Origin of the sequence: Mesorhizobium sp. M7A.F.Ca.MR.176.00.0.0 (assembly GCF_004023165.1) — a bacterium.
Lineage (GTDB): Bacteria > Pseudomonadota > Alphaproteobacteria > Rhizobiales > Rhizobiaceae > Mesorhizobium.
Map to the genome: position 1 here is coordinate 58,731 of NZ_RZTC01000009.1, position 43,303 is coordinate 102,033.

At 62.9% G+C, this 43,303-nt stretch carries 37 protein-coding genes; 19 read left to right on the plus strand and 18 right to left on the minus strand.

Features of this window, described 5'->3' with window-relative positions:
* The 4 genes from EOB59_RS05665 to EOB59_RS05680 all read left to right on the plus strand — a co-directional run.
* A partial coding sequence (locus EOB59_RS05665; protein ID WP_245486536.1) for a methyltetrahydrofolate cobalamin methyltransferase occupies nucleotides 1-909 on the plus strand: 909 nt, incomplete at its 5' end.
* A complete protein-coding gene (locus EOB59_RS05670) occupies nucleotides 860-3,010 on the plus strand; it encodes an ASKHA domain-containing protein (RefSeq protein ID WP_128287876.1) in 2,151 nt (716 codons plus the stop codon). The genes EOB59_RS05665 and EOB59_RS05670, both read left to right, overlap by 50 nt.
* Nucleotides 3,011-3,198: 188 nt before the next feature.
* The gene (locus tag EOB59_RS05675; protein ID WP_127258513.1) at nucleotides 3,199-3,384 is read left to right on the plus strand and encodes a hypothetical protein; all 186 of its coding nucleotides are present in this window, start codon (nucleotides 3,199-3,201) and stop codon (nucleotides 3,382-3,384) included.
* Nucleotides 3,385-3,616: 232 nt separating this feature from the next.
* Entirely contained in the window at nucleotides 3,617-4,564 is a 948-nt protein-coding gene (locus EOB59_RS05680) for an alpha/beta hydrolase (RefSeq protein WP_128287895.1), read from the plus strand.
* Nucleotides 4,565-4,590: 26 nt separating this feature from the next.
* Here the strand turns inward: EOB59_RS05680 and EOB59_RS05685 are convergent, their stop codons facing one another.
* Nucleotides 4,591-5,490: a LysR substrate-binding domain-containing protein gene (locus EOB59_RS05685; RefSeq protein WP_013531163.1), complete on the minus strand. Its 900-nt coding sequence runs from the start codon at nucleotides 5,488-5,490 to the stop codon at nucleotides 4,591-4,593.
* A 218-nt stretch (nucleotides 5,491-5,708) separates the two neighbouring features.
* Here EOB59_RS05685 and EOB59_RS05690 point away from each other — a divergent pair, with 218 nt between their 5' ends.
* The 5 genes from EOB59_RS05690 (at nucleotide 5,709) to EOB59_RS05715 (ending at nucleotide 8,503) form a co-directional block, all read left to right on the plus strand.
* Complete coding sequence (locus EOB59_RS05690; RefSeq protein ID WP_128287877.1) at nucleotides 5,709-5,894, plus strand: hypothetical protein; 186 nt, start codon at nucleotides 5,709-5,711, stop codon at nucleotides 5,892-5,894.
* 338 nt (nucleotides 5,895-6,232) lie between these two features.
* On the plus strand, nucleotides 6,233-6,367 hold the full coding sequence (locus tag EOB59_RS37150; RefSeq protein ID WP_013531161.1) for a hypothetical protein: 135 nt from the start codon (nucleotides 6,233-6,235) through the stop codon (nucleotides 6,365-6,367).
* Nucleotides 6,368-6,713: 346 nt separating this feature from the next.
* A complete protein-coding gene (locus EOB59_RS05705) occupies nucleotides 6,714-7,652 on the plus strand; it encodes a GlxA family transcriptional regulator (RefSeq protein WP_348625597.1) in 939 nt (312 codons plus the stop codon).
* A gap of 72 nt (nucleotides 7,653-7,724) precedes the next feature.
* Nucleotides 7,725-8,015 carry a DUF1778 domain-containing protein gene (locus tag EOB59_RS05710; RefSeq protein ID WP_128287878.1) on the plus strand — a complete coding sequence of 97 codons (291 nt, stop codon included), beginning with the start codon at nucleotides 7,725-7,727 and terminating at the stop codon, nucleotides 8,013-8,015.
* A complete protein-coding gene (locus EOB59_RS05715) occupies nucleotides 8,012-8,503 on the plus strand; it encodes a GNAT family N-acetyltransferase (protein WP_128287879.1) in 492 nt (163 codons plus the stop codon). Before EOB59_RS05710 ends, EOB59_RS05715 begins: the two co-directional genes overlap by 4 nt.
* Nucleotides 8,504-8,540: 37 nt before the next feature.
* Here EOB59_RS05715 and EOB59_RS05720 read toward each other — a convergent pair whose 3' ends face one another.
* The 12 genes from EOB59_RS05720 to EOB59_RS05775 form a co-directional block, all read right to left on the minus strand.
* Complete coding sequence (locus EOB59_RS05720) at nucleotides 8,541-8,882, minus strand: peptidase inhibitor family I36 protein (protein ID WP_023812325.1); 342 nt, start codon at nucleotides 8,880-8,882, stop codon at nucleotides 8,541-8,543.
* A 166-nt stretch (nucleotides 8,883-9,048) separates the two neighbouring features.
* Nucleotides 9,049-9,897 (minus strand): DUF1194 domain-containing protein, encoded by an 849-nt coding sequence (locus EOB59_RS05725; RefSeq protein WP_128287880.1) that lies wholly within the window; start codon nucleotides 9,895-9,897, stop codon nucleotides 9,049-9,051.
* A gap of 93 nt (nucleotides 9,898-9,990) precedes the next feature.
* Nucleotides 9,991-12,552 carry an FAD-dependent oxidoreductase gene (locus EOB59_RS05730; protein ID WP_128287881.1) on the minus strand — a complete coding sequence of 854 codons (2,562 nt, stop codon included), beginning with the start codon at nucleotides 12,550-12,552 and terminating at the stop codon, nucleotides 9,991-9,993.
* Nucleotides 12,553-12,712: 160 nt separating this feature from the next.
* Nucleotides 12,713-13,471, minus strand: a complete 759-nt coding sequence (locus tag EOB59_RS05735; protein WP_128287882.1) for an FkbM family methyltransferase — start codon at nucleotides 13,469-13,471, stop codon at nucleotides 12,713-12,715.
* Complete coding sequence (locus EOB59_RS05740; protein WP_128287883.1) at nucleotides 13,468-14,700, minus strand: DUF2029 domain-containing protein; 1,233 nt, start codon at nucleotides 14,698-14,700, stop codon at nucleotides 13,468-13,470. Before EOB59_RS05740 ends, EOB59_RS05735 begins: the two co-directional genes overlap by 4 nt.
* Before the next feature lie 19 nt (nucleotides 14,701-14,719).
* On the minus strand, nucleotides 14,720-16,150 hold the full coding sequence (locus tag EOB59_RS05745; protein WP_236383382.1) for an aspartate aminotransferase family protein: 1,431 nt from the start codon (nucleotides 16,148-16,150) through the stop codon (nucleotides 14,720-14,722).
* Nucleotides 16,151-16,254: 104 nt separating this feature from the next.
* A complete protein-coding gene (locus tag EOB59_RS05750) occupies nucleotides 16,255-17,262 on the minus strand; it encodes an NAD(P)-dependent oxidoreductase (RefSeq protein ID WP_128287884.1) in 1,008 nt (335 codons plus the stop codon).
* Complete coding sequence (locus tag EOB59_RS05755; RefSeq protein ID WP_127397099.1) at nucleotides 17,259-17,708, minus strand: EamA family transporter; 450 nt, start codon at nucleotides 17,706-17,708, stop codon at nucleotides 17,259-17,261. Before EOB59_RS05755 ends, EOB59_RS05750 begins: the two co-directional genes overlap by 4 nt.
* Before the next feature lie 124 nt (nucleotides 17,709-17,832).
* Entirely contained in the window at nucleotides 17,833-19,185 is a 1,353-nt protein-coding gene (locus tag EOB59_RS05760) for an FAD-binding oxidoreductase (RefSeq protein ID WP_128287885.1), read from the minus strand.
* A 2-nt stretch (nucleotides 19,186-19,187) separates the two neighbouring features.
* Nucleotides 19,188-20,621 (minus strand): UbiA family prenyltransferase, encoded by a 1,434-nt coding sequence (locus EOB59_RS05765; protein WP_127330329.1) that lies wholly within the window; start codon nucleotides 20,619-20,621, stop codon nucleotides 19,188-19,190.
* A 205-nt stretch (nucleotides 20,622-20,826) separates the two neighbouring features.
* The gene (locus tag EOB59_RS05770) at nucleotides 20,827-21,090 is read right to left on the minus strand and encodes a hypothetical protein (protein ID WP_164748978.1); all 264 of its coding nucleotides are present in this window, start codon (nucleotides 21,088-21,090) and stop codon (nucleotides 20,827-20,829) included.
* A 156-nt stretch (nucleotides 21,091-21,246) separates the two neighbouring features.
* Nucleotides 21,247-23,733 (minus strand): mechanosensitive ion channel family protein, encoded by a 2,487-nt coding sequence (locus EOB59_RS05775; protein WP_128287886.1) that lies wholly within the window; start codon nucleotides 23,731-23,733, stop codon nucleotides 21,247-21,249.
* 240 nt (nucleotides 23,734-23,973) lie between these two features.
* On the opposite strand from EOB59_RS05775, the gene EOB59_RS05780 reads away from it, so the two are divergent.
* The 5 genes from EOB59_RS05780 to EOB59_RS05800 all read left to right on the plus strand — a co-directional run bounded on the left by EOB59_RS05780 (nucleotide 23,974) and on the right by EOB59_RS05800 (nucleotide 30,768).
* Nucleotides 23,974-25,233: a sarcosine oxidase subunit beta gene (locus EOB59_RS05780; protein WP_128287887.1), complete on the plus strand. Its 1,260-nt coding sequence runs from the start codon at nucleotides 23,974-23,976 to the stop codon at nucleotides 25,231-25,233.
* A 17-nt stretch (nucleotides 25,234-25,250) separates the two neighbouring features.
* Nucleotides 25,251-25,565: a sarcosine oxidase subunit delta gene (locus EOB59_RS05785; RefSeq protein WP_127381894.1), complete on the plus strand. Its 315-nt coding sequence runs from the start codon at nucleotides 25,251-25,253 to the stop codon at nucleotides 25,563-25,565.
* Complete coding sequence (locus tag EOB59_RS05790; RefSeq protein WP_128287888.1) at nucleotides 25,562-28,555, plus strand: sarcosine oxidase subunit alpha; 2,994 nt, start codon at nucleotides 25,562-25,564, stop codon at nucleotides 28,553-28,555. The genes EOB59_RS05785 and EOB59_RS05790 overlap by 4 nt, the downstream gene beginning before the upstream one ends.
* Nucleotides 28,548-29,150: a sarcosine oxidase subunit gamma gene (locus tag EOB59_RS05795; RefSeq protein WP_127398087.1), complete on the plus strand. Its 603-nt coding sequence runs from the start codon at nucleotides 28,548-28,550 to the stop codon at nucleotides 29,148-29,150. The genes EOB59_RS05790 and EOB59_RS05795 overlap by 8 nt, the downstream gene beginning before the upstream one ends.
* Before the next feature lie 175 nt (nucleotides 29,151-29,325).
* Nucleotides 29,326-30,768 carry an MFS transporter gene (locus EOB59_RS05800; protein WP_128287889.1) on the plus strand — a complete coding sequence of 481 codons (1,443 nt, stop codon included), beginning with the start codon at nucleotides 29,326-29,328 and terminating at the stop codon, nucleotides 30,766-30,768.
* Nucleotides 30,769-30,779: 11 nt separating this feature from the next.
* Here EOB59_RS05800 and EOB59_RS05805 read toward each other — a convergent pair whose 3' ends face one another.
* A complete protein-coding gene (locus tag EOB59_RS05805; RefSeq protein ID WP_164873834.1) occupies nucleotides 30,780-31,484 on the minus strand; it encodes a nitroreductase in 705 nt (234 codons plus the stop codon).
* Between the two features lie 204 nt (nucleotides 31,485-31,688).
* Between EOB59_RS05805 and EOB59_RS05810 the strand changes: the two genes are divergently transcribed.
* Genes EOB59_RS05810 through EOB59_RS05830 form a run of 5 tightly spaced genes read left to right on the plus strand, consistent with a single transcriptional unit; the run spans nucleotide 31,689 to nucleotide 39,249 of the window.
* Complete coding sequence (locus EOB59_RS05810; RefSeq protein WP_127810153.1) at nucleotides 31,689-32,252, plus strand: XRE family transcriptional regulator; 564 nt, start codon at nucleotides 31,689-31,691, stop codon at nucleotides 32,250-32,252.
* 20 nt (nucleotides 32,253-32,272) lie between these two features.
* Complete coding sequence (locus tag EOB59_RS05815) at nucleotides 32,273-34,726, plus strand: FAD-dependent oxidoreductase (protein WP_127810152.1); 2,454 nt, start codon at nucleotides 32,273-32,275, stop codon at nucleotides 34,724-34,726.
* Complete coding sequence (locus tag EOB59_RS05820; RefSeq protein WP_127399248.1) at nucleotides 34,723-35,628, plus strand: homocysteine S-methyltransferase family protein; 906 nt, start codon at nucleotides 34,723-34,725, stop codon at nucleotides 35,626-35,628. Before EOB59_RS05815 ends, EOB59_RS05820 begins: the two co-directional genes overlap by 4 nt.
* A complete protein-coding gene (locus EOB59_RS05825) occupies nucleotides 35,621-36,802 on the plus strand; it encodes a pyridoxal phosphate-dependent aminotransferase (protein ID WP_027034771.1) in 1,182 nt (393 codons plus the stop codon). The genes EOB59_RS05820 and EOB59_RS05825 overlap by 8 nt, the downstream gene beginning before the upstream one ends.
* Nucleotides 36,799-39,249 carry an FAD-dependent oxidoreductase gene (locus EOB59_RS05830; RefSeq protein ID WP_127810150.1) on the plus strand — a complete coding sequence of 817 codons (2,451 nt, stop codon included), beginning with the start codon at nucleotides 36,799-36,801 and terminating at the stop codon, nucleotides 39,247-39,249. The genes EOB59_RS05825 and EOB59_RS05830 overlap by 4 nt, the downstream gene beginning before the upstream one ends.
* Nucleotides 39,250-39,396: 147 nt before the next feature.
* On the opposite strand, the gene EOB59_RS05835 is transcribed toward EOB59_RS05830, so the two are convergent.
* Genes EOB59_RS05835 through EOB59_RS05850 form a run of 4 tightly spaced genes read right to left on the minus strand, consistent with a single transcriptional unit; the run spans nucleotide 39,397 to nucleotide 43,269 of the window.
* Nucleotides 39,397-39,984, minus strand: coding sequence for an NAD(P)H-dependent oxidoreductase (locus EOB59_RS05835; protein ID WP_127810149.1), 588 nt, complete (start codon nucleotides 39,982-39,984; stop codon nucleotides 39,397-39,399).
* Entirely contained in the window at nucleotides 39,984-40,565 is a 582-nt protein-coding gene (locus EOB59_RS05840; RefSeq protein ID WP_164895588.1) for an NAD(P)H-dependent oxidoreductase, read from the minus strand. The genes EOB59_RS05835 and EOB59_RS05840 overlap by 1 nt, the downstream gene beginning before the upstream one ends.
* Nucleotides 40,565-41,968: an FAD-binding oxidoreductase gene (locus EOB59_RS05845; protein WP_128287891.1), complete on the minus strand. Its 1,404-nt coding sequence runs from the start codon at nucleotides 41,966-41,968 to the stop codon at nucleotides 40,565-40,567. The genes EOB59_RS05840 and EOB59_RS05845 overlap by 1 nt, the downstream gene beginning before the upstream one ends.
* Nucleotides 41,968-43,269, minus strand: a complete 1,302-nt coding sequence (locus tag EOB59_RS05850) for a cytosine deaminase (RefSeq protein WP_127810146.1) — start codon at nucleotides 43,267-43,269, stop codon at nucleotides 41,968-41,970. The genes EOB59_RS05845 and EOB59_RS05850 overlap by 1 nt, the downstream gene beginning before the upstream one ends.
* Between the last annotated feature and the right edge of the window lie 34 nt (nucleotides 43,270-43,303).

Below are 43,303 nucleotides of genomic sequence, written 5' to 3' on the forward strand. Positions count from 1 at the left end.
GTGATCGGTGAACGCATCAACCCGACCGGGCGCAAGAAGCTGGCCGCCGAGATGATCGCGGGCAATTTCGAGACCGTCATCAGGGACGCATTGGAGCAGGCAGCGTGCGGCGCCACCATGCTCGACGTCAACGCCGGCGTTACCTCGGTCAATCCGAACGAGACCGAACCCGGCCTTTTGGTGCAGACGCTGGAGATCGTGCAGGGGCTGGTCGACCTGCCGCTGTCGATCGACAGTTCCGTCACCGCCGCGATCGAAGCCGCACTCAAGGTTGCCAAGGGCCGTCCGCTGGTCAACTCCGTCACCGGTGAGGAAGAAAAGCTCGAAGCCATCCTGCCGCTGGTCAAGAAGTACAACGTGCCGGTCGTCGCCATCTCCAACGACGAGACCGGCATTTCAATGGATCCGGACGTGCGTTTCGCCGTCGCCAAGAAGATCGTCGAGCGCTGCGCCGATTTCGGCATTCCGGCGCATGACGTCGTCGTCGACCCGCTGGTGATGCCGATCGGCGCGCTGGGCGATGCCGGCCGCCAGGTCTTCGCGCTGCTGCGACGCCTGCGCGAAGAGCTCAAGGTCAACACCACCTGTGGCCTGTCCAACATCTCATTCGGCCTGCCGCATCGCCATGGCATCAACGCCGCCTTCATCCCGATGGTGATCGGCGCCGGCATGACCTCGGCGATCATGAACCCGGTGCGGCCGCAGGAGATGGAAGCCGTGCGCGGCGCCAATGTGCTGAACGGCACCGACGAGAACTGCACCAACTGGATCCGCACCTACAAGGATTACAAGCCGGCCGAAGGCGGCCAGGCGGTCGCCGCCCCGACGCAGGTCAATGCGCCGGGCGACGGCGCCGGCAATGGCGGCCGCCGCCGTGGCGGCCGTGAAGCCCGGATGGGCCGAGGATAAGCGCGCAATCGTGAACTCACCTGCCAACATCACCGACCCGCTCGTGCTGTTCATGCCGTCCGGCAAGCGCGGGCGTTTTCCTGTCGGCACGCCCGTGCTAGACGCCGCGCGCCAGCTCGGCGTCTACGTGGAAAGCGTCTGCGGCGGACGCGCCACCTGCGGGCGCTGCCAGATCGAAGTACAGGAAGGCAATTTCGCCAAGCATAAGATCACATCCTCCAACGACCACATCACGCCGAAGGGCGCCAAGGAAGAGCGCTATGAGCGCGTCCGCGGCCTGCCCGAACGGCGCCGCCTCTCCTGCTCGGCGCAGATCCTCGGCGACCTCGTCATCGACGTGCCGCAGGATACGGTCATCAACGCGCAGACCATCCGCAAGGATGCCGACACCAGGGTGATCGCCCGCGATGCGGCGATCCGCATGTGCTATGTCGAGATCGAAGAACCCGACATGCACAAGCCGCTTGGCGATCTCGACCGGCTGAAGATTGCGCTGATGCACGACTGGGGCCTGAAAAGCCTCGATTTCGATTTTCATCTGCTGCCGCAGGTGCAAGGCATCCTGCGCAAGGGCAACTGGACCGCGACCGCCGCCATCTACAAGGATGCCGATTCGGAGACCGCGCGCGTCGTAGCACTTTGGCCAGGCCTCAAGAACGAGGCCTACGGTCTCGCTTGCGACATCGGCTCGACCACCATCGCCATGCATCTGGTGTCGCTGCTGTCGGGCCGCGTCGCCGCCTCGTCCGGCACGTCGAACCCGCAGATCCGCTTCGGCGAGGATCTGATGAGCCGCGTCTCCTATGTGATGATGAATCCTGACGGCCGCGAAGGCATGACGGTCGCCGTGCGTGAGGCAATCTCCGGGCTGGTCGACAAGGTCTGCGCCGAAGGCAATGTCCAGCGCAACGATATCCTGGACAGCGTCTTCGTCGGCAATCCGATCATGCACCATCTGTTCCTCGGCATCGATCCGACCGAGCTTGGCGGCGCGCCCTTTGCACTGGCCGTTTCGGGCGCTGTGCACATCAAGGCATCCGACATCGGCCTGAAGCTCAACCAGGGCGCCAGGCTCTACATGCTGCCTTGCATCGCCGGCCATGTCGGAGCGGACGCGGCGGCGGTGACGCTGTCGGAAGGCCCGCATCGCCAGGACGAGATGATGCTGATCGTCGATGTCGGCACCAATGCCGAGATCGTGCTCGGCAATCGCCAGCGTGTGGTTGCGGCCTCCTCGCCCACCGGCCCTGCCTTCGAGGGTGCCGAAATCTCCGGCGGCCAGCGCGCAGCACCGGGCGCCATCGAGCGCGTGCGCATCGATCCCGACACGCTGGAACCAAAATACCGCGTCATCGGCTCTGAACTGTGGTCCGACGAGCCGGGCTTCCTGGAGAGCGTGCAGGCGACCGGCGTCACCGGCATATGCGGCTCCGGCATCATCGAAGTGGTGGCGGAGATGTATCTCGCCGGCATCATTTCCGAGGACGGCGTCATCGACGGCGGGCTTTCGGCCCGTTCGCCGCGCGTCACCGCCAACGGCCGCACCTTCTCCTACGTGCTGAAGGAAGGCTCTGCCGCATTGACGGAAGATGGGCCGAAGATCACCATCACCCAGACCGATGTGCGCGCCATTCAGCTTGCCAAGGCAGCGCTTTATGCCGGCACCAAGCTGTTGATGGAAAAGCAGAACACCGAGCATGTCGACCGCATCCATTTCGCCGGCGCCTTCGGCTCCTTCATCGATCCGAAATACGCCATGGTGCTCGGGCTGATCCCGGATTGCGATCTCGACAAGGTTTCGGCAGTCGGCAACGCTGCCGGTGCCGGTGCGCGCATGGCGCTGCTCAACCGCGGCTATCGCCGCGAGATCGAGGACACGGTCAGCAAGATCGAGAAGATCGAGACGGCGCTGGAGCCCAAATTCCAGGAGCATTTCGTCTACGCCATGGCGCTGCCCAACAAGGTCGATCCGTTCCCGAAACTGTCGGCGGCGGTAAAACTGCCGCCGCGCAAGACGGTCAGCGAGGACGGCGTTGCCGGCGACGCCGCTCCGCGACGGCGTTCGCGCGAAGGCCACGCCGCCAGGCGTGGACGGGAATAAGCGGCCGCGCCCAGGTCACGGCCTTTCCAAACTCATTTGCATGCAAATGTTTCCGGATCGCCTGATCCGGAAACCAAAAAGCTGTTTTCGTGAAATTCGCCAGATACATGGCAGGCGCATTCAACCGGCATCGAATGGCAGGCTGGAGATATCTTTCCAGCCGCCGCAACGCTCCAGAGGAGACAACGATGTCAATGCTCGAAAGCCTCGGCCGCTATGGCACGGCCATCAAGAATGCTCACGACCGCAGCAAGGCGCGACGCCTGTTGAACAGCCTGCCGCCCGAAATCCAGAAGGATATCGGCTGGCCGGTATCGCCGCGATCCAGCGAAAAGGCCGCACTTATCAACACGATCTGGAGCGCCGCGCGCTGATGACCTTCGCCGACAAATGCAAATTGCTCGGCATGCGTCGGGGATCTCGCATGTCCCCGGCGACCACCAGCAACCGGCTGCGTGCCGCACTTCTACCACGTCGCTGAGCACCGCGGGGCGGATCACACCACCGTGTAGATACGGCGCAAATCTTGACATTTTCGGCCACGGCACGATCTTCGAAGATAGTGGGGGTTCTCTTAGTCGGCTTTGCCGAAGTTCGTGTATTCGCATGCCAAGTTTGAAAAGCCATGTCGTGTCTTTCGTCCTGCGGCACAGCCGCAAGCAGGCATTTGCCAGTCCGGAAAATTTGCAGCGCTGGATCGCGGCCGCGCGCAAGACCGAGAACCACCGCCCGCCCGCCTCGTTGCATCAGCGTCTCGACATCGAGATGCATACGGTCGATGGCTTCCCCGTCTACGAAATCGCACCCAGGACCGGCGAGCAGAAGCGGATTCTCTACTTGCACGGCGGTGCCTATGTCTTTGAAATCACACCCTATCATTGGCACCTGATCGCCGAGATGGCGGATCGGCTGGGCTACGGGATCACGGTGCCGATCTATCCAATCGCTCCCGAACACGATTTCCATGCCATGTTCGGAATGGTTGGCGATGTCTACCGGCAGATGCTCGCCGAGACGGAAGCCGAAGACATCGTCTTCATGGGCGATTCCGCCGGCGGCAATATGGCTGTGGTGCTGACCATGATGGTCGCCGAAGAAGGACTGCCCCTGCCGTCGCGGCATGTGCTCATTTCGCCGGGTCTCGACGTGTCGCTCACCAACCCCGCAGTGTTCGAGGCGGAACGCAACGACCCTTGGCTGGGCATAGCTGGCGGAAGGGAGGCGATTCGCCTGTACAGTGCCGGCATCGATCCCAGCGACTGGCACATCAGCCCGGTCTATGGAGATTTGTCCGTGCTGCCAAGAACGCTGCTTTTGACCGGCTCGCGCGATCTTTTGACTCCCGACAATTTGATCTTCGCCGACAAAGCCCGCGCAGCCGGCGTTGAAATCGATCTTGTCTATGAGGAAGGCATGTTCCACGTCTGGCCGCTGATTGACATGCCGGAAGCCCGGCGCGCCCGCGAGCGCATCGTCGCCTTTCTCGGGGAGAGCCGGATCGTGCACGATACGAGAGTAAGGCCTGAACAGCGCCCCGCCGAAGCGGCGGAGTAGCTTTATACTATCGTCCTACCAGCCGGTCAGAACTTGCCGGTTTCCCGGAAGACTTCGAAAGTCGCGCGGATGTGGTCGGCAACGGCCTTGACCGGGGCACTGGCATCCGGCGCCACCACCATTGCCAGATTGTAGGTCCCGATGTCGGGCATGCCGTCCTTCGGGCAGAGTTCGACCATGTCATTGCCGAGGAACGACTTCGGCAATGGCGCCACGGCGAGATCGGACATGATCGCGGCGCGCTGGCCGGCCGTGTGTGCGCTCATATAGGCGATGCGGTAGTTGCGGCCCTCGCGGCCAAGCGCATCGAGCGCGCCGGCACGCCAGGCGCAGCCCTCTTCCCACAGCGATACCGGCAGCGGCTCGCGCAGATGCGCGCAACCGCCCTTGGCACCGGCCCAGACGATCGGCTCGGTCAGCAGCACCTCGGCGCCGAGCGCGCTGGTCTTGTAGGAATTGGTCAGCAGCGTGATGTCGAGCGCCCGGTCGTCCATGCGCCGGCGCAGATTGCTGCTCTGGTCGATGGTGACGTCGACGGCGATCGACGGATGCGACTGCGCGAAACGCTTCAACACATGCGGCAGCACGCGCTCACCGTAATCGTCCGGCGAGCCAAGCCGCACCACACCGACAATCTCGGGAATGATGAACTTCGACACCACCTCGCGATTGATGGACAGCAGCCGGCGGGCATAGCCGAGCAGCATCTCGCCGTCCGTCGTCAGCGACACCGAGCGAGCGTCGCGCGCGAACACGGAGCGGCCGAGAATGTCCTCGAGCTTCTTGATCTGCATGGAAACGGCTGACGGCGTGCGGAACACGGCATTGGCGGCGGTGGTGAAGCTGCCGGTCTCGGCAATCGCCACGAACGTGCGCAAAACATCGAGATCGAGCAGCGGCAGCGGATGATTGAGCGGGGCGTTCATGGCAACCGACCTTCAATTTTTCTGATACAAAACATCATTCCATTTCGTTTGATTGAACATCAGATTGGGAGGATAGTCAACTCCATCGAAGCAGTAGCTGCCACAAGCAGCCATGAAACGACCTCGACACAGACCTGCATTCGACACGAAATGAAGTTGAAACAAACCCGCAGTAGCCAACTCGCTGTCTGGCACTCGCCAACCCAAAGGAGAAAGAGATGTCTATCCTGTCGTCCCTTGGTCGCATCGCGACCGAATTCAGCGCGGCGCGCGCCCGCTACCAGACTGAACGCGCTATCCGCTCCCTGCCGATCGAACTGCAGAAGGACATCGGCTGGCCTGAAGCTTCCGATACCAAGACCGGTACTCGCAACGGCGTCGGATGCTGGGCTGGAGCAAAGTAGATCGTGTGTACCATGTGCTGAAGGCCTGCCGCGCAAACCGCCCGGCAGGCCTTCTCTATTTTATTTGCACTCAAATGAATTTTTAGAGCCATGTTTCCAGCGCATGACGCATATGAGAAAGCCGCATAGCAGCCCTCTTTTCAATTAATCCCTTGTAAATAATCGTAAATTTTGGGCACCTTGCCCAAATCTGTCGCAACCGATGTCGCATTTCATATCAAGCGCTTCGCTTTTGCGATTTAGTTTCTGCTTACACAAGCCTATATCGGCGCCAGCAAACGAGCTGCCCCACTCCATCAAGCGAAGGCGACCCGTCTGAGCAACAAATGGAGATGATTATGAAGCTTTTTGCACGCCTCTTTGCCCGCCGCGAAATGAACCTGACCACCGCTCTCGAGCGTCAGCGTCTCGCCAACACTATGCCCGGCCAGACCGGCGCCATGAATGCGGCGCGCCTCGGCTTCGTCGCCTGAAGATTTTTAGGGGCAGCGCATCCCTGCCGCTGCTTTAAAACTGTAACGCCGCCTGGCTCCAGCCAAGGCGGCGTTTTTGTTTTGCGCGCAGACTGTACGTTGCCCGTTGCTTGAACAGTTCACGTCACTTCTAGGGCTCGCTGCACGCCGATTGCCCATTTGCGACCCATGTCGCAAATTTAATCTTGTCGTAGCGGCGTAGCCGATTGACAGACATGGTTTTTCCTGATGTCGCTATGCTATTCGCGACATCCTGTTCGCGCCGTGGCTGTGTGAGGTTCCCTTGAACGCCGTAAAGCATCCGATCAAGCGATCGTTTGTATTCTTCCTTATTCCCGATTTCACCATGATCGCTTTTGCAACCGCGCTCGACCCGCTGCGCTCGGCCAATCGCATGCTCGGCTACGAGGCCTATCGCTGGCGCCTCGCCAGCATCGACGGCAAGCCGGTGCGCGCCTCGAACGGGGTCGAATGCGCGGTCAACACCTCGCTCGAGGACGAGCGCAAGAAGATGGCAGGCCCCGACCGGCCGAACATGGCCATCGTCTGCAGCGGCATCAATGTCGAGCGCTATCAGAACAAGTCCGCCTTCGCCTGGCTGCGCGAGGAATACAATCGCGGCGTCGCCGTCGGCGGCCTGTGCACCGGCGCGCATATCCTCGCCGCCGCCGGGCTTCTGTCCAACAAGCGCTGCGCCATCCACTGGGAGAACCTGCCGGGCTTTTCCGAAGCGTTCCCGAAGGCCAACGTCTTTGCCGACCTCTTCGAGATCGACCAGAACATCTACACCTGCGCCGGTGGCACCGCCGCACTCGACATGATGCTGAAGCTGATCGGCGACGACTTTGACGAGAACCTCGTCAACCGCGTCTGCGAGCAGGTGCTGACCGACCGCGTGCGCAGCCCCACCGACCGCCAGCGCCTGCCACTTCGCGCCCGCCTCGGCGTCCAGAACTCGAAAGTGCTGACCATCATCGAACTGATGGAGGGCAATCTGTCGGAGCCGCTGTCACTGATCGAGATCGCCGACCATGTCGACCTGTCGCGCCGCCAGATCGAACGGCTGTTCCGCACCGAGATGGGCCGCTCCCCCGCCCGCTATTATCTGGAAATCCGGCTCGACCGCGCCCGACATCTGCTGATCCAGTCGTCGATGCCGGTGGTCGAGGTGGCGGTCGCCTGCGGCTTCGTCTCGGCCTCGCATTTCTCCAAATGCTACCGAGAACTCTACGCCCGCTCGCCGCAACAGGAGCGCGTCGACCGCAAGCAGCTGCTGGCGGCGTGATCCGATACGCCTTAGAGAATTGTCATGACATTGTCTGGCAAAATGTGATATCCTTATGTCGAAAGGTGTCACATGACCACGAGAACGACTCGATCCGAAAAACTGGACTTGCGTCTTACCGTCGAGGCAAAGCGGACGCTCGCGACCGCAGCCGCCGTTGAACGCCGTTCGCTGAGTGATTTTGTCCTTGAAAGTGCACTTGGGCGCGCCGAGGAAACACTGGCGGACCGACACAGCTTCTCCCTCGACGCAGAAAAATGGGCTGCGTTCATGGCGGCGCTGGATGCCCCCACGCGAGATCTTCCGCGCCTGAAGCGCCTGCTGAGTAAACCGAGCATCTTTTCCGGCCGCGATCCAGCGTGAGCCGGTTTCGTATCGAGAAACTGGCTCGCACGCATCTGGTGGATGTGTTCGATTGCGGCGAACTGCCGCTCAATAGGTTTCTCGCCAGGTACGCACTTCAAAACCAGCAAGCAAATGCTTCGCAAACCTATATTGGTCTCTCCGGCGAAGATGTGGTCGGCTTCTATACGCTCGTGGTTGGTGAAGTCGCCTATGATGGTGCGCCCGAGCGGTTGACGAAAGGCCTTGCGCGCCATCCGGTTCCGATAATGCTGCTGGCGCGTCTCGCGGTCAGCCTGAACTGGCAGGGCAAAGGCGTTGGCCGCGGAATGCTGCGCGATGCCATCCTGCGCAGCCTGCAGGCGGCTGACATTGCAGGCATCCGCGCGGTGACCGTACATGCCAAGGATCACAACGCCCGCGCCTTTTACGAGCGTTATGGTTTCATTCAATCCCCAACCGACCCGCTACACCTCTATGTGCTTGTAAAGGATTTACGGAACCTTTGAGGCACACGTAATCGGTCTGCGCTCCGCCGCCTGAACCTCAGTAGTCGTCGCAGGTGCATTCCGCCGAGGAGATACGGTCGTTCCAGTCACTGCCGCCCAAATTGCGGATCCTGCGCGTGATCTCGATCGAGCGGCCGCCCATCCGAGAGTCCTCATAGGCCACGAGCGTGCAGCCGCGGCGAACGATCACCGACGACACACGGTCATTCCAAAACTGGCCGCCACGAAAATTTACGGAATCCTCGGCACCCATGCCGATGGACCGCCCGCGAAAATTCCCGTTCTCGAACATGATGCAGGCAGCCTGGTTGTATTGGGCGCTGGCGACGTCGGCATAAAGCACAGACGCGACTGCGGTCAGGATGGCAAGACGTCTCATCGGTGTTTCCTCGGTTTGGCCGCGCTCCTGGCTGGATCACGCGGCCGCCCAGTTTGCCACTGCTTCGGTAGCGGAGGCAAGCCTGGAGCGTAAGCCCGAACAGGTAGGCAGCGGGGCAAGAATGGGAGCCGGTTCGGCCAAAGATCACGCTCAACGGAGAAGAGCTTTAGCGGCTGTCGAACATCCAACTGCGGTTTCGCCACATTTTCTCACCGACCAGACAGTCGGTGGTGGACCTCTCCTGTGCCAATATCACCGGCGGATGCGCGGCTTCTTCCGTCGCCCATTGCGGCGAGGCCGGACCGGCGAGTTCCAGCACCAGTTTGCGACGGATGGCTTCGGGAAACTGCGTCCAGTCATTGACCGGGATCATGAAGGCTCCGGGACCGCCAATGACGCAGTCGCTGTAGTAGCGATCGAGATTGCTGACGTCGTAGGCACCGGTGATGCCGCCTCGCGTCATCAGCGGCAAGCCGTTGATGACGATGCCTTGCTTGATCAGCCCGTCGCGGGTCAGATTGACCGGCGCACCCTGGTTGTTGGGGCCGTCGCCCGAAATGTCGATGACCCGCTTCGTGCCCCGGTAGCCGCTTTCGGCGAACAGGTCGTTGCCGAACTCCAGCGCTCCGGAGATCGAGGTGCGCCGCGCGCTATTGGGCGGCTGCGCCGACAACTGCGCGACCACGCGCTCGGCGTCGGTGCGGCTGGCGATCACCGTCCACGGCACGATGACGCGCTGCCAGGTGGTGCCGGCCCATTCGACATAGGTAACGGCGATCTTGCCATAAGCGCCATCGGCAATGGCTTGCAGCACATTGTCGTGCGTCAGCGCCGCTGCGTAGCCATGACGCTGGATCTCGAGCTCTTCCGGTGACATCGACAGCGAGACATCGACGGCCAGCACCAGCTCGACATCGACGGGCTCGTCAGCAAGGGACGCGGGCGCCAACCAAAGCGTCAGCGCGAACGCGGCACAGCCCGAAAGCATATGTCTAGCACAGGCAAAAGCAGACATTCCGCAAGGGTAAGCGAAAACCGCCGGCTTAAAAAGAGAAAAGCCCGGCCGATGGCCAGGCTTTTGCCTTTATGCCCTTGCGCCTGCCAGCAATCAGCTGCGCGGCTTCAAATTCTCCGGATCGTAGAGCGGCTTGTAGCCGACGGCGGCGACTTCGACTGGATAGGTCTCGCCGAAATACTCGATCGTGAGCTTGCGGCCTTCCTGGGCGTACGCCCACGGCAGATAGGCAAGACCGATATTCTTGCCAATGGTCGGACCATAGGCCATCGAGGTGGTGAAAGACCGCCGGCCGAGTTCGTCTACCAGCGTTTCGCCGGTCTTCGGGTCCATCACCGGCATCGTGCCGACCGGATAGCGGGCCACGCCCTTCGCATCGACATTCTCGGTCATCACCAGCGTGCACAGCATGGCCGGCTGGTGCTCGCGAGCGCGATATTCGACATGCTTGGCCTTGCCGCAGAAATCGTTCTCCTTGACCTTCGGACGCGCAAGATCGGCTTCGAGCAGATTGTACTCGGTCAAAAGGTCGGCGTTCTGCAGCCGCAGGCTCTTTTCCATGCGGCGCGTGTTGGCATAGGTCTCAACGCCGAAGGGCATCACGCCGGTCGAGCGCAAGGCGTCCCAGACGGCCAGGCCGTCCTCGTAGCGCATGTGCAGCTCCCAGCCCTGCTCGCCGACATAGGAGATGCGGAAAGCGGTGACATCCTTGCCGCCGATCCGGACCGGCTTGATTGCCGCGAATGGGAAGTTCTCAACAGAGAGCCCGTCCGGATTTTCGACCACCTTCTGCAAGGTCGCCCGGGCGTTCGGCCCCCAGATGCCGATAGTGACGTATTTCTCGGTCACGTCGGTGATGGTGACGTCGAAACCTTTGTCCTGTGCCGTGCGGCGCATGTACTGGAAGTCGCGCGGACCGGCGTCCGCGCCGTCGATCAAACGACAGCGGTCGGCCATGCGGATGACGGTAAAGTCGGCGCGCACCATGCCTTCCTCGTCGAGGAAGTGGGTGTAGATGCCCTTGCCGATGTTGTTGTCTCCGCCGATCTTGGCCGCGCACAGCCATTCCAGCAGCGCGACATGGTCGGGACCTTCGATGTCGTACATGGCGAAATGCGACAGGTTGACGATGCCGCAATCCTCGCTCATCGCGAGATGTTCGGCATTGGAGACGCGCCAGAAATGGCGGTTGTCCCACTCATTCTCGCGCACCGGCACGCGGTTGCCGTATTTCTCCAAAAGGTGCTCGTTGGCGGCATAGCCGTGGGCGCGCTCCCAGCCGCCGAGCTCCATGAAATAACCGCCAAGTTCCTTCTCGCGCTCCCAGAACGGCGAGCGCCTGATATTGCGGGCCTTGGAGAACGGCTCGCGCGGATGCACCGCCGGATTGTAGACCTTCATCGCGGTCTCGGTGCAGCGATCCCAGATGAATTGCTCCTTGGTCTGGTGCGGATAGAACCGTGCATAGTCGATGGCATGGTGATCGATCGCGGTGCGGCCGTCGGTCATCCAGTCGGCGATCAGCTTGCCCATGCCGGGACCATCCTTGACCCAGATGGCGACGGCATACCAAAGGCCCCGCACCTTCTGGCTTTCGCCCATGGACGGGCCGCCATCAGCCGTCACCTGGAGAAGCCCGTTGAAGGAATGGCTCTCGTTATAGCCGAGTTCGCCGAGGATCGGCGTCAGTTCCATGGCGCGTTCGAGCGGTGCCAGGATCTGCTCCATGTCGAGGTCGCGCTGTGAGGGCGAAAGCCGCGCCTGGTCCTTCTCCAGCAGGTCGCGCGGATGGCAAAGGCGCGGATTGGTCTCTTCGTAGTAACCCCACTCGATCTGCCCGCCCTCGGCGGTCTTTGGATCGCCGGTGTCGCGCATATAGGCCGAGTTGCCCTGGTCGCGCAGCAGCGGCCAGCCGATCTCCTTGCCCGTGCCGGCGAACTCGTTGTAGGGGCCGAAGAAGGTCAGCGGATGGTCGATCGGCATGACCGGCAGGTCTTCGCCGACCATTTCCGCAATCAGCCGGCCCCAGATCCCGGCGCAGACGATGACATAGTCGGCCTCGATGGTGCCGCGGTCGGTCACCACGCCTGATATACGGCCATCCTTGACGACAAGCGACCGAGCCGACGTGTTGGCGAAGGATTTGAGCTTGCCGGACGCTTCCGCCTGATCGACCAGCTTGCCGGCGACCGTCTGCGAGCGCGGGATGACCAGACCGGCATCGGGATCCCAAAGGCCACCCTGGACAATCGCTTCTTCGATGAGTGGAAATTTCTCCTTGATCTCGGCCGGCTCGATCAGGCGGGCGCGCGTGCCAAACGCCTTGGCCGAGGCGATCTTGCGCTTGATCTCCTCCATGCGGCCGTCGTCGCCGACGCGCGCGACCTCAAGGCCGCCGATGCGCGCGTAGTGGCCCATCTTCTCGTAGAAATCGATGGAGTAGAGCGTCGTCCAGCACGACAGGAAATCGTGGCTGGTCGTGTAGCAGAAGTCGGAGGCGTGCGCCGTCGAGCCGATGTCGGTCGGGATGCCCGATTTGTCGATGCCGACAATGTCATCCCAGCCGCGTTCGATCAGGTGATGGGCGATCGATGCGCCGACGATACCGCCCAGGCCGACGATGACGACCTTCGCCTTTTTCGGAAACTCTGCCATTTGCCCGCGACTCCAAAGTGATAAAGCGGGCGGACTATAGGGCGGAGCGATGGGCCTGATGAAGCCTGTTTGCGACATTGGCAAAAAGCCGAGCGACCAGACGGCAGAATGCTTCCCGTCGGACCCTTGGCGGTTCGCCTTCCAAGGTGAAGGCTATAACTCAGGCGAAGGCCCAGATGTCCTCGGCCTGGAAGCCGACCTGATAACCTGCTGTCTTCAGCTTGACCACGACCTGGCCGATCTCGGCCGCGGGCAGCGCGCCGACCTCGACCTTGATCATGCCGGGACGGTAGCGCTTGAGGTCGAGCTGTTCGAAGACGATCCAGTCGGCGCCCTCGCAATCGACGAGAAAGGCGTCGATATGGGTGATGCCATTGCGGTCGAGCAGCGTCTGCAAGGTCTCGGATGGCACCTCGATGTCCCTGAGATGCGGCGCGAACTTGTTGAAGTTGGTGTCGGCCTCGCCCCAGGCATTCTTGCCCGACATCAGATTGGTGTCGGTGACCGACGAGCAGCCGATGAACTCGATGGGCAACGTGCCGGCCTCGAGCGCGGCGGCATCGAAAGTGTGGACGGTGATCGTGCCCTTTGTCTTCGTCACCGCCACCGGCTCGATGATGAACCGGCTGGTGTCGGGGTAGTTGGCGCGCAGTCGTTTCTGATTGTACGGGATCGGCTCGACCAACATCGCGCGTGCGCCAGCTATGCGGTGCAGCCACGGCGTCACATCGTCGAACAGCGCACCGTCGCAGGCACCGACATTGACCATCTGGAACGGTCGCCCTGCCCCACCAAATCGCGCCTTCAGCGCCGCCCTGGCCAGGAACTTCGTGCCGCGCAGCGACGGCCCGCGATCGAGAACACCACTTGGAAGACCAAGCGACAGGGCAACGCGCGCCAGACTGGATAGCGAACTCATGGCTTGTCTCCGGGAATGATTGGCAAGGGCGCGCGATTCTGGCCACGAGCCGCGGCTGCCCACAGCGCCATGAACGGCGTCGCCAGCAGCAGGAATGGCGGGATCAGATGCGGGAAATAGATGCGCGTGTCGTGGATCGGAAAGACGGTGAACTTCGCCAGCGCGCCGAGCACCAGTGCCGCAAACAGGATGCCGGCGCGGCGGTCGAGGCGGAAGCCGGCGCGGGCGGCGGCAAACCAGCCGGCCAGTGCCAGCACCGACACGCCGACCCAGCTGTTCAGGCTGACGGCACGCAGCAGCGAGGCGGCAAACGCCCTGAGATAGGCGGTGACCGAGAATGGCGGTTCGAACCCGTCCATATTGTAATGCTGCTCAATGCTGGAGAACCACAAATGCGGCCACCAGCCTGGATGATGAGCCCAGTGCGAAATGGCGAAATAGGCGACGAAGGAAGCGGCGAAGCCGGCCAGCGCGCCCCACGCCTTCTGCCGGAACGCAACCAGCAGCACGGCAAAAACAGCAAGGAAAACAATATTGTCCGGGCGCACCATGAAGGCGAGGAAAAGCAGGAGCGCCGTTGCCGCCTCGTAGCCGCGGACATAGGCATAAAGCCCGCCCAGCAACAGCGCCGACGTGAGCAGATCCGGCGTCGAGGCGCGCGCCGCATCGCCGCAATCGGCCATGATCAGCACCGCGCCGACCGCTGGCGCCAAAGCCAATGCCTTTTCCGAGCGCAGCCACAGCAGCGCGATCACGCCGAATAGCAGCACGGAGAACACTGACACCAGGCGCATCGCCTCGACTGGCGACATCACCGCGCTCATCGTCGACAGTATCTCGGCGTAGAGAAATTTGATCCGGTACATGCCGAGCAGTGAATGGAAGTCGGCGGCATTCTCCGCCATGTGACTGCGGAAGCCGCCGCCATCGTCGGTCAGCGCCTTATAGTCGCCTGCGGACACGCCCGATTTGACAGTGCTGTAGGCATAGTCATGCAGCGCCTGCGCATCGGGATAGGTGCCTTCCTCCGCTATAGCGAGATAGGGCAGCATGTCCCAGTTGGCGTCGGGCATCGCCCATGCGGTGAACGCTGTAAAAAGAATGTAAAGCGCGAAAGCCGCCGCGCCGATCGGTGCTGCCAGCCGCGCATAAGTCCCCTCGCCCCACGTCAGAACGGGCTCGGTGAGCCGGTCGACTGGGTTTTGTGGAGCGGGCGACTTGGTCAGCATCGTTGTATCCAGCGAGCGCTTAACGGACCTGGCTTTTGACGAAATCCTTCACGATTCCCACGATGCCGCGCGACAGCAGGCTGTCGAAGGCATCGACGAAGCGGTCGACATGCTCGCGCTGGCAGATCAGCGGCGGCTCGAGCCGGATGACGTTGCGGTTGTACTCGGTGAAGGCGACCAGCACATCGTAGTCGCGCAGCAGCAGCGCCCCGATGAAGCCCGACAGCGAACCCTTCAGCTTGTCGTCGAGCACGCTGACGATCGGCCGCAGCACCATCGGCAAGGTCTGCGAGAAGTCGTGGAACTCCAGGCCGATCATAAAACCCTTGCCGCGCACCTCCTTGATGATCTTCGGGTACTTTTCCCTGAGCGCCTGCAGGCGCTGCAGCAAATAGTCGCCGGTGACGGCGGCATTGTCGATCAGCCCCTCGTCGTAGAGCACGTTGAGCCCCTCGATCGAGGTGACGCAGGCCTCGCCCATGCCGCCGAAGGTCGCCATGGCATGGATCATCGCCGTTTTCGGCGTGCCATAGGCCTTCATATAAACCTCGCGCCGCGCGATCATCGCGCCGACCGCGGCCTTGCCGGCGCCAAGCGATTTGGCCAGCGCCGTCACATCGGGAATGACGCCGTAATGCTCGAAAGCATAGAAGCGGCCCGAACGGCCATAGCCGCACTGCACTTCGTCGGCGACCCACAACACGCCATACTGGTCGCACAGTGCGCGCAGCTTCTGCCAATATTCGGCCGGCGCCTGAATGATGCCGCCACCGCCCTGGATGGTTTCAAGCACGATGACGCCGACCTCCGGATCGGAGCGGAACAGGCGCTCGACCGCCTCGATGTCGGCGAACGGGATGCGAACCGTGTTTTCGGCCACCTTGAAGTCGGCGCGGTAAAGCTGGCCGTCGGTGATGCCCAGCACGCCTTTGGTCTTGCCGTGGAAGGAATTCTCGGCATAGACGATCTTCGGCCGCTTCGGACCGGCCGCGCGCTCGGCGAGCTTCACCGCCGCTTCCATCGCTTCCGAACCGGACGAGCCCAAAAATACCATGTCGAGATCGCCGGGCGAGCATTTGGCGATGTTGTGCGCAAGCGCTGCCGCATATTGCGACATGAAGGCGATGGCGATTTCCTGGCGCTTCTCTTCCTGGAATTTCTTGCGTGCTTCCAGGATGCGCGGATGATTGTGGCCAAAGGCCAGCGAACCGAAGCCGCCGAAGAAGTCGAGGATCTTGCGGCCGTTCTGGTCGATGTAGAACATGCCTTCGGCACGCTCGATCTTGATCTTGTGGAAGCCGAGCAGCTTCATGAAGTGCAGCTGGCCGGGGTTGAGATGCGCCTTGAACAGGTCGGTCATGCGGGCAACGTCCATCGCCTTGGCCTGCTCGACGCTGATCAAATCGGGCTTGGCGATGGTGGCGGGCGACAGCGACGGCGCGCTGACCATGGTGCGCAAATTGGTCTGTTCGGGCTTGGCCATGACGGTCATTTCAATCTCCTGTCTGCACGCACGACCAGGATCGAGCGCAACGAAAGCTGTTTTGCGAGCCGCTATTCGGCGGGCACATGTTTGGTGGCGACGGCGTGACCGGCTTTCTTTGCTCGGTACTCGCTGTAGGCGGCGATCAGCATGTCCTCGTCGCGATATTGCGGCACCCAGCCGAGCTGACGCCCGGCCTTGGACACGTCGAGCACGCAGTCCTCGTCGGCGATCAGATACTGTTCCGGGTCCATGATCGGCATGTTCAAGAGGTCGAGCAGGTCCAGCGTGCGCTTGACCGCCCAGCCCGGTGTTGGGATCAGGATCGATTTCGAGCCGGCATGCCTGATCAGATCGCCGAGCAATTTCTTGACCGGCGGCGGGTTGAGCGAACCCAGATTATAGGCCTCATTAGGCACACCGGCCTTCCAGGCCGCGCGCGCGGCCTCGGCGCAGTCGAACACCGAGATGAACTGATAGGGGTTCCTGCCCGAACCGATCATCGGCACCGGAAAATTCCAGTCGATCAGCTTGAACAGTTTCTCCAGAATGCCGAGCCGGCCGGGGCCGATGATCAGTCGCGGGCGAAACAGCGAGATCGACATGCCGCGCTTGCGCCATTCGGCGGCAAGCTCCTCTGTCTTCTGCTTCGACCAGCCATATTCGCCCAGCGGCGCCACCGGGTGCTCCTCGGTCATCGGCTGCGTGACCGTGTGGCCGTAGATCATGTCGGTCGTGTAGTGGACGAGTTTTGACGCACCGGCTCTGTCCATGGCCTGCATGATGTGCTCGGTCCCATGAAAATTCACCGGGAAGAAGAAATCGTGCCGCTTGGCGCGCACCTGGATCGGCGACAGCATCTTGGCCGACAGATTATAGACCATGTCGTCGGCCTTCAGCCCAACCGCCGCGACCGATGCAGGATCGGTGACGTCGCACTGGACAAAGCGGACAGTGCGGTAATGCGGCAGGTCGCTTTTGACGATATCGGCGACGACGACCTCTTCACCATCGGCCACAAGTTTCGGGGCGAGATGGCGGCCGACGAAACCGTCGCCGCCGAAAATCGCATGTCTCATCGAACAGTCTCGTTTGCTTGGATCTTGTCAGGCGTGATGGAAGCCGTCTGGTCTTCATGCCCTCGCTCGCCCAAATCCCGGCCACTTTGGGCGATCAGCACCGTGCCGACGCAGATGAAGGCGATGCCGGCGATGCGCCAGCCATTGAGGTCCTCGCGGAAGACGAAATAAGCGAAGATGGCGACGGCAACATAGGCGAGGCTGAGGAACGGATAGGCGAAGGAGAGCTCGACCTTGGACAGCACATAGAGATGCGATGCCATCGAGATGACGAAGGTACACAGGCCAAGGAACACCCAGGGGCTGAAAACGATCTGCAGCAACTTGACGAGCGGATTGACGCCCTCGAACGAGATCGGCCCGAGCGACATCATGCCTTGCTTCAGCATCAGCTGCGCGGCGGCATTGGTCATGACTGTAAAGAGAATGAAGACGATGTATTTCATGTGTTCCAAGCCACCCCTTCACGCTTGCTATTACAAACCCGCAAACATTTGGTGAAGTCCCGACAATATTTTGAGTAAATCGCGTTATTAAGCATCAATTAACCAGGAATTATTCGAGTTTTATCTATTCGGCCGCCTCGACCGAGCCTCGTCGCGCATCCAACCTCTTCGCGGTGCGCGCCCAGAAGTCAGACATGAAGGCGTGGTCGCGGAGCGCTTCCAGCCGCTGCCATTCGGGAAAGGACGAGGCGAATATCTCGGCGGCCATGCGGGCGTCCTTGTATGGATTGACCGCGCCGCCGGCCTCGACCGTGATGCGGTCGAGTTCCCGCAGCAATGTCAGTGTCGCGGCACCCCTGTTGGGGAAATCCAGCGTCAGCGTGTAGCCAGGGCGCGGGAACGACAGCAGTGCCGGCGAGCGGATGGAGCCAAAGCGCTTCAGCACGGTGAGGAACGAGCCCTGCCCTGCTTGCCTTGCAGCCGCCAGCAATGCCGGCACGGCCTCGCGCGCCGTCTCTTCCGGCACCACGCTCTGGTGCTGGAAAAGCCCTTTCGGCCCATAAAGCCGGTTCCAGTCGCGCACGCCGTCGAGCGGGAAGAAGAAGCCCTGATATCCGGCCTGGCGCGGCACCGTTGCCCGGCTCTTCCTCCACCTGTAGGCAGCGTTGAAGGCGGTCAGGAACGGCCGGTTGAGCACATTGAATGGCGGCTGGACCGGCACCGAGAAATTGCCACCGGCGCGCGAGGCGGCATGCGAGCCGTGCTCGGCGTGATTACCAGTGAACAGCAGGCCGCGACCGCTGTTGCGGCCATCGGCCAACTGGTCGATCCAGGCGACCGCATATTCATTGGCTTGATCGGCCGCCTCGGCCAAACCGAAGAATTCGTAGAGATCGCGAAACGGGGTCGCCTTTTCGACGATGTCGAGCGAATGCACCCGCATCAGCCGGATCGAGGCCGACAGGATGAGGCCGGTCAGCCCCATGCCGCCGATCGTTGCCGCAAACAGCCGCGCATTGTCCGATGCCGAGCAGCGGTGGGTCTTTCCGTCGGACCTGAGCAGCGTGAAGCTCTCGACATGGCAGCCGAATGTCCCGCGCCGATGATGGTTCTTGCCATGCACGTCGTTTGCGATGGCGCCACCCAGCGTGATGAATTGGGTGCCGGGCACAACCGCCGGGAAGAAGCCGTGTGGGGCAGCGTGGGCGATGATGTCGGACAACAGCACGCCGGCATCCGCCTCGAGAACACCGGTTTCGGCGTTGAAGGCACGAATCCGGTTCAGCGAGCGCATGTCGACGACCGCGCCGGCCGCGTTCTGGCAGGAATCGCCGTAGGAGCGGCCATTGCCATAGGCAAGCAGTGACGCTGGCTTGGCCTGACCGCCCTTCAGCAGCGAGATAGCCTCGTCGGCACCGATGGCGCGCGGCGCCGGCGGCGTAGCAAGGCCAAAGCTCGGGAACCGCTCAGTGGCCATGCCTACCAGCCCCCGATGACCAGCATCACTGCACCGATCAGCACAACGATCTGGCTGCGCCAGTCGCGGATGATGAAGACGACCGGATCGTCATGCATCTCGTTGCGGCGCGCCAGGATCCAGACGCGCATGGTGAGATAAAGCACGATCGGTGCCAGCGGCCAGATCAGCCATGGATGCGGATAGAGCTCGCGCACCGCGACACTGTCCATGTAGAGCGCCAGCACCAGCGCCGAGGAGAAGGCCGAAGCCATGCCGGCCTGGGCGACGATCTCCTGGTCTTCGGTGCGATAGCCGCGGCCGGCAATGCGCTCGCCAGGCGGAATGGCGGTGGTGCGCAGTTCGACGAAGCGCTTCACCAGCGCCAGCGACAGGAAGAAGAAGATAGAGAAGGCCAGCAGCCAGAACGAGACGTCGACGCCGGTCGCCGCCGCACCGGCCAGGACGCGGATCGTGTAGAGGCCGGCGAGTGTCAGCACATCGACCAGCAGCATGCGCTTGAACGACAGCGAATAGGCCGTCGTGACGACCATATAGCCGCCGAGCACAGCCATGAATTCGGGCGACAGGAACAGCCCGGTGCCGATGCCGATCGCCAGAAGCACCGCGATTGCGCCAAGTCCGAACGGGATCGACAGCGCACCGCTGGCGAACGGCCTGTTGCGCTTGGTGAGGTGTTTGCGATCGAGCGCGAGGTCGAAGAAATCGTTGAGGATATAGATGGCCGACGCCACCGCACTGAACGAGACGAATGCCAGCAGGCATTGCCAGATCATGTCGGTGTTGAAATATTCATGCGAGAGCACCATCGGCACTGCGATCAGCGAATTCTTCAGCCACTGATGGACACGCAGCATCTTGACGATGGTCCGCAAAGTCGGCTTCGGCGCCGGCATCGTCTCGGCGCCATGCGCTGCCTGCCAGCGCGCGGCATGGCGGTCGGGCGCGACGACGATGGCGTTGCGCGCTGCATCGAAGACCTGGAGATCGTGACGGCTGTTGCCGGCATAGTCGAAACCGCCATCGCCATAGGCTGCGATCAGCGAAGCGCGCTTCCTGCCCGAGGTGAGATTGGCGAGACCATCGGTGGCCAGCACCTGGTCGAAAATGCCGAGATGGGCCGCGATGGCGTCGGCGAACTTGCGCGGCGTACCGGTTGCCAGCACGATCTTGCGGCCCTCGGCGTGTTCGGTCCGGAGGCGGCAAAGCAGCACTTCGCGATAGGGCAGCGATGCCGGATCGATGTCGATGCGTTGCGCGATTGCCTGCTTCAGCCGCGCCGGCCCGCCGGCGATCCAGAACGGTACCAGGAAGATATAGAGCGGGTTCTTCTTGAGAAGGATGAACAGCCCTTCCCACAACAGATCGGTCGCGATCAGCGTGCCGTCGAGATCGACCGCAAGCGGTATTGCGTTCCTGTCCGACCGCGCATCCATGTCCGTTCTGCCCTGCCCGCGTAGAGTTGCGCGCCGCTTTCCGGCGTCTTGAGGCTGGTATAGCGGGCGATGGCGTAGCGAACGTTAAAACGCCCGGTTGCAGACGGCTGCCGTGACGGTATTTCCGGCGTCATTGTTAAGCAACTGCTACCGGAAACAATAAAAGGCCGAGCAAATGCCCGGCCCTCAAGATATGCAACCGGAATTACTTGATTCGGGCGACGCCGCCCGAGATTTCGATGGTTTCCGAACCGGTCAGAGCTTCGAGGTCGCCGTTCGGCAAGGTGACGAAACAGCCATTCGGGCAGAACTCAACCGTTTCGCCACCAGCCAGCGCGAGGTCGGTCTTGCTGCCGCCCTCGGTCACGACCAGCGTGCGGGTCTCGGCGTCCTTGTTGACCGCGCTTGCGGCATGGACCGAGCCGATGGCGGCGACCAGGGCGACGGCAGCGACGAGAGACTTCCACATGGTGCAATATCGGTGTTCCCACCGCCTCTGTTGCATTTCGCAAGGCAATTTCGCCTTTGCATGGGAGCTTATAGGAGATGGAAGCTGAACCGCAACTGAATGCCGCATTCATGCCGCAATCGGTTCCGGCAGGATCAAGGTCGACGGAGTCCCAGCTTAGTCCGGATCTGGCTTCTTGGTTTTGCGGGACTTGACCAGCCGCTTCTTCTCCGCCTCGGCTTCGGCCTTTATCTGCTCCTGTTCGGCGAAGTCGGCCTCGATCTTGTCGTCGTCTGTCGGCCACGCCTTGGGCTTATGGGCCTCGACCACGGCGCGCGGCGTCGAGGGCATCTCGATGTGTTCGCTGCTGAATTTTTCGAGGACGGCAAAACGGATGTCGTTCTGCGCGATGTTGCCATTCATCACATCGGCCAGGAACACGCGGATCTCGAATTCCAGGGCGGCAGGGCCGAAATTGGAAAACAGCACGAAGGGTTCGGGGTTCTTCAGCACCATCGGGTGGCTGCGGGCGATCTCCAGCAGGACGGCATGAACCTGCTTGACGTCGCTGCCGTAAGCGACGCCGACCTTGATGTCGACGCGGCCGAGCTTGTTGCGGTGCGTCCAGTTGCCGACGGCGTTGTTGATCAGGTTCGAATTGGGCAGGATCACCGATTGCCGCTGGAAGGTTTCGATCTCGGTGGCGCGCACGCTGATCTTCTTGACTGTGCCGCTGACATCGCCGGCAACGATCCAGTCGCCCACCTTGAATGGTCGCTCGGCCAACAGGATCAGGCCGGAAACGAAATTGGACACCACGTTCTGCAGGCCAAAGCCGATACCGAGGGAAAGAGCGCCGGCGACCAGCGCCAGGCTGGACAGGTCTATGCCCGCCGCCGAGATCCCGACCAGTGCCGCGAGCGCGACGCCGGCATAGCCGACCGCCAGCCTGATCGAGTTGCGCACGCCGGTATCGACCTTGCCACGCGCCATCACCGAACCGTCGAGCCAGCCCTGGAACCAGCGCGTCAGGAAATAGCCTATGATGAAGACGACGATGCCGGAGAGGATGCCGGTCACCGAAATGGTCACCGACCCGATGTTGATCCCGGTTGCGAGCTTGTAGGCCCAAGCCTGGATATCGCCCAGCTGGAAACCCCACATCAGCAGGATCAGCGGCAGGAACACCAGCACGATCATCACATTGATGGCAACGCTGACGACAAGGCCTAGCTGGTCGAGGGCCGTATCCTCGTAGCTGGATTTGGCCGACAGCCAGCGCCCGACGGTCGTGTTGGCGAAAGCACCCTCCTCGCCGATCGCCTGTGCCGACAGGAAACCGATATAGGCGGTGATCAGCGCGGTGCCGGTAACGACGACCTGCAGCGAAACGAACAGAGCGAGGCCGATGTAACCAAGCAGCGCCGCGACGATGGTGAAAAGACCGAGTGCAAGCGCCGTATAGCGCAGCCATGCCGGCCACGGCCGCCAACTTCCATCACGCGCCTTGAATGGCCTCAGCATCGCCATCAGGATCAGGATGACGCCGACGATGATGGTTGCGCCGAAACTGCGGGCAATGGTCAATGACAGCGGCGAGCCCATTTTGTCGTTGATCACCGACAGGAAGGTGTTGACGCTGATGACCACGGCCATGGCGGTGGTCAGGCGCACCAGCCAGCGCGCCGGCCCCGTTTCAACCGGGATAAGGCGCCAGTTCGGCAGCCGCGGCTCCAGCGCCGCATTGGTCAGCCGGTTGACGCAGAACACCACGCCGATGGCGGTCGCCAATGCATTGAGGAACAGGCCAATATCACCGCGCAACACATTGTAATAATTGAAGAAGAAAATCGTCGATCCCAGAAAGGCGGCAACCGCCAGCGTTGGCAGCAAGGTTGACCAGAAAGCCACCGATAAACGGCTGAGATAGGACGGGTCTTCATTGGAGGGATCGGCTTCGAACACCCTCCCGAACAGCCGCCTGCCGCCGACCAGCAGCACCAGCGCCAGCCCGAGCGCCACGAAGGTCGCTGCGAGGATGGCCTGGAACTTGAACTTGAAAGCGAAGCTCAGCCAGGAAGACACCGCCTTGTACAGATTGGTGTATTCGTCCTGGGCGTCGGAGAACACCTGCGGGCTCAGCGCATCCGACAGCACGTAGCGTTTGGTCAAAAGGTTGCGGAACAACTCGCTGCGCATATTGCCGATCTTATCGATCAGCCCGCTGATGCGGATCGACAGGGCCTGGGCCTGCGAGATGACCGCATTGATCTCGGCCTTTTCCGACACCAGCGCCTGGCGTTCGCCGCTGACGATGTCGGGCTCCGGCGGCTGGCCCGCCGCAGGTGCCGCGCCAAGCTGCTCAAGACGGCCGTTGATCTCGCCAAGACGCGTGCGGAAGGCCAGTGCGCTGTTCAGCGATTGCCGAGACAACTCCTCGAGCTGCAGGCGGATATCGACAAGGCTGCTATCCTCCTCGGCGTCCTGCTGGATCTGCTTCTCGAAATTGTCGGTCTTGGTCGTCAGGTCCTGGATGATCTTCTGCTGATCGGCGACCAGTCCGGCGGGCGCCTGGCCGAGCCCTTGTGCAGCCGCGTCGAACGACATCGGCGCCGAAACGACAAGCGCGAGGAGCAAAATGAGACGAAGCAATCGGAAAAGCATGATTTGTTGGCGACTCATCTGCGGCAAAGGCAATTTGAAAAGCCTGCCCTTGATAAAGACGGCCCTATCATGGGGCAAGCCGTCGTATAGCGAGCCCATCCGATCATTGGCGCCAACAAATCACTCACCCCCATCGATCCATCTCAAGCGTCGGCCAGTCGAAAGGCGATGGCGCAATATTGGCTTTGCGGGTGCGGCCTGCTCTATAGTCTGCCGCATCGCCCGAACCGGATGACATCAATGGCAGAGTACTCGGCCTTTTCGCTGCTCGCGAACGCGCTCAAGGGAAACAAGGATTGGAAGCCGGCATGGCGCAAGCCTGACCCGAAGGCGTCCTATGACGTCATCATCATCGGTGGCGGCGGTCATGGGCTGGCGACCGCCTATTATCTTGCCAAGGAACACGGCATCACCAATGTCGCCGTTGTGGAAAAGGGCTGGCTCGGTTCCGGCAATGTCGGCCGCAACACCACGGCGGTGCGCTCGAACTACCTGCTGCCGGCCAACACCCGCTTCTACGAACACTCGATGAAGCTGTGGGAGAACCTCTCGCATGAGCTCAACTACAACGTCATGTTCTCGCAGCGCGGCTGCCTGAACCTAGCGCACACGCCGGCCCAGTTCGACGACTATGCAAGGCGCGGCAACGCCATGCGCCATCTCGGCGTCGACGCCGAACTGATGACGAAAGCTGAGATCAAACGTCTGATCCCGGCGCTCGATGTCTCCGAAAGCGCGCGCTTCCCGGTGGTCGGCGGCTTGATGCAGCGCCGCGCCGGCACCGCCCGCCACGATGCGGTGGCCTGGGGCTATGCGCGTGGCGCCGACCGGCGTGGCGTCGACATCATCGAGAATTGCGAGGTCACCGGCTTTCTGCGCGATGGCGACCGTATATCAGGCGTCACCACGTCGCGCGGCGACATCCGCGCCAGGAAGGTGGCCGTGGCGGTCGCCGGCAGCACCGGACGGGTCATGCAGATGGCCGGCATCGAGACGATGCCGATCGAGAGCCATGTGCTGCAGGCCTTCGTGACGGAATCGCTGAAACCCTTCATCGATACCGTCGTCACCTTCGGCATGGGCCATTTCTACATGTCGCAGTCGGACAAGGGCGGCCTCATCTATGGCGGCGACATCGACGGCTACAACAGCTACGCCCAGCGCGGCAATCTGCCTGTCGTCGACGAGGTGATGAGCGAAATGCTGGCGCTGTTTCCGGGCCTTGCGCGCGTGCGCATGCTGCGCTCCTGGGGCGGCGTCTGCGACATGTCGATGGACGGCTCGCCGATCATCACCACCGGCCCCCTGCCCGGCATGTATCTCAACTGCGGCTGGTGCTATGGCGGCTTCAAGGCGACGCCGGCTTCCGGCTGGTGCTTCGCCTGGACCATCGCCAAGGACCAGCCGCACGATCTCAACGCCCCCTTCACCCTCGACCGCTTCCACCGCGGCCTGGTGATCGACGACAAGGGCCAGGGTGCAAACCCCCGGCTGCATTAGGCATTAGGTAGAGTTCAATGTTGATCACTTGCCCCTATTGCGGTCCGCGCGACGTCATCGAGTTCACCTATCAGGGTGACGGCAACCGCGAGCGTCCCGATCCTGCCTCTCAGAATTTCGAGGCGTGGAATGCCTATGTCTATGACAGGCTGAACCCGGCCGGGGATCACAACGAGATTTGGCAGCATTCCGGCGGCTGCCGCGCGCATCTGCGCGTCGTGCGCAACACGCTGACGCATGAGATTTCCAGCGTTGCCTTCGTGCGCGGTGATCATCAAGGGCGCGGCGATCATGGCTCCGCCGCGCGCCGCAAGGCGGAGGACAAGGCATGAGCCCGCGCCGCGCCGATACCGGCGGCCGCATCGACCGGCTGAAAACCATCCGCTTCACCTTCGACGGCACGGCCTACACCGGCCATGCCGGCGACACGCTGGCGTCGGCCCTGCTGGCCAAGGGCGTCACGCTTTACGGACGTTCGTTCAAATACCACCGCCCGCGCGGCCTGCTCACAGCCGGCGTCGAGGAACCCAACGCGCTGGTGACGGTGCTGAAGGGCGAGGTTCGTGAACCCAACATTCCGGCGACCATGGTCGAGATCCATGACGGCCTGGTTGCCATCAGCCAGAACCGCTTTCCCTCGCTTGCCTGGGACATCAACGCCGTCAACCAGCTCGGCGGCAACATCCTGTCGGCCGGCTTCTACTACAAGACCTTCATGGGACCGGTGTTTGGGCCGCTCAAAGGCACACGCTTCTGGATGTTCTGCGAACACTTCATCCGCCGCGCCGCCGGTCTCGGCAGCGCCGGAACGGCGAAGGACCCGGCCCGCTACGAGCGCATGAACGCCTTTTGCGACGTGCTGGTGGTCGGCTCGGGGCCGGCCGGCCTGATGGCCGCCAGGACCGCCGCCGATCAGGGAGCGCGCGTCATGCTGGCCGATCTCGAGCCGCTTTTCGGCGGTTCGGCCAACTGGTCCGGGGAAAGCATCGATGGCGCGCCTGCCGCCGACTGGGCGCGGCGCGCGGTCGCCCAGCTCGCAGGCCGCGACAATGTCCGGCTTCTACCGCGCACCACGGTGTGGGGTTATTACGACAACAACACGCTTGCCGCGCTCGAACGGGTCAGCGACCACAAGGATCAACCAGGCAAGGGCGAGCCGCGCCATCGCTATTGGGCGATCCGTGCCAAATCCGTGGTCCTGGCCACCGGTGCGTTCGAGCGGCCGCTCGTGTTCCCCGGCAATGACCGGCCAGGCGTGATGCTGGCGCATGCAGCCGAGCGCTATGCCAACGAATTCGGCGTGCTGCCGGGCGAGCGGATAGCGCTGTTCACCAACAATGACAGCGCCTATCGGGCGGCCGTCGCCTTGAAGAAGGCCGGTGCCGCGGTCGTCGCCATCGCCGATGTTAGGCCGGAACTTTCGCCGGAGATGCGCAAGCTGGCCGCGGAAGCCGAGGCCGAGATCTTCGCTGGCCATGCCGTCGTCGCCACCGAAGGCGGAAAGGCGCTGTCCGGCCTCAAACTGCAACGCTTCGATATGGCCAACGGCACGCTCATCGGCGATGCACGCAGCATCCATGCCGATTGCCTGCTGATGTCGGGCGGCTGGTCGCCGACCATCCATCTGGCCAGCCAGGCCGGCGCCAAGGCGGAATGGAATGCCGCGCGGCAGGCCTTCCTGCCGCCGAAGCCGACACAGAGCTGGATCGGCGCCGGCGCCTTCACCGGCAGTTTCTCCACCGCCGAAGCCATCGCCGAAGGCCGCGCCGCAGGCCTTGCCGCAGCCGGTGGCCCCAGCGCGCCTTCTGTATTGCCGGTGGTGGAAGCCGTGCCCGGCGATCCTGATCCCGCGCCGGTGTTCGAGATCAGGGCCAAGGGCAAGAGCTTTGTCGACTTCCAGCACGACGTGACGGCAGAGGACGTGCGGCTGGCGCACCGGGAAGGCTTTGTCTCGGTCGAGCATCTGAAACGCTACACCACGCTCGGCATGGCGACCGACCAGGGCAAGAGCTCCAACGTGCCCGGCCTTGCCATCATGGCCGAAGCGCTGGGCAAGCCCATCCCCGAGGTCGGCACGACGCGCTTCCGGCCGCCCTTCGCGCCGGTGTCGATCGGCTCGCTGGCGGCGGAACGTTTTGGCGATCTCAAGCCCGAACGATTGACCCCGATGCATGATTGGCATCTGGCCAACGGCGCGACCATGTATTCAGCGGGCCTCTGGTATCGCCCGATGATCTACGGCCATGCAGGCGAAACGGTCGAGCAGGCCTATGTGCGCGAAGCCAAGGCGACACGCGAAAGCGCAGGGATCGTCGATGTCTCGACATTGGGCAAGATTGCCGTGCAGGGCCCCGACGCCGCCGCATTCCTCGACCGCGTCTACACCAACATGTTTTCGACGCTGGCCGTCGGCAAGGCCCGCTACGGTCTGATGCTGCGCGAGGACGGCCTTGCTTTCGACGACGGCACCACCTGGCGGCTCGGCGAGCAGGACTTCCTGATGACCACCACCACCGCCAATGCCGGCAAGGTGATGCAGCATCTGGAATATTTCCTCGACGTGATCTGGCCGGAGCTGAAAGTCCACGTCACCTCGGTGACCGACGAATGGGCGGGGGCCGCGATCGGCGGGCCGAAGGCCAGGCAGATCCTCGCCTCTTGTGTCACCGGCACCGCAGTCGACAATGCCACCTTGCCCTTCATGGGCCTCGTGCGCGGCGAGATAGCAGGCGTGCCGGTGATGATCTGCCGGCTGTCCTTCTCCGGCGAAATGGCGTTCGAAGTCTATTCCGGCGCCGGCCACGGCACCCATGTCTGGGAAGCGCTTGTCGAGGCCGGCAAACCGTTCGGGCTGGTCACCTACGGGCTCGAGGCGCTGGGCACCATGCGCATCGAAAAAGGCCATGTCACCGGCGCCGAGATCGACGGCCGCACCACGGCGCGCGACCTGCATCTCGACTGGATGCTGTCGAAGAAGAAGCCGTTCATCGGCTCGGCGATGATGGACCGCGAAGGCCTGATCGCGTCGGACCGCCTGGAACTGGTCGGCCTGATCGCCCTCGACAACCTACCGTTCAATGGCGGCGCGCACATCGTCGAGGAGGTTGACGAGGCCAATCCGCACGGCTCGATCGGTCACATCACCGCCTGCTGCTATTCACCGGCGCTCGGCAGGCATATCGCGCTGGCGCTGGTCAAGGGCGGCAAGGCACGGCAGGGCACGCGCGCTCATGTCTCCGATCCCTTGCGCAACCGGTTTGGACCGGTCGAGATCGTCTCCAACCACTTCTTCGATCCGGACGGGAGCCGCATGCATGGTTGAGCGCCAATCACCCGAACCCTTGTCGCCGCTTGAGCCTGAATTCCATGTCGGCTCGCACGGCAATTTCGAGCACGGCGTCGAGATCATCCTGACCGAGACAAGGCCGGGCTCGATCGTGCAGCTCGCCGCGTGGCCCGGCGAGGAGAAGAAGCTGATAGCAGCCATCCGCACCGTCACCGGGCTTGCCCTGCCCGATGGCGCCGGCGGCGGCTTGAGCGACGGCGTGAAATCGGTGTTCGGCTTCGCGCCGGGAAAGTTCACCGTTGCCGATGAAGCCGAAGGCCTGGCTGCGGCCTTTGCCAAAGTGGTGACCCCCGCCATTGGCACCGTGACCGACCTCTCGCACGGCCGCACCGCCATCCGCATTGCCGGGCCGAAGGCCGAATGGGTGCTGGCGAAATTCTTCGCCATCGACTTCGCGCTGCCGGCCTTTCCGGTCGGCGCCGGCCGTTCGACCACCCATCACGACATCTTCGCCCAGATCCAGCGGACCAGTGCCGACCAGTTCGACATCTATGTCTTCCGCTCGTTCGCACGCTCTTTCTGGAAGGCGCTCTGCCATGCCAGCGAGGAAGTCGGCTACGAGGTGCAGTAGGCGGCGCGGCCGGATGGCCGCGTTGCCCACATCTGGCATCAACGCCAGCCGCTTCTGCCGCTAGAGAATCGGGCCGCCGGCGCCCATGGTGCGAAAACGTGGCCGCCCAACCGGCCCGAGGGATATGAAATCCCTTCTTCAAGAGTCGGCACATTCGTTTGGTTCGAACATCTCCATGACCGCAGAACTATCCGCCGGCGCCACGGATCGCGCCGATGTGCCGGCCAGAGCCCTGCTCCTGCTGCCGCTGACGGTTGCCTGCGGCGTGTTCATGACCAGCCTCGACCAGAATGTCGTGGTGACCGCGCTGCCGGGCATCAGCGAAAGCCTCGGCCGTCCGCCCAGCCAGCTCGGCCTCTTGATTACCGTCTATGTCGCCAGCCTGATCATCTCGATGCCGCTTGGCGGCTGGGCCGCCGACCGCTTCGGACTGCGCAATGTCTACTGTTTTGCCTTGCTGGTGTTCGCCGCCTCGTCGGCGCTCTGCGGACTGTCCGACAACATCTGGACGCTGGTTGGTGCGCGTGCGCTGCAAGGCTTCGGCGGCGCCTTGATGGGCACACTCGGCCAAGTCGTCATCCTGTCGACCTTTCCGCGCAGCCGAACGCTGAAGATCAACATGTACATCTCGCTGGCCGGCCAGTCCGGACCGTTGGTCGGTCCGCTCGTCGGGGGCGCGCTGACCACCTACATTTCCTGGCGCTGGATCTTCTTCATCAACGTGCCGTTCGCGCTGGCGGCGGCAATTCTTGCCGCCTCGCTGTTTCCGACGATGACCAAGCCCGTGCGCACGCCGTTCGGTTTTCCGGGCTTCCTGCTGGTCGGCAGCGGCATGGTGCTGCTCGTCTTCGGCATGGATTCGCTTGCTGCCAAGGATGCCGCGGGCGGCATCATCGCCGCAGAACTGGCGCTGGCGCTGGCCATCCTGACCATCGCCTCGTTCTACTGCCTGCGCGTGCGCAATCCGCTGCTCGATCTCAAGCTGTTGCGCATCCGTACCTTCCGCATTTCGTTCCTCACCGGCGGCGGGCTGGACACGATCGGCCTCAGCTCGGTGGTGTTCCTGCTGCCCTTGATGTTCCAGCTCGGCTTCGGCATGAGCGCGGTGCAGGCGGGATCGCTGACCTTCGTCGCCGCGGTCGGCTCCGTGGCCATGCGCTTCTTCATGCCGCGCGTCCTCAACCGTTTCGGCTTTCGCCGCGTGCTGGTCTACAACACGCCCATCGTTGCCGCCATGGTCGCCGGCTTCGCCTTGATGCAGGCGACCACGCCGGTGTGGATCGTGCTGACCTACATCTTCGTCTTCGGCGTCTTCCGCTCCGCGCAATGGGCCTCGACCGGCAATCTCGCCTATTCCGACATCGCGCCCGAGCAGCTCGCCCGCTTCAGCGCGCTCTATTACATATTATGGCAGCTAGCGGTGGCGATCAGCGTCGGCCTGGCTGCGGCGGCATTGTCATTTCTGGCCGGCGGCGGTGCAGCCGTCGCCAACGATTTCCGAATCCTGTTCGTCATCGAGGGCATCATCACGCTCTGCGCGCTGCTTGCCTACCTCAAGCTGACGCCACAGGACGGTGCCCATGTCAGTGGCCACGGCGCACAGATGAACACCGAATGAGGCTGGCTGGCTTATTCGCTGAACGTGACCCACTCTTCAAGCGGCACGCGGTCGGTGCGGAAGGCGTTCTCAGGTTTTGACGTATCTTCGTAACCAACCGCCATGCCGCAGACGACGATCTCTTCGTCCGGAATGTCGAGCACCGGCCTGATCTGCCGGTGATAGGGCGCGAAGGCCGCCTGCGGACAGGTGTGCAGACCCCTGCCTCTTGCTGCGACCATGATGTTCTGCAGAAACATGCCGTAGTCGATCCATGAGCCCTGGTTGAGGCGGCGGTCGATGGTGAAGATCATGCCGACCGGGGCGTCGAAGAAGACGAAGTTGCGGTCGTGCTGGGCGCGCATCTTGTCGACCTCGCGACGACCGATCCCGAGCGCGCCATAGAGGCCGAAACCGTTGGCGCGGCGGCGGGTCAGATACGGCTCGAAGAACTGCGTGGGATAATACCGGTACTCGTCCCAATCAGCTTTTTCAGCGCGAATGCCGGAATTGAGAATGGCGTCTGATATCCGCTGCTTGCTCTCGCCCTTGGTGACATAGACCTTCCATGGCTGCATGTTGGTGCCGGATGGGGCACGCGCCGCAACCGACAGAATGGCGCGGATGGTTTCGTCGTCGACCATGTCGGGCAGGAATGCGCGCACCGAACGGCGCGACAGGATCGCCTCGTCGACAATCTCGGCATCGCCCGGAATTCGGGGGTTATTTTCCAGCATGGGCCGTCCCTTACCCTTTGTCTCGATCGGACGTCCCCACTCGCCGCTCTCGGCGGAGCCTTTGCATGAACCGTCAAAATCGCGCAAGCAAATCTTGTGCATCCGTGAAAATCTACTTGATTTTTTCATGAGCTTGACTTCTCATGAAATTTGGCCAGATTTTTTCATAAAGTGAGTGCTTTGCCTTCGACTACCGCTAGAACATTGCAGGTACCTGACGAACGCGTGCTGGCCGGCGATATCAGGGCCCTGCGCAAGGCGCGCGCGCTGACACTCGCCGAGATCGGCTCGAAGCTTGGCCGTTCGGTCGGCTGGGTCAGCCAGGTCGAGCGCGGTCTGTCGACGCCATCGCTCGGTGACCTCCGAGCCTTCGCCGAACTGTTCGGCGTGCCGATCAGCCTGTTCTTCAGCCATGACGTACCTGTCGAAAGCGAGCGCGGCGTGGTCGTGCGCGCTGGCAGGCGCCGCACGCTTGGCACAAGCGAATCCGGCCTGGTGGAGGAGCTTCTGTCGCCCGATCTCGGCGGTAGCTTCGAGATGGTGCGTTCGGTCTTCGCGCCGGGCGCGGAACTGAAGGCCGAGGCGCAGCGGCCGACCGAGGAAGCTGGATACGTCGCCTCCGGGCTGTTCGACATCGAGATCGGAGGTGTCTGGCATCGGCTTGGCGAAGGCGACTCCTTTCGCTTTGAAGGCAAGCCTTACCGCTGGCGCAATCCGGGCGCGGAGCCTGCAATTGTCATCTGGGTGGTTTCACCACCCGTCTATTGAGTTCAAGTTTGGAGAAGAACATGGCGGGTTTGCCGAGCACGGCGCGCGTGGTGATCATCGGAGGCGGTGCCGTCGGCACTTCCGCGCTCTACCATCTCGCCAAGGCGGGCTGGACCGACTGCGTGCTCTTGGAAAAGAACGAGCTGACTTCGGGCTCGACCTGGCATGCCGCCGGCAACGTGCCGACTTTCTCCTCGTCCTGGTCGCTGATGAACATGCAGCGCTATTCGACCGAGCTTTATCGCGGGCTGGCCGACGCAGTCGACTATCCCATGAACTATCACGTCACCGGCTCGCTGCGCCTTGCCCACACGAAAGAGCGCATGCAGGAATTTCAGCGCGCCAAGGGCATGGGCCGCTACCAGGGTATGGACATCGACATCGTCGGCGTCGACGAGATCCAGCGCCGCTATCCCTTCATCGAGACGCATGATTTGAAAGGCGCGCTCTACGACCCGAGCGACGGCGACATCGATCCGGCGCAGCTCACCCAGGCGCTGGCCAAGGGCGCGCGCGACATGGGCGCGAAGATCATCCGCTTCTGCCCGGTCACAGGCGTGCGCCGCGAGAACGACGAGTGGGTGGTCGAGACGGCGCAAGGTGAGATCCGCTGCGAGATCGTCGTCAATGCCGCCGGCTACCGCGCCGCCGAAGTCGGCCGGATGTTCGGCCGCGACGTGCCGATGATGGTGATGAGCCATCAGTACATTTTGTTCGAGGAGATCCCCGAGCTGGCGGCATGGTCGAAGGAACAGGGCAAGAAACTGCCGCTGCTGCGCGACGTCGACACCTCCTACTATCTGCGTCAGGAGAAGAACGGCATGAATCTCGGTCCCTATGAGCGCAATTGCCGCGCGCATTGGGCCACCCACAACGACCCGATGCCGGAGGATTTTTCCTTTCAATTGTTCCCCGACGACCTCGACCGGCTGGAACATTATCTGGCCGATGCCGTCGCCCGCGTACCGATCCTTGGCACCGCCGGCCTGTCCAAGGTGATCAACGGGCCTATCCCCTACACGCCGGACGGCAACCCGCTGATCGGCCCGATGCCCGGCGTTCCCAACGCCTTCGAGGCCTGCGTCTTCACCTTCGGCATTGCCCAGGGTGGCGGCGCCGGCAAGGTGCTGGCCGAATGGGTGACAGAGGGCCAGACCGAATGGGATATGTGGTCGTGCGACCCGCGCCGCTTCACCTCCTTTGCCTCGGCGCCGGACTACTGCCTCGCCAAGGGCATGGAGATCTACGGCAACGAATACGCGATCCAGTTCCCGCGCCATGCCTGGCCGGAAGGCCGCGACCGCAAGCTGTCGCCGATCCACGATCGCATCAAGGCGCTCGGCGGCCGCTTCGACGCCTACAATGGCTGGGAGCGTGCCACCTGGTACGCACAAGACGGCGATGACATTTCCGAGGAAGCCACGCTGACCTTCCGCCGCGACGGACCGTGGCATCATCGCGTGCGCGAGGAGTGCCTGGCCGTGCGCGACGCCGCCGGCATTTTGGACCTGCCGGGCTTCTCGCGCTTCAACCTCGACGGTCCCGGTGCCGCCGAATGGCTGAGCCTGCAGGTCACCGGCCTGGTGCCGAAGCCCGGCCGCCTCGGTCTCGTCTATTTCGCCGACGACAAGGGCCGCATCGTCACCGAAATGTCCGTGGTTCGCCACGACGACAACCTGATGACGCTGATCACCGCGGCGGTCGCGCAGTGGCATGATTTCGAATGGCTGAAGTCGCGCATGCCCAAGGATGCGCCGTTCAGGCTGATCGACCGGACCGAGGAATTCTCGACCCAGATCCTGGCCGGCCCGAACTCGCGAAAAATCCTCACTGATGTCTGCGAAGCCGACCTCACTCTGCCATGGCTGACGCATCAGGAAACCAAGATCGCCGGCCGCTGGGCGAAGCTTGTGCGCGTCTCCTTCGCCGGCGAACTCGGCTGGGAAATCCACACCAGGGTGGACGACACCGCCGCCATCTTCGACGCCGTCTGCGCGGCAGGCCAGCAGCATGGGCTGAAGCCATTCGGCATGTATGCGTTGGATTCGCTCAGGCTTGAAAAAGGCTACCGCACCTGGAAGGGCGACCTGTCGACCGACTATTCGATCCTGCAGGGGGGGCTGGAGCGCTTCGTCAAATGGGACAAGCCCGATTTCCGTGGCAAGGCTGCACTCCAGAACGAAAAGCAGCAAGGCGTGAAGAAGCGCTTCGTCACGCTGGTTATAGAGAACCCGGGCGACTGCGACGCCCCTTCGGTGTCGACGCTGTGGCATGACGGCAAGATCGTCGGCGAGACGACGTCCGGCGGTTGGGGCCACCGGGTCGACAAGTCGATCGCGCTCGGCATGCTGCGCGCCGATCTGGCCGAGCCAGGCACATCAGTCGAGGTCGAAATCTTCGGTGACCGCTTTCAGGCGATCGTGCAGAAGGATGAACCGCTGTGGGATCCGAAGAACGAAAGGCTGCGCGCATGAAGAAAATCATCCTCACCGATGGCGGCATGGGCCAGGAACTGGTCCGCCGCAGCAAATCCGAGCCGACGCCGCTATGGTCGGCCAGGGTGCTGATCGACGAACCTGATCTGGTGCGCGACCTGCACGCGGAATTCATTCGCGCCGGCGCTCGCGTCATCACCATCAACACTTATTCGGCAACGCCCGAACGCCTGGCGCGTGAAGGTGCGGAAGACCTTTTCAAGCCGTTGCAGAAGCGCGGCATCGAATTGGCCAGGCAGGCCCGCGACGAGGCCGGCGATGCAGCCATCGCCGGCTGCCTATCGCCGCTTTTCGGCAGCTATGCACCGGCACTGACCATTTCCTTCGAGGCCACGCTCGATATTTACCGCCGCATCGTTGCCGAGCAGGCCGATGGCGTCGACCTGTTCCTGTGTGAAACCATGGCGTCGGCGGACGAAGCCCGCGCGGCGGTCACCGCGGCATCGGAAAGCGGCAAGCCGGTATGGGTGTCGTGGACGCTGGCCGACCACGGCAAGCCGCGGCTGCGCAGCGGCGAAGCAATAGCCACCGCGGCAAGCGCGCTCGACGGCCTGGCAGTCGCCGCGCGGCTGGTCAATTGCTGCCGGCCGGAAGCAATCGCCGCGGCTTTGCCTGAACTGATCGACCTCGGCGGCCCGGTCGGCGCCTACGCCAATGGCTTCACGTCAACCGAAGCACTCAAGCACGGCGGCACCGTCGATGTGCTGCACGCTCGTCACGACCTTGGCCCGGATGCCTATGCCGACCAGGCGATCGGCTGGGTCGAGGCTGGGGCAAGCATCGTTGGCGGCTGCTGCGAAGTCGGACCACCGCACATCGCCGCTCTGCGCGACCGGCTCGAACAGGCCGGCTACGAAATTTCGGGAGTTTTGCATGCCTAGACCATCATCGCGCATTTCCGGCATCGTGCCTTCGGGCAAGGACGGCTGGGAAGTCCATTTCGCCGCCTGGACGCGCAAGGAGGCCGGCGAAGACATCATCATGCTGTCGGTCGGTGACCATGATTTCGACACGCCTTCGCAGACGATCGAAGCCTGTGTGACCGCGGTTCGCGGCAGCAATCATCACTACACCCCGCTTCCCGGCCTGCCGCGCCTGCGCAAGGCGATGGCGGCGGCCTCGAGCGCCTGCACCGGGGTCGAGACGTCGCCGGATCAGGTGATCGCCACGCCGGGCGGACAGGCCGCACTCTACGCCGCTGTGCAGGGCGTGCTCGACCAGGGCGACCACGCCATCGTCGTGGCGCCCTACTACGCCACCTATCCCAACACGTTCAGCGCCGCGGGCGCTGACTTCACAGTCGTCGAGACACCGGCCGAGGATGGCTTCCAGCCACGTGCCGACATGATCCGCGCGGCAATCCGGCCGAACACGCGCGCCATCCTGATCAACACGCCGAACAATCCGACCGGTGCTGTCTATTCGCGCGAGCGGCTGGAGCAGTTGGCAGAAGTCTGCCGGGAGCACGATCTCTGGCTGCTGTCGGACGAAGTCTACTGGACGCTCGGCGGCGGCGAGCACGTCTCGCCGCGCTCGCTGCCAGGGATGGCCGAGCGTACGCTGGTCATCAATTCGATGTCCAAAAGCCACGGCATGACCGGCTGGCGCATGGGCTGGCTGACGGGACCGGAGGAGATGATCACGCTCATGATCAATCTCAATCTGGTGACGACCTACGGCCTGCCGGCCTTCATCTCGATCGCCTGTTCCGAGGCGCTGGAGAACCGTTACGGCGTCAAAGAGATCGCCGAACGTTACGCGGCACGCCGCACCGTCTTGCTCGACGCCGTGCGGGGCATGAACGACGTGACCGTGCGCGGTTCGGAGGGCGGCATGTATGTCATGCTCGACATCTCGGCCGTCGAACCGGACGATGAGAAATTCGCCTGGGCCCTGCTCGACAAGGAAAAGGTCGGCGTCATGCCCGGCTCCAGCTTCGGCGAGGCGGCCGCCGGCCACATTCGCATCAGTCTCTGCCAGCCCGAACCGGTGCTGCAGGAAGCTGCACTCCGTCTGCGCCGCTTTGCTTCCAGCTACCGTCGCGAGGCAGCATGACCGCCAAGGCAGTTCCCGCCAAAGCAAGGGCGGTCATCATCGGCGGCGGCGTTTCCGGCTGTTCGGTCGCCTATCACCTGGCCAAGCTTGGCTGGACCGATATCGTGCTTCTCGAACGCAAACAGCTGACGTCGGGCACGACATGGCATGCCGCCGGCCTGATCGGCCAGCTGCGCGGCTCGCAGAACATGACGCGGCTGGCGAAATATTCCGCCGACCTCTACGTCAAGCTGGAAGCCGAGACCGAGGTCGGCACCGGCATGCGCCAGGTCGGTTCGATCACCGTGGCGGTGACCGAGGAGCGCAAGCACGAGATCTACAGGCAAGCATCGCTGGCGCGTGCCTTCGATGTCGATGTCCGCGAGATTTCGCCCAGGGAAGTCAGCGAGATGTACCCGCATCTCAATGTTTCCGATGTCGTCGGCGCCGTGCATCTGCCGCTCGACGGCCAGTGCGACCCCGCCAATATCGCCATGGCCCTGGCCAAGGGCGCGCGCCAGCGCGGCGCCACCATCGTCGAGAATGTCAAGGTCACCAAGGTCCACAGCAAGGCCGGCCGCGTCACCGGCGTGTCCTGGGCGCAAGGCGAAGAGCAAGGCACGATCGAGGCCGACATCGTCGTCAACTGCGCCGGCATGTGGGCCCGCGAACTGGGAGCGCAGAACGGCGTCACCATACCGCTGCACGCCTGCGAGCATTTTTACCTCGTCACCGAACCGATCCCCGGCCTCACCCGTCTGCCGGTGCTGCGCGTGCCCGATGAGTGCGCCTACTACAAGGAAGACGCCGGCAAGATGATGCTGGGCGCCTTCGAGCCGGTGGCCAAGCCGTGGGGCATGGACGGCATAAGCGAGGATTTCTGCTTCGACCAACTGCCTGAGGACATGGAGCATTTCGAGCCGATCCTCGAAATGGGCGTCAACCGCATGCCGATGCTGGCGACCGCCGGCATCCACACCTTCTTCAATGGTCCTGAGAGTTTTACGCCCGACGACCGCTACTATCTCGGCGAGGCGCCGGAACTGGCCGGCTACTGGATGGCGACCGGCTACAATTCGATCGGCATCGTCTCATCCGGAGGCGCCGGCATGGCGCTGGCGCAGTGGATCAACGATGGCGAAGCCCCCTTCGACCTGTGGGAAGTCGACATCCGCCGCGCACAGCCGTTCCAGAAGAACCGCCGCTACCTCAAGGAGCGCGTCTCCGAAACGCTCGGCCTGCTCTATGCCGACCATTTCCCCTACCGCCAGATGGCGACCTCGAGGAATGTCAGGCGTTCGCCGCTGCACGAGCATCTGAAGGCGCGCGGCGCCGTTTTCGGCGAAGTCGCCGGCTGGGAGCGCGCCAACTGGTTCGCCCGCGAGGGCCAGGAGCGCGAATACCGCTATTCCTGGAAGCGCCAGAACTGGTTCGACAACCAGCGCGAAGAACACCTCGCGGTCAGGAATGGCGTCGGTCTGTTCGACATGACCTCGTTCGGGAAGATCCGTGTCGAGGGCCGCGACGCCTGCGCTTTCCTGCAAAGATTGTGCGCCAACGACATGGACGTCGCGCCGGGCAAGATCGTCTACACCCAGATGCTCAACCAGCGCGGCGGCATCGAGAGCGACCTGACGGTTTCGCGGCTGTCGGAAACGGCTTTCTTCCTCGTCGTCCCCGGCGCCACGCTGCAGCGCGACCTGGCTTGGCTGCGCAAGCACGTCGCCGACGAGTTCGTCGTCATCACCGACGTGACGGCGGCCGAAAGCGTGCTCTGCCTGATGGGCCCGGACGCGAGAAAGCTGATCCAGAAAGTCAGCCCCAACGATTTTTCCAATGATAAAAATCCGTTCGGCACGTTCCAGGAAATCGAGATCGGCATGGGCCTGGCCCGCGCCCACCGCGTCACCTATGTCGGCGAACTCGGCTGGGAACTCTATGTCTCGACCGACCAGGCGGCCCATGTCTTCGAGTCGATCGAGGAGGCAGGTGCGGATGTCGGCCTGAAACTCTGCGGCCTGCACACGCTGGATTCCTGCCGCATCGAAAAGGCCTTCAGGCATTTCGGCCACGACATCACCGACGAGGACAATGTGCTGGAAGCTGGCCTTGGCTTCGCGGTGAGGACCGCCAAGGGCGACTTCATCGGCCGCGATGCCGTGCTGCGCAAGAAGGAAGCCGGCCTGTCACGCCGGCTCGTCCAGTTCCGCCTGAAGGATCCAGAGCCCCTGCTCTTCCACAACGAAGCGATCTTGCGCGACGGCAAGATCGTCGGCCCGATCACATCTGGCAATTACGGCCATCATCTCGGCGGCGCCGTTGGGCTGGGCTATGTGCCTTGCAAGGGCGAGAGCGAGGCGGATGTACTGGCCTCAACCTACGAGATCGAGATCGCCGGCGAGCGCTTTGCGGCGGAAGCGTCGCTGAAGCCGATGTATGATCCCAAGTCAGAACGGACAAGGATGTAGCACCCCTCTTCCTTCGCCCCGTTTACGGGGAGAAGGTGGCCCGAAGGGCCGGATGAGGGGCGGCGCCAACCTCTGCAATGTTCGTGCTGCCCCTCATCTGCCTGCCGGCATCTTCTCCCCGTAAACGGGGAGAAGGACGCTAATTCCCTAAAACCGCTCCAACTTCGCCCGCACCTTCGCCAGAAACGCCGCCCGCGTTGCCGGCGTCGAGGCATCCATCAAGTAGTGCGCCAGGAAAAACGTCCGGCAGCGCGTCGCGCACAGCGCCCGCATGCCGCGCAGCAGGGTCTTGCGTCCCGGCTGGCCGACGACGACGCTCCACCAGGTCGGCGCGCCGCAGGTTGTGATGACGCCGACCTTGGTCACATGCGTCATCAGCGACTTGATCCGCCCCTTGCCGGCCGGCAGCTTGAAGGCGACGTCCGTCGCCCACACCCGGTCGAGCCAGCCCTTCAGCATCGCCGGCAGTCCGTACCACCATGTCGGATAGACGAACAGGATCGCCTCGGCCCAGTTGAGCAGTTCGAAATGCGGCTTCAGTGCCGGGTCCTGCGGCGACTGGTCGTTGTAGGAGCGCCGCTCGTCGCAGCCCATCACCGGATCGAATTTCTCGGCGTAGAGGTCGAGCAGCCGCACCTCCCAGCCTCGTCGCATCAGCACGTCGATGGCAGTGTCGCGAATTGCTGCACAGAAGCTGTCCGGCACCGGATGGCAGTAGACCACCAGCGCACGCATCAGAAGGCGTCCATGCTGGCCGCGACCTTGGTCGTGAAAGCCTTGCGCGTTTGGTCGGTAGACAGGTTCATCGCGTAGTGCGCGAGGTAGCTCACAGGCGCGCCCGGTTTTACGGTGGCGCGCAGCATGCGCTTGATCAGCTTGCGTGGCGGATCGCCCATCAGCATGGCGCGGAACCGGCTGCCGCCATAGGTGGTCACCGCGGCAACCTTGCGTATGTTGTGCAGCGACGGCTGCGCCTTGCCGTCGACCAATTTGAACGACACGCCGGGCAGGAAGACGCGATCGAAAAAGCCTTTCAGGATCGCTGGAAAGCCGTAGTTCCAGACCGGATAGGAAAGCACCAGCGCATCGGCGCGCAGCAGGCGTTCGACATAAGGCGCGGCAGCGTCAGCGGCGCCGCGCTGGTTATGATAGTTCAGCCGTTCATCGCGCGTCATCCGCGGATCGAACGCTTCGGCATAGAGATCGCAGTCGTCCACCGCATGGCCCGCCGCTGTCAGCCGCTCTACGATCATGCGGTGCAGGCCGGCATTGAAGCTGGTCTCGACCGGATGGGCGTAAAGGACGAGGATGTTCATCATCCCACCTTCTGCAACCCCCTGAACAAAAAAGTCCGGCCCGAGCGGTAGTCGTAGTCCGGGTTTTCCCAGGCGATCATCTTGCCGGGGTTGAGCAGGCCTTGCGGATCGGTTTCGCGCTTGAAGGCAAGCTGTACCGCGTCGGTCTGCTTCATGCCGCCCTCTTCCAGCGTGTAGCGATGCGGATTGAAGATCGGGCAGCCATTCGCCTCATGCAGACGCACGATCTCGTCGAGCCGCGCCTCGGTGGTGAACTTGACCAGCGGCAGGCCGAAGCAGGTGATGTTGCCGTCCAGCCGCACGAATTCCAGATGCGAAAAAACCTCGCCGGGAAACATCGCATCCATCTTCTCGACCAGCGCCAGCTGGTTGGGAAAGGGGTAGAGCGACTGCAGATAGGTGATCGAAGGGTCGACGCGCAGCGCTCTCAGCGTGGTGTGGTTCCAGGCCAATTCATAGGCCGGCGGCAGGCCCTTTTTCTCGTCCGGCGTCGCCGTGGCCGCATTGTAGATCACCTCGCCACCGGCACGGCGGGTGAAGGCCAGGAAAGCGTCCAGCCCGTGCCGCGCCACCATGACGACGCAAATGCTTTGCCCCTGTTTCAGGAACTTTTGATGCCGCTTGAAATAGAGTTGCGGCACGGGTGCGGCTATCGGCGTGATCAGCTTGGTCAGGATACCGTCCTGACATGCCAGCGCATTGCCATACCGGGCGACATCCATGAAAGCGTCGAAGCCGACGATGACATCGATCCATTCATAGGCCGCGGTCAGCGGCATCTCGACCTCCGATATGATGCCGTTGGTGCCATAGGCGTGGGTGACCTTGTGCAGATCCTCGCCGGTGAGTTCGAGCGCTTTCGGTTCGGCCTCCATGGTCACCACACGCAGGCGCAGCACATTGCCGAAATCGCGCAGGCCGCCGAAATTGATCGAACCGACGCCGCCCGAACCGCCGGCGATGAAGCCGCCGATCGAAGCGGTGTTGTAGGTGGACGGCGACAGCCGCAGTTCCTGCCCGGAATGCGCCCGCGTTGCCTTGTCGATATCGGCCAGGATGGCCCCCGGTCCGCTCACAACGCGACCTGGCGCGATCGACTTGATCTCGTTCATCTCGGCAAGGTTGAGCACGACCCCGCCGGAGAGCGGCATCGCCTGGCCGTAATTGCCGGTGCCGCTGCCGCGCGGCGTCACCGGCACGCCATGGCGGTGACAGGCGGCAAGCACGCGGATCAGTTCGGCCTCGTTCCTTGGCGTCACGATCAGATCGCCGGTGACATGGTCCAGTTGCTGCTTCAGCACCGGGCTGTACCAGTAGAAGTCACGGCTCTTCTGCTGGACGATGGCCGGGTTGTCGTCGACCTTGAGCCCGTCAAGATCGCGTTTGAGCGCCGAAACGTCCATTATCCCACCATCAGTTCGTCGAGTTCGGCATAGTCGGGCAATTGCCGGTCGATCGCCTTGCCGCCGCGCACCACGATGCGATCCGATTCGGGTCGCGAGAGCAATTCCGTCCAGCTTCGGCCTTTGAACACGATGAAATCGGCATCGCCGCCGGCGGCAAGCGTGCCGAAGCCATCAAGCCGCATCACCTTGGCCGGCGTCGCGGTGACCGCTTGCGGCCAGTCGGCGACCGGATGGTCCAAATGCAGGATGCGCGTCGCCATGCGGTAGACCTCCAGCATGTCGAGATCGCCATAGGCGTAGAAGGGATCACGCGTGTTGTCGGAAGCGACTGCCACCGGAATGCCCCTCGCCTTCATCTCGTGCAGCAGCGTCACACCGCGCCAGCGCGGCGTGGTTTGGTCGCCGCGCCGGTCCTGCAGATAGAGATTGCACATCGGCAGCGAGACGACGGCGAGCCCGGCCTTCGCCACTTTGTCCAGCGTATCGAGCACATCGAGGTCCGGCTGGCGCGCGAGCGAGCAGCAATGGCCGACGAGGATGTTGCCTTCGAAACCGCTCCAGAGAGCGGCTTCGGCGATCTTCTTCAGCGATATGGCGGAGATATCGTCGGTCTCGTCGGCATGGAAATCGAGATCGAGGCCATGCTTGATGGCTTGCGCGAAGACATGGTCGAGCAGTTCTTCGAGGTCCGGCACCATATAGGTGACGACACCGAGCACGCCCTTCGCCGCGGCAACCCTCTTTGCCAGCCTGTCGAACCACTTTTTGTCACGCACGCCTTCGATGCCGAGCAAACAGGCGCCCTGCAATTCGATACGGCCGCGCCATTCCTCGCGCATCGTCTCGAACACTGGCCAGGAGATTTCCTCCTGCGGCGCGACGCTGTCGATGTGGGTGCGCAGCGCCCTGGTGCCATGCGCGTAGGCGCAGCGCAGTGAAAAATCCATCCGCCGTGCCAAATCCTCGGCCCTCCAGCGTGCCACGCGATCGGCACCGGCGGCATTCAACGCGCCCAAGAACGTGCCGTCAGGATTGGGCTTTCGCGGCCAGATATGGCCCTTGTCGATATGCGTGTGGCAGTCGACGAAGCATGGCAGGATTATACGGCCGGCGAGGTCGATCGCATCGGCAGGCGCTTTCGATCGGTCATGCGCTGCAATGCTGGAGACCTTGCCGTCGGCGACGGCAATGTCGGCCAGCGCGAAACCGTTATTATCGTAAGTTGCAGTAAGGCCCGACGTCAGTGATTGATGAACACGGACGTTAGCGAGCTGATAAGAGCCGGAGGCTGGTATCAAGGCCTGCCCCCCTCTGTCCTGCCGGACCTCTCCC

Coding starts and splice junctions, on each gene's coding strand:
- EOB59_RS05795 (WP_127398087.1), top strand. CDS start 28,548: ATGGTTGAGCGCCAATCACCCGAACCCTTGTCGCCGCTTGAGCCTGAA.
- EOB59_RS05765 (WP_127330329.1), bottom strand. CDS start 20,621: ATGGATGCGCGGTCGGACAGGAACGCAATACCGCTTGCGGTCGATCTC.
- EOB59_RS05790 (WP_128287888.1), top strand. CDS start 25,562: ATGAGCCCGCGCCGCGCCGATACCGGCGGCCGCATCGACCGGCTGAAA.
- EOB59_RS05745 (WP_236383382.1), bottom strand. CDS start 16,150: ATGGTCAGCGCGCCGTCGCTGTCGCCCGCCACCATCGCCAAGCCCGAT.
- EOB59_RS05780 (WP_128287887.1), top strand. CDS start 23,974: ATGGCAGAGTACTCGGCCTTTTCGCTGCTCGCGAACGCGCTCAAGGGA.
- EOB59_RS05720 (WP_023812325.1), bottom strand. CDS start 8,882: ATGAGACGTCTTGCCATCCTGACCGCAGTCGCGTCTGTGCTTTATGCC.
- EOB59_RS05705 (WP_348625597.1), top strand. CDS start 6,714: ATGATCGCTTTTGCAACCGCGCTCGACCCGCTGCGCTCGGCCAATCGC.
- EOB59_RS05735 (WP_128287882.1), bottom strand. CDS start 13,471: ATGAGTTCGCTATCCAGTCTGGCGCGCGTTGCCCTGTCGCTTGGTCTT.
- EOB59_RS05675 (WP_127258513.1), top strand. CDS start 3,199: ATGTCAATGCTCGAAAGCCTCGGCCGCTATGGCACGGCCATCAAGAAT.
- EOB59_RS05680 (WP_128287895.1), top strand. CDS start 3,617: ATGCCAAGTTTGAAAAGCCATGTCGTGTCTTTCGTCCTGCGGCACAGC.
- EOB59_RS05805 (WP_164873834.1), bottom strand. CDS start 31,484: ATGCTGGAAAATAACCCCCGAATTCCGGGCGATGCCGAGATTGTCGAC.
- EOB59_RS05835 (WP_127810149.1), bottom strand. CDS start 39,984: ATGCGTGCGCTGGTGGTCTACTGCCATCCGGTGCCGGACAGCTTCTGT.
- EOB59_RS05725 (WP_128287880.1), bottom strand. CDS start 9,897: ATGTCTGCTTTTGCCTGTGCTAGACATATGCTTTCGGGCTGTGCCGCG.
- EOB59_RS05845 (WP_128287891.1), bottom strand. CDS start 41,968: ATGGACGTTTCGGCGCTCAAACGCGATCTTGACGGGCTCAAGGTCGAC.
- EOB59_RS05830 (WP_127810150.1), top strand. CDS start 36,799: ATGACCGCCAAGGCAGTTCCCGCCAAAGCAAGGGCGGTCATCATCGGC.
- EOB59_RS05785 (WP_127381894.1), top strand. CDS start 25,251: ATGTTGATCACTTGCCCCTATTGCGGTCCGCGCGACGTCATCGAGTTC.
- EOB59_RS37150 (WP_013531161.1), top strand. CDS start 6,233: ATGAAGCTTTTTGCACGCCTCTTTGCCCGCCGCGAAATGAACCTGACC.
- EOB59_RS05815 (WP_127810152.1), top strand. CDS start 32,273: ATGGCGGGTTTGCCGAGCACGGCGCGCGTGGTGATCATCGGAGGCGGT.
- EOB59_RS05800 (WP_128287889.1), top strand. CDS start 29,326: ATGACCGCAGAACTATCCGCCGGCGCCACGGATCGCGCCGATGTGCCG.
- EOB59_RS05755 (WP_127397099.1), bottom strand. CDS start 17,708: ATGAAATACATCGTCTTCATTCTCTTTACAGTCATGACCAATGCCGCC.
- EOB59_RS05825 (WP_027034771.1), top strand. CDS start 35,621: ATGCCTAGACCATCATCGCGCATTTCCGGCATCGTGCCTTCGGGCAAG.
- EOB59_RS05840 (WP_164895588.1), bottom strand. CDS start 40,565: ATGAACATCCTCGTCCTTTACGCCCATCCGGTCGAGACCAGCTTCAAT.
- EOB59_RS05685 (WP_013531163.1), bottom strand. CDS start 5,490: ATGAACGCCCCGCTCAATCATCCGCTGCCGCTGCTCGATCTCGATGTT.
- EOB59_RS05770 (WP_164748978.1), bottom strand. CDS start 21,090: ATGTGGAAGTCTCTCGTCGCTGCCGTCGCCCTGGTCGCCGCCATCGGC.
- EOB59_RS05750 (WP_128287884.1), bottom strand. CDS start 17,262: ATGAGACATGCGATTTTCGGCGGCGACGGTTTCGTCGGCCGCCATCTC.
- EOB59_RS05710 (WP_128287878.1), top strand. CDS start 7,725: ATGACCACGAGAACGACTCGATCCGAAAAACTGGACTTGCGTCTTACC.
- EOB59_RS05690 (WP_128287877.1), top strand. CDS start 5,709: ATGTCTATCCTGTCGTCCCTTGGTCGCATCGCGACCGAATTCAGCGCG.
- EOB59_RS05730 (WP_128287881.1), bottom strand. CDS start 12,552: ATGGCAGAGTTTCCGAAAAAGGCGAAGGTCGTCATCGTCGGCCTGGGC.
- EOB59_RS05670 (WP_128287876.1), top strand. CDS start 860: ATGGCGGCCGCCGCCGTGGCGGCCGTGAAGCCCGGATGGGCCGAGGAT.
- EOB59_RS05760 (WP_128287885.1), bottom strand. CDS start 19,185: ATGGCCACTGAGCGGTTCCCGAGCTTTGGCCTTGCTACGCCGCCGGCG.
- EOB59_RS05740 (WP_128287883.1), bottom strand. CDS start 14,700: ATGCTGACCAAGTCGCCCGCTCCACAAAACCCAGTCGACCGGCTCACC.
- EOB59_RS05820 (WP_127399248.1), top strand. CDS start 34,723: ATGAAGAAAATCATCCTCACCGATGGCGGCATGGGCCAGGAACTGGTC.
- EOB59_RS05775 (WP_128287886.1), bottom strand. CDS start 23,733: ATGCTTTTCCGATTGCTTCGTCTCATTTTGCTCCTCGCGCTTGTCGTT.